At 33.8% G+C, this 48,028-nt stretch carries 46 protein-coding genes; 22 read left to right on the forward strand and 24 right to left on the reverse strand.

Translation table 11 applies throughout. The features are described from left to right. Nucleotides 1-225: 225 nt before the first annotated feature. The 3 genes from ACW9JY_RS05765 (at nucleotide 226) to ACW9JY_RS05775 (ending at nucleotide 2,881) form a co-directional block, all read left to right on the forward strand. A complete protein-coding gene (locus ACW9JY_RS05765; RefSeq protein WP_457283674.1) occupies nucleotides 226-933 on the forward strand; it encodes a LytR/AlgR family response regulator transcription factor in 708 nt (235 codons plus the stop codon). 130 nt (nucleotides 934-1,063) lie between these two features. Next, nucleotides 1,064-2,485: a carbon starvation CstA family protein gene (locus tag ACW9JY_RS05770; protein WP_457283675.1), complete on the forward strand. Its 1,422-nt coding sequence runs from the start codon at nucleotides 1,064-1,066 to the stop codon at nucleotides 2,483-2,485. Between the two features lie 204 nt (nucleotides 2,486-2,689). Beyond that, nucleotides 2,690-2,881, forward strand: coding sequence for a uracil-DNA glycosylase (locus tag ACW9JY_RS05775; protein WP_457283676.1), 192 nt, complete (start codon nucleotides 2,690-2,692; stop codon nucleotides 2,879-2,881). A gap of 114 nt (nucleotides 2,882-2,995) precedes the next feature. On the opposite strand, the gene ACW9JY_RS05780 is transcribed toward ACW9JY_RS05775, so the two are convergent. Genes ACW9JY_RS05780 through ACW9JY_RS05795 form a run of 4 tightly spaced genes read right to left on the reverse strand, consistent with a single transcriptional unit; the run spans nucleotide 2,996 to nucleotide 5,883 of the window. Next, the gene (locus ACW9JY_RS05780) at nucleotides 2,996-3,814 is read right to left on the reverse strand and encodes a metal ABC transporter permease (RefSeq protein WP_457283677.1); all 819 of its coding nucleotides are present in this window, start codon (nucleotides 3,812-3,814) and stop codon (nucleotides 2,996-2,998) included. Further along, a complete protein-coding gene (locus ACW9JY_RS05785) occupies nucleotides 3,807-4,556 on the reverse strand; it encodes a metal ABC transporter ATP-binding protein (protein ID WP_457283678.1) in 750 nt (249 codons plus the stop codon). The genes ACW9JY_RS05780 and ACW9JY_RS05785 overlap by 8 nt, the downstream gene beginning before the upstream one ends. Then, nucleotides 4,546-5,433 (reverse strand): metal ABC transporter substrate-binding protein, encoded by an 888-nt coding sequence (locus ACW9JY_RS05790; protein ID WP_457283679.1) that lies wholly within the window; start codon nucleotides 5,431-5,433, stop codon nucleotides 4,546-4,548. The genes ACW9JY_RS05785 and ACW9JY_RS05790 overlap by 11 nt, the downstream gene beginning before the upstream one ends. Nucleotides 5,434-5,481: 48 nt before the next feature. Further along, a complete protein-coding gene (locus ACW9JY_RS05795) occupies nucleotides 5,482-5,883 on the reverse strand; it encodes a Fur family transcriptional regulator (RefSeq protein WP_103064975.1) in 402 nt (133 codons plus the stop codon). Between the two features lie 293 nt (nucleotides 5,884-6,176). Here ACW9JY_RS05795 and ACW9JY_RS05800 point away from each other — a divergent pair, with 293 nt between their 5' ends. Then, the gene (locus ACW9JY_RS05800; RefSeq protein WP_457283680.1) at nucleotides 6,177-8,159 is read left to right on the forward strand and encodes a sodium-translocating pyrophosphatase; all 1,983 of its coding nucleotides are present in this window, start codon (nucleotides 6,177-6,179) and stop codon (nucleotides 8,157-8,159) included. A gap of 130 nt (nucleotides 8,160-8,289) precedes the next feature. Continuing rightward, on the forward strand, nucleotides 8,290-9,306 hold the full coding sequence (locus ACW9JY_RS05805) for a 6-phosphofructokinase (RefSeq protein WP_457283681.1): 1,017 nt from the start codon (nucleotides 8,290-8,292) through the stop codon (nucleotides 9,304-9,306). Between the two features lie 83 nt (nucleotides 9,307-9,389). Here the strand turns inward: ACW9JY_RS05805 and ACW9JY_RS05810 are convergent, their stop codons facing one another. From ACW9JY_RS05810 to ACW9JY_RS05890, 17 genes are all read right to left on the reverse strand, one after another. After that, complete coding sequence (locus ACW9JY_RS05810) at nucleotides 9,390-10,799, reverse strand: cryptochrome/photolyase family protein (protein ID WP_457283682.1); 1,410 nt, start codon at nucleotides 10,797-10,799, stop codon at nucleotides 9,390-9,392. A 47-nt stretch (nucleotides 10,800-10,846) separates the two neighbouring features. Further along, nucleotides 10,847-12,001 (reverse strand): hypothetical protein, encoded by a 1,155-nt coding sequence (locus ACW9JY_RS05815; protein ID WP_457283683.1) that lies wholly within the window; start codon nucleotides 11,999-12,001, stop codon nucleotides 10,847-10,849. Further along, the gene (gene ligA, locus ACW9JY_RS05820; protein ID WP_457283684.1) at nucleotides 11,988-13,994 is read right to left on the reverse strand and encodes an NAD-dependent DNA ligase LigA; all 2,007 of its coding nucleotides are present in this window, start codon (nucleotides 13,992-13,994) and stop codon (nucleotides 11,988-11,990) included. Before ligA ends, ACW9JY_RS05815 begins: the two co-directional genes overlap by 14 nt. Nucleotides 13,995-14,008: 14 nt before the next feature. Beyond that, the gene (gene acpS, locus ACW9JY_RS05825) at nucleotides 14,009-14,368 is read right to left on the reverse strand and encodes a holo-ACP synthase (RefSeq protein ID WP_012208822.1); all 360 of its coding nucleotides are present in this window, start codon (nucleotides 14,366-14,368) and stop codon (nucleotides 14,009-14,011) included. Continuing rightward, nucleotides 14,346-16,433 carry a cell division FtsA domain-containing protein gene (locus tag ACW9JY_RS05830; protein WP_457283685.1) on the reverse strand — a complete coding sequence of 696 codons (2,088 nt, stop codon included), beginning with the start codon at nucleotides 16,431-16,433 and terminating at the stop codon, nucleotides 14,346-14,348. The genes acpS and ACW9JY_RS05830 overlap by 23 nt, the downstream gene beginning before the upstream one ends. Nucleotides 16,434-16,450: 17 nt before the next feature. Continuing rightward, nucleotides 16,451-18,784, reverse strand: a complete 2,334-nt coding sequence (locus ACW9JY_RS05835; RefSeq protein ID WP_457283704.1) for an endonuclease MutS2 — start codon at nucleotides 18,782-18,784, stop codon at nucleotides 16,451-16,453. Further along, nucleotides 18,778-19,296 carry a hypothetical protein gene (locus ACW9JY_RS05840; protein ID WP_457283686.1) on the reverse strand — a complete coding sequence of 173 codons (519 nt, stop codon included), beginning with the start codon at nucleotides 19,294-19,296 and terminating at the stop codon, nucleotides 18,778-18,780. Before ACW9JY_RS05840 ends, ACW9JY_RS05835 begins: the two co-directional genes overlap by 7 nt. A 31-nt stretch (nucleotides 19,297-19,327) precedes the next feature. After that, a complete protein-coding gene (gene dxs / locus ACW9JY_RS05845; protein ID WP_457283687.1) occupies nucleotides 19,328-21,157 on the reverse strand; it encodes a 1-deoxy-D-xylulose-5-phosphate synthase in 1,830 nt (609 codons plus the stop codon). Between the two features lie 61 nt (nucleotides 21,158-21,218). After that, nucleotides 21,219-21,674 carry a transcription antitermination factor NusB gene (gene nusB, locus ACW9JY_RS05850; protein WP_169925207.1) on the reverse strand — a complete coding sequence of 152 codons (456 nt, stop codon included), beginning with the start codon at nucleotides 21,672-21,674 and terminating at the stop codon, nucleotides 21,219-21,221. After that, nucleotides 21,646-22,083: an Asp23/Gls24 family envelope stress response protein gene (locus ACW9JY_RS05855; protein WP_103078178.1), complete on the reverse strand. Its 438-nt coding sequence runs from the start codon at nucleotides 22,081-22,083 to the stop codon at nucleotides 21,646-21,648. The genes nusB and ACW9JY_RS05855 overlap by 29 nt, the downstream gene beginning before the upstream one ends. 54 nt (nucleotides 22,084-22,137) lie before the next feature. Next, nucleotides 22,138-24,591: a DNA mismatch repair protein MutS gene (gene mutS, locus ACW9JY_RS05860; RefSeq protein WP_103078179.1), complete on the reverse strand. Its 2,454-nt coding sequence runs from the start codon at nucleotides 24,589-24,591 to the stop codon at nucleotides 22,138-22,140. 185 nt (nucleotides 24,592-24,776) lie between these two features. Continuing rightward, nucleotides 24,777-25,391, reverse strand: a complete 615-nt coding sequence (gene clpP / locus ACW9JY_RS05865; protein ID WP_103077568.1) for an ATP-dependent Clp endopeptidase proteolytic subunit ClpP — start codon at nucleotides 25,389-25,391, stop codon at nucleotides 24,777-24,779. A 3-nt stretch (nucleotides 25,392-25,394) separates the two neighbouring features. Continuing rightward, entirely contained in the window at nucleotides 25,395-25,700 is a 306-nt protein-coding gene (locus ACW9JY_RS05870) for an extracellular matrix/biofilm biosynthesis regulator RemA family protein (RefSeq protein WP_103077569.1), read from the reverse strand. Nucleotides 25,701-25,780: 80 nt separating this feature from the next. Continuing rightward, on the reverse strand, nucleotides 25,781-26,053 hold the full coding sequence (locus tag ACW9JY_RS05875) for a hypothetical protein (protein ID WP_103077570.1): 273 nt from the start codon (nucleotides 26,051-26,053) through the stop codon (nucleotides 25,781-25,783). Nucleotides 26,054-26,152: 99 nt separating this feature from the next. Then, entirely contained in the window at nucleotides 26,153-27,556 is a 1,404-nt protein-coding gene (xseA, locus tag ACW9JY_RS05880; RefSeq protein ID WP_103077571.1) for an exodeoxyribonuclease VII large subunit, read from the reverse strand. After that, entirely contained in the window at nucleotides 27,522-28,208 is a 687-nt protein-coding gene (gene rsmI, locus ACW9JY_RS05885; protein ID WP_457283688.1) for a 16S rRNA (cytidine(1402)-2'-O)-methyltransferase, read from the reverse strand. Before rsmI ends, xseA begins: the two co-directional genes overlap by 35 nt. Before the next feature lie 9 nt (nucleotides 28,209-28,217). Further along, nucleotides 28,218-28,760, reverse strand: coding sequence for a hypothetical protein (locus ACW9JY_RS05890; RefSeq protein WP_457283689.1), 543 nt, complete (start codon nucleotides 28,758-28,760; stop codon nucleotides 28,218-28,220). Between the two features lie 264 nt (nucleotides 28,761-29,024). Between ACW9JY_RS05890 and acpP the strand changes: the two genes are divergently transcribed. The 13 genes from acpP to hisC all read left to right on the forward strand — a co-directional run bounded on the left by acpP (nucleotide 29,025) and on the right by hisC (nucleotide 40,306). After that, complete coding sequence (gene acpP / locus ACW9JY_RS05895; protein ID WP_103077574.1) at nucleotides 29,025-29,282, forward strand: acyl carrier protein; 258 nt, start codon at nucleotides 29,025-29,027, stop codon at nucleotides 29,280-29,282. A gap of 84 nt (nucleotides 29,283-29,366) precedes the next feature. Further along, nucleotides 29,367-30,950, forward strand: a complete 1,584-nt coding sequence (locus ACW9JY_RS05900) for a CTP synthase (protein WP_457283690.1) — start codon at nucleotides 29,367-29,369, stop codon at nucleotides 30,948-30,950. Between the two features lie 15 nt (nucleotides 30,951-30,965). Next, nucleotides 30,966-32,411, forward strand: a complete 1,446-nt coding sequence (locus ACW9JY_RS05905) for an alpha-amylase family glycosyl hydrolase (RefSeq protein ID WP_457283691.1) — start codon at nucleotides 30,966-30,968, stop codon at nucleotides 32,409-32,411. Between the two features lie 37 nt (nucleotides 32,412-32,448). Beyond that, the gene (locus ACW9JY_RS05910; RefSeq protein WP_457283692.1) at nucleotides 32,449-33,057 is read left to right on the forward strand and encodes a transglycosylase SLT domain-containing protein; all 609 of its coding nucleotides are present in this window, start codon (nucleotides 32,449-32,451) and stop codon (nucleotides 33,055-33,057) included. Between the two features lie 313 nt (nucleotides 33,058-33,370). Beyond that, the gene (locus ACW9JY_RS05915) at nucleotides 33,371-34,156 is read left to right on the forward strand and encodes an ATP phosphoribosyltransferase regulatory subunit (protein WP_457283693.1); all 786 of its coding nucleotides are present in this window, start codon (nucleotides 33,371-33,373) and stop codon (nucleotides 34,154-34,156) included. Continuing rightward, complete coding sequence (hisG, locus tag ACW9JY_RS05920; protein ID WP_457283694.1) at nucleotides 34,153-34,785, forward strand: ATP phosphoribosyltransferase; 633 nt, start codon at nucleotides 34,153-34,155, stop codon at nucleotides 34,783-34,785. The genes ACW9JY_RS05915 and hisG overlap by 4 nt, the downstream gene beginning before the upstream one ends. 51 nt (nucleotides 34,786-34,836) lie before the next feature. Continuing rightward, complete coding sequence (gene hisD / locus ACW9JY_RS05925; protein WP_457283705.1) at nucleotides 34,837-35,967, forward strand: histidinol dehydrogenase; 1,131 nt, start codon at nucleotides 34,837-34,839, stop codon at nucleotides 35,965-35,967. Then, nucleotides 35,964-36,500, forward strand: coding sequence for an imidazoleglycerol-phosphate dehydratase HisB (gene hisB / locus ACW9JY_RS05930; RefSeq protein ID WP_457283695.1), 537 nt, complete (start codon nucleotides 35,964-35,966; stop codon nucleotides 36,498-36,500). Before hisD ends, hisB begins: the two co-directional genes overlap by 4 nt. Nucleotides 36,501-36,511: 11 nt before the next feature. Further along, nucleotides 36,512-37,102, forward strand: coding sequence for an imidazole glycerol phosphate synthase subunit HisH (gene hisH, locus ACW9JY_RS05935; RefSeq protein WP_457283696.1), 591 nt, complete (start codon nucleotides 36,512-36,514; stop codon nucleotides 37,100-37,102). Nucleotides 37,103-37,124: 22 nt separating this feature from the next. Further along, the gene (hisA, locus tag ACW9JY_RS05940) at nucleotides 37,125-37,811 is read left to right on the forward strand and encodes a 1-(5-phosphoribosyl)-5-((5-phosphoribosylamino)methylideneamino)imidazole-4-carboxamide isomerase (protein ID WP_457283706.1); all 687 of its coding nucleotides are present in this window, start codon (nucleotides 37,125-37,127) and stop codon (nucleotides 37,809-37,811) included. Beyond that, complete coding sequence (gene hisF, locus ACW9JY_RS05945) at nucleotides 37,811-38,569, forward strand: imidazole glycerol phosphate synthase subunit HisF (protein WP_457283697.1); 759 nt, start codon at nucleotides 37,811-37,813, stop codon at nucleotides 38,567-38,569. Before hisA ends, hisF begins: the two co-directional genes overlap by 1 nt. Next, on the forward strand, nucleotides 38,556-39,212 hold the full coding sequence (gene hisIE, locus ACW9JY_RS05950; protein ID WP_457283698.1) for a bifunctional phosphoribosyl-AMP cyclohydrolase/phosphoribosyl-ATP diphosphatase HisIE: 657 nt from the start codon (nucleotides 38,556-38,558) through the stop codon (nucleotides 39,210-39,212). Before hisF ends, hisIE begins: the two co-directional genes overlap by 14 nt. Continuing rightward, complete coding sequence (hisC, locus tag ACW9JY_RS05955; RefSeq protein ID WP_457283699.1) at nucleotides 39,209-40,306, forward strand: histidinol-phosphate transaminase; 1,098 nt, start codon at nucleotides 39,209-39,211, stop codon at nucleotides 40,304-40,306. The genes hisIE and hisC overlap by 4 nt, the downstream gene beginning before the upstream one ends. Here the strand turns inward: hisC and ACW9JY_RS05960 are convergent. The 3 genes from ACW9JY_RS05960 to ACW9JY_RS05970 all read right to left on the reverse strand — a co-directional run bounded on the left by ACW9JY_RS05960 (nucleotide 40,287) and on the right by ACW9JY_RS05970 (nucleotide 43,959). Next, nucleotides 40,287-41,522 carry an MFS transporter gene (locus ACW9JY_RS05960; protein WP_103077587.1) on the reverse strand — a complete coding sequence of 412 codons (1,236 nt, stop codon included), beginning with the start codon at nucleotides 41,520-41,522 and terminating at the stop codon, nucleotides 40,287-40,289. The two genes, hisC and ACW9JY_RS05960, sit on opposite strands and share 20 nt — an antisense overlap. Nucleotides 41,523-41,555: 33 nt before the next feature. Next, entirely contained in the window at nucleotides 41,556-42,722 is a 1,167-nt protein-coding gene (locus ACW9JY_RS05965; protein ID WP_457283700.1) for an iron-containing alcohol dehydrogenase, read from the reverse strand. 136 nt (nucleotides 42,723-42,858) lie between these two features. Beyond that, nucleotides 42,859-43,959 carry an NAD(P)H-dependent flavin oxidoreductase gene (locus ACW9JY_RS05970; RefSeq protein WP_457283701.1) on the reverse strand — a complete coding sequence of 367 codons (1,101 nt, stop codon included), beginning with the start codon at nucleotides 43,957-43,959 and terminating at the stop codon, nucleotides 42,859-42,861. A gap of 232 nt (nucleotides 43,960-44,191) precedes the next feature. Between ACW9JY_RS05970 and ACW9JY_RS05975 the strand changes: the two genes are divergently transcribed. From ACW9JY_RS05975 to ACW9JY_RS05990, 4 genes are read left to right on the forward strand one after another with little or no spacing between them, the layout of a single operon-like run. Beyond that, on the forward strand, nucleotides 44,192-45,163 hold the full coding sequence (locus tag ACW9JY_RS05975; protein ID WP_457283702.1) for a cation diffusion facilitator family transporter: 972 nt from the start codon (nucleotides 44,192-44,194) through the stop codon (nucleotides 45,161-45,163). A gap of 16 nt (nucleotides 45,164-45,179) precedes the next feature. After that, nucleotides 45,180-46,502 carry a GTPase ObgE gene (gene obgE, locus ACW9JY_RS05980; protein WP_457283703.1) on the forward strand — a complete coding sequence of 441 codons (1,323 nt, stop codon included), beginning with the start codon at nucleotides 45,180-45,182 and terminating at the stop codon, nucleotides 46,500-46,502. 15 nt (nucleotides 46,503-46,517) lie between these two features. Beyond that, entirely contained in the window at nucleotides 46,518-47,072 is a 555-nt protein-coding gene (gene nadD / locus ACW9JY_RS05985; protein WP_103077591.1) for a nicotinate (nicotinamide) nucleotide adenylyltransferase, read from the forward strand. A gap of 33 nt (nucleotides 47,073-47,105) precedes the next feature. Next, nucleotides 47,106-47,864, forward strand: coding sequence for an N-acetyltransferase (locus tag ACW9JY_RS05990; protein ID WP_103077592.1), 759 nt, complete (start codon nucleotides 47,106-47,108; stop codon nucleotides 47,862-47,864). The last annotated feature ends 164 nt before the right edge of the window (nucleotides 47,865-48,028 follow it).

Here is a 48,028-nt window from a genome sequence, read left to right on the forward strand (position 1 = left end):
ATCACTATCTTTATTGCCCTTGGTAAACTTAATTTAACTCCAGCTTAATTACCCACTATTTTCGTGATAGAACCAAAAAAGTTTATAACAATACTTTTAACCACAGTGTGGGACTTTCAAATGTTCATAATAGATTAAAGTTAACATATGGAAATGGATTAACAATAAAAAATACTGACAAAGGTACGAAAATATCTTTTAAAATAACTGAAAGAGGAGAGAAAATTGAACTGTATAATAGTTGAAGATGAATATCCCGCACGTGAAGAACTGAAATATTTTATAAACAAATTTAGTGATATTTCAATATTGGAAGAATTTGATAATTCTTTAGATGCTTTAGATTTTTTGAAATCAAATTTAACCGATGTCATTTTTTTGGATATAAATATGCCAGGTGTCAACGGCATATCGATGGCAAAAATAACAAAAAAATTAAGAAATTCGCCAAAGTTTGTTTTTATAACTGCATATCCAGAATACGCTGTGGATGCATTTGAAATAGAAGCTTTTGACTATATATTGAAACCATATTCCGAAGAACGGATAATATCCACCTTAAAAAAACTTGAAAGGAATTCTGAAGATGAAGAGCGTTCTAATGGTAAGGTTGCTTTAAAAGATGGTGGTAAGATCGTTTTGAAAAATAAAAATGATATTTATTTTTGTAAAGCAAACGGAAAGGATACTTTGGTATATACAAAAGATCAAGTTTATAAAATAAACATAGGAATATCAGAATATTTAAAAATTTTGAATGATTCTAACTTTTTAAGAACTCACAAATCCTATATTGTAAATATAAATAAAATCAAAGAGATAATTCCTTGGTTTAATAATACATATAACATTAAATTTGAAGATATAAAAGAAGAGGCGTATGTAAGCAAAAATTTTATTAAAAATTTTAAAAACAAATTAAGTATAAAATAATATTTATTTCATAACAAAAAAAGTACATCTTATTGCTAAAAGTAGGTAACTCATTCCACAAAACTATTCTCCCTTCTTTGTGAATGTTATGATTTATATATGTCATTTCATTTCAAAGGAGGGATTTTTGATGATTACTTTTTTTAGTGGGTTAGCTCTTTTATTGTTAGGCTACTTAGTGTACTCAAAAGTTGTCGAAAAGATATTTGGAATTTCCGAAAGTCGGAAAACACCAGCTATAACAATGGAAGATGGAGTAGATTATGTACCTATGAAAGGATGGAAAATTTTCTTAATCCAGTTTTTGAATATAGCTGGATTGGGTCCAATATTTGGAGCTATTTCAGGAGCTTTATGGGGCCCAATGGCATATTTGTGGATAGTTTTTGGAAGTATTTTTGCAGGAGGAGTACACGATTTCTTTTCAGGAATGTTATCTGAACGACTTAACGGGGCAAGCGCCTCAGAAATAGTAGGTACATATTTAGGAAATTTTATAAAACAGGTAATGAGAGTATTTACGGTAGTACTACTGATTTTAGTTGGAACGGTCTTTGTAACAGGTCCTGCAGATCTGTTAGGTAATTTAACAGGATGGAATGTGGGTATTATATCGCTCTTTATATTATTTTATTATTTTTTATCAACGATTTTACCAATCGACAAATTAATTGGTAGAGTATATCCAATTTTCGGTGTTGCCCTAATGATAATGGCTGTAGGCATTGCCTTGAGTTTGATTTTTCAAGGATATGAATTACCCGAAATGAGCTTACAAAATATGCATCCTAACTCACTAAATGCTTTCCCTATGCTTTTTATCACGATCAGTTGTGGAGCAATCTCAGGCTTCCACGCAACTCAATCTCCTTTAATGGCAAGAACAATTACTAGCGAAAAACAAGGAAGAAAAATCTTTTACGGCGCCATGATAGCCGAAGGTGTAATAGCTATGATATGGGCTGCTGCTGCAATGTCTTTTTATGGAGATTACCAAGCTCTAGGAAATGTTTTGAATACTGGTGGACCTGCCCTTGTAGTAAATGAAATTTCTAATACATTGATGGGAAAAATAGGTGGAATACTAGCAGTTTTAGGCGTGATAGCGGCTCCAATAACCTCAGGAGATACAGCATTTAGAAGCGCAAGACTTACAGTTGCAGATAGCTTCAAATGGAGTCAGAAAAAAACTGTAAGCAGATTATCCCTTGCTATTCCCTTACTCACTCTTGGATTTATCCTAACAAAAATAGATTTCTCTATAATTTGGAGATACTTCTCATGGTCCAACCAGGCACTTGCTATGATCGTCTTATGGGCATCTGCATCTTTCCTTGCAATGAATAAAAAATTCCATTGGATTGCAACTGGACCTGCAGTGTTTATGTCAGCAGTTACAGTTGCTTACATATTCCAAGCACCTGAGGGTTTTCAATTGAATCCTTTATTATCAAATGTTATAGGAATAATAGCCGCTCTAATTTTCTTTTCAATTTTTAGCTTTAAAATCAGAAAATACAAAAAAGAACCTGCAACCGAAAGTGCTTACTGAATAAACCATTTAAGAACAGTTTTTCTTAAAAGAAAGGATTAAATAATATGGTATCATATAATATAGGAGTGTAAAAAATACATAAAGAGTGATACCAGCTGAGAAAAGAGCTACTCAAATTCTTTGAACAGATACTGAATATAACATAGATAGGCTACATAATGAAGACAGTGTAGAAAGTCAAAAAATCAGGAGAATATTAATATGAGTTGTAAATGGTATATCGTTTGTCCAATGAAGAGATATTATGATGAGGGTAAATTAGATAAAAAGTGGATAGAAAATTATTGTCATGGTGACTACAAAAGTTGCGTACGCTACCAGATGGAAGAAACGGGGAGGTACCATCCGGACAATATGCTACCCGATGGAACAATCGATAAACGTTTAAAATAAGATATTAACTAGCTGAAAGAAAAAAATATTCTGCTCTCTCAATAGTTTTTAAAAAGAGCAGAATATTTTCTTTATAGTGCAAGTTGTGACTTAAAGCAAAAAATTAAAAAGTATCTACTGAGCAAAAGACTTAAGAACCGTTTTTCTCAAAAGATATGCAATTAGAAATATTAGAAACATTGTCAGGACTATCATTGGGCCTGATGGAACGTTTAAGTAATAAGATAAAAAAATACCCAGAACAGATGAGAAAACACCGACTATTACGGATATTATCAACATTTGGTTTATACTCTTCGCATAAAGCTTTGCAATAACACCAGGGGTTATAAGTAGAGCCGTTATCAGTATGATCCCTATTATTTTAACGGAAACAACTATGGTAACGGATGTAATCGTTAAAAACACCAAGTTTATTATGTTTGTGGGAACCCCAAATATTTTACTTAATCTTTGATTGAATGAATAATATTTAAGTTCTTTGTTTAAAAAAATAACTATAAAAAGAATAAGTAAGTCAAAAATTCCCAATAAAATCAAGTCTTCTTGAGTTATCATTAATACGTCCCCAAATAGGAAACTATCGATTTCGGGGACGTATCCTTTTTTGAATGAAAGTAAAATTATACCTATAGCCATAGAAAGCGATAAGAGCATACCTATCACGCTATTTTCTTGCACTCTTTCTTTCTTGCCTAGTTGATGTATAGTTATTGCAAATATAATGGCAACTATTATAGACAATAGGTTCATATTCAATCCAAAGAAAAGAGCAAAAGCGATAGCACCAAACGCCACATGAGCAGCTCCGTTTCCAATAAACTCCATCTTTTTCAGGACTATGAAATTTGATAACAACGCGCTACCAAAACCTGAGAGAACAGCACCAATTAAGGCGTATCTCATAAAAGGGTAACTTAGAATATCAATCATCTTTATTGCTAACCACCTTCATCTTTTCATTGATGTGAATAAATAGTTCAAAATCTTTGGAGTACAAAGATCGCAAATCATTGATATCAAGATCAGCGGTACTTTTATGGCAGTGTAGTGTTTTGTTCATGCACATAATTTTGTTCGTTTCTTTGAAAATCATGTTCAAATCGTGACTTATTATAATTATACTCATATCGCTATTTTCTTTGAGATCTCTAAGAGTTCCATACAGTATATTTTGCCCTTCTTGATCGATATTGGCTTCAGGTTCGTCCAGTATTAATATATCAGGATCGGAAACTAAAGCCCTTGCCACCATTAACCTTCTGTACTCTCCTCCAGATAGTTTCCCCACCAGCCTGTCGTATAGATGCTCAATTTGTAAAAGTCTGAGGGTTTGTCTTACTTTTTCATAATGTTCTTCTTTAAACCTTTTAAAGGGGCCAACTTCACTGTACAAACCCATTAAGGCGACTTCATATACCTTGATGGGAAAATCCCTTTCCCTTTCCTCGGATTGTGGAACGTATCCTATTTTCCCATTTATCTTTATTTCTCCTGTATAATCTTCGATTTCTCCGATTAGAGTTTTTATTAAGGTTGATTTTCCAGCTCCATTAGGCCCAATTATCCCTACAAAGTCTCCTCTATAAATATCAAAAGATATATTGATCAATATATTGTTGTTTTCAGCTGAATAATTCAAATCTCTAACGGATATTAAAGGATCAGTAGCCATAATTCACCACCCGTATGATTTCAAACAAATTGTATACGTACAGAGATTCTAAATCGAATACTCTTTCCACACTCCCTAAAGGATCCAAAACTCCTATATTTAAATCCAAGTTTTCAGCTACAGCACTCACAGCCTTATCACTGAGTTGAGGTTCATTGAAAATAGCCTTAACATTTTTCTCTTTAGCAACGTTCGTTAATTCAACTAACTGCTTTGGAGTGGGTTCGACCCCAGGAGAGAGTTGAATCACACCAGCAATTTTTATATTGTATCTTCTTGCAAAATAATCGTAGGAGTTATGAAGCGTAAATATTGAACCATCGATGACCTTCGCTTTTTCAGCAAGGTATTTATCAAGCAAAATCAATCTGTTTATATATCTTTCAGCGTTTTTGTCGTAGTAATCTTTATTTACAGGGTCTAATTCTCCAAAAACCTCTGCCAAGCCTGGAACGATGTAGGTATACATAATATATGGATCTAACCAAATGTGCGGGTTGTATGCAAACTCTTCATGGTCATGATCTTCGTCAATTCCGCTCATACTTATAAGTTCTTCACGTGGAATGAAATCGGAAACTTCAATTATTTTCACACCCTGCTTTTCTAGATTCTTGGTTAGATTAGAGATAAAAATTTCTAAAGCTAAACCGTTTGTAATTAAAATATCAGATTCGTACAAGGGCACTAGTTCCTTTGGTGTTGGCGAGTATGTGTGTGGACTCTTACCTGGAGGAACAACAAGGTTCACTTGACCTTTTTCTTGTATTATTCCTTTACTTACATAGTAATAGGGTAATATCGACGTTGAAACGTTTAAAGCGAATACTAGGAACGAAGCTAATAAAACAACGGTTGTTAAAATCGTTTTTTTCATACCTTCTCTCACCTACTTTTTATATTTTTGGTTACTTTAAAAATATTTCTACTCATCGAGATTATCATACTGGTCGTCTGTGGTAATCTTCTGACATTTTTTACATATTCCTTCAAAATAAAGGGTATGAGTCAAAACTTTGAAACCCAATCTTTCTTTTATATATTTACTCATCTGTTCAGAGTAACATAGATCGAACCTTTCAAATTTCTTGCATTTTATACAGTATATGAAATGAAAGTGCCCTTCTCCTTTAAAAAAATATTTGATTTTATCGGAAAAAACAATGGATTTAATCTCTCCATTTTTTTCGTAATTTTTCAAGTTTCTGTAAATTGTAGATTTATCATAATCTTCATTGAGTTTTTCATAAATTTGTTCGGCGTTGAGCGGATAATCGTACTCATCTAACACGCCTAAAATTTCTCTGCGAGCTTTTGTATTTCTCATGGAAAGTTCACCTCTTCGGGATAAACATGAATAACGTTAAACTGTTAATACCGCAAATGCAAATGATTTGTTTTTGCAACTAATTTGCATAAGCATTATACAACAAAAATTTTAAAATGTCAAGTTTTTTTATGGTATAATCTAAAAAACTAAAGGAGATCTTTCACTTAAGTTCTATAACTACTTATGATGAAACTCTTTTGTTTCTTGATCAGGGTCCGGACAAAGGATGTTATCTATACAGCTTTAGAGCTTCTTAAGAAGGTATACTGGATTCTAAAAGGAGGGAAAGTATGGGTGCTATTTCTCAAATCATATCGGTTATATGTGGGTTTATCGGATTAATTTTTACCGTTTTTTTAGTTTTCAATATTTTAGAAAAATCTCCTGGGAATGAAAGAATGCAAAAACTTTCGAAAATAATTCAAGTGGGAGCTCGCTCTTTTTTATTTTCAGAATATAGGATTCTTTTTGTTGTTATATTTTTATTCGCTGCTTTTCTGTGGTTTGTAAGCTCTTATCAAATGGCTTTGTCTTTTATTTTAGGATCGGTATTTTCGGTTTTATCAGGTTTTTTAGGAATGTCAATAGCTACCCGAGCCAATGCCAGAACAACCAATGCAGCGATAAACAATTTAAAAGATGCATTGGCTGTATCTTTTAATGGTGGAGCGGTTATGGGAATGATTGTTACTTCTTTAGGATTAATGGGATTGGGAGGTATATTTTTTCTTGGCAAAGGAAATACTGAATTAATGAGTGGCTACGCTATGGGAGCATCTTTTGTGGCACTCTTTGCAAGAGTTGGAGGGGGTATTTTTACAAAAGCTGCCGATGTAGGAGCTGACTTAGTTGGTAAGGTTGAAGCAAATATTCCAGAAGATGATCCAAGAAATCCGGCAGTTATTGCTGACAATGTCGGAGATAATGTGGGAGATGTTGCAGGTATGGGGGCTGATCTGTACGAATCTTACGTTGGCTCTATTTTTTCTGCTTCAGTGTTGGGCAGTGTAGCTTTTTCTATTAATGGGGCAATTTTCCCCTTTTTTGTTGCTTCATCAGGTTTGATATTATCAATTTTAGGTATTATTTTTGTTAATTACTATATCAAAAAAGTAAAGGAAGTTGAGCCCGAAAAGGTTCTACACTTCGGTACATATATGACCGCATTTCTTCAAGCGATAGTAGTTTTTTTCTTATCTAAAATTGTCTTCGGTGATTTTTCTGGAGGTTTAATAGTTATTTTAGGTATGGTAGTTGGAATTCTTATAGGAGTTTTCACCGAATATTACACTGCAAAAAAACCTGTAACAGAGCTTGCTAAAAGTGCTCCATCAGGTTCGGCTCCGTTGATTATCAATGGTCTTGCCCTAGGGATGGAATCAACGCTTTTCCCTATTCTTTTAATAGGAACAGCTATTGTAATTTCATTCTACGTTTATGGCCTTTTTGGAATAGCTATTGCAGCTGTTGGAATGCTTTCAACACTGGGTATGAGTTTATCAATCGATGCATATGGCCCTATCGCCGATAATGCGGGTGGAATTGCGGAAATGGCTCATTTAGATCCATACGTTCGAGAAAGAACTGATAAGTTGGATGCTGTTGGAAATACAACCGCCGCGATGGGAAAAGGCTTTGCAATAGGATCTGCTGCATTAACGGCATTGGCTTTGTTCGCCTCTTATTTGCAGGTAACAAATATTTCAGTAGTTGATTTGAATGATGCAAATGTATTTACAGCCTTGTTAATCGGTGCAATGCTTCCATTTCTGTTTTCCTCTTTGGTGATGAAAGCAGTTGGTAACGCCGCAAACCTTATGGTTGAAGAAGTAAGGAGACAGTTTAAAGAAATTGTTGGATTAATGGAAGGAAAAGCTGATCCAGACTATGGTAAGTGTGTAAAGATTGCTACCGATGGTGCTCTAAAATATATGATACTTCCTTCTTTAATCGCCGTAATAGCTCCAATAATTGTTTACTTCTTATTAGGCAAGCAAGCTGTTGCTGGAATGTTAGCAGGAACAACTGGCTCAGGCGTTATGTTAGCTATATTCATGGCTAACTCTGGAGGTGCCTGGGATAACGCTAAGAAGTTAATAGAAACAGGAAAATATGGAGGAAAAGGGTCTTTGGCTCACAAGGCTTCTGTTGTGGGCGATACTGTGGGGGATCCTTTAAAAGATACAGCAGGACCTTCCATAAATATTTTAATAAAACTCATGTCTATAGTTTCTATAGTGATTGTCCCTGTCTTAATTAGAATTTTTGAGTGAAACTCTTAGTTAATATGGTTGGTGTGAATACCATCCTCTTTATGGGCGGGCTGCGGGGCAAAGGGGCGCTAACACAAGGTTTTAGAGTTCCTAAAGTTAGTATAATTAAAATTTGGAGGTGCAGATAAAAATGAAAAGAGTTGCTGTTTTGAATGTAGGTGGAGATTGTCCAGGGTTAAATGCCGTAATCCGGGCACTCATCGTTAAAGGTGCCGAAGAGGATATCGAAGTTGTTGGCGTTTACGATGGATTTTTAGGTCTCGTTGAAGATAAATTAACAATCTTGGCCAAAGAACATGTCTCAGGTAAATTACCTGAAGGTGGAATAATTTTGGGCTCTTCAAAATATGATCCTACTGTTAATCCAAATGATTTGAACAAGTTAAAAAATAACTTTGAGAGATATCAAATAACGAGTTTGATATTGTTAACAGGTCATACTGGAGCAAATATCGCCTTAAAATTGGCAAATGAAGGCATACCTTCGATAATAATACCTGCTACCGTTGATAATGACTTATACTGGACGGATCTTAGTGTAGGTTTTCTAACTGCATTACAGATCGTCACTGACGCGTTAGATAAACTTCATTCAACTGCCAGTGCAGGTCATAGGGTAATAGTTGTAGAAACTGGGGGAGATGAAGCAGGATGGTTGGCTACAATTGGTGGAATGGCAGGTGGTGCAGATTATATAATAGTACCAGAGTTCGAATTAGACCCTAAAGATATGGTTGAAAATATTAAAAGAAGATATTCTGCAGGTAGAAGATTTTCCATAGTCGTAGTAGAAGAAAAAGTCAAACTCCCCGAAGAGGTTCAAAATATAATAGACGATCCAAAAGTTCGTCAATACATGAAACCAGCAGAATTAGTCACAGAGTACATAAAAGCTAACCTGCAAAATGTTGAATGTAGAACCGTTGATTTGGATTATCTACAAAGAGGAGGAACCCCTTCATCCTTTGATAGATACCTGGCTTTTAAATTCGGTGTTTCTGCTATAGACGCTGTTAAAAAAGGAAAATCTAATGTGGCTTTAGGTTTGGATGGTTTTAATGTTATAGAAAAACCCTTTACGGACGAAATTTTGAAGAACAAAGAGATAAGTCGAGAATTATACGAAATGGGTAGATTGTTTTTCTAAAAATATTTGGCGGTGCTTTTTGCACCGCTATATTTAAACGTATTATTAAAATCCACAGATAACAAACATACTTCGCTTTTTGATCATATTTTATAAAGTTTTTTAGCCTTTTCTGAAGCTACTTTATGATCGACAATAGGTGTCGGATAATCGATGTCTTTTGGAATGTTTAAAGTATGTATTTGCTTTGAGTTAAGATTGGTTAATTCTAGTAACCAAGTTTTTATGTAATTACATGCAGGATCAAATTTTTGCTGTTGCAAAATTGGGTTAAATATTCGGAAAAAAGGCTGCGCATCACAACCTGTTGAAGCAACCCATTGCCAATTACCGTTATTAATTGCAGGATCGTAGTCAACTAATTTTTGTGCAAAGTATTTTTCTCCCCATCGCCAATCAATATGTAAATCCTTAACAAGAAAACTCCCTGTTATCATTCTTACTCGGTTATGCATCCATCCCGTTAGATTCAATTGTCTCATTCCAGCATCAACTATAGGATAACCTGTTCTCCCTGTACACCAAGCTTTAAATTTATCCACATCGTTTTCCCACTGTATTTGGTTATATTTCTCCTTAAAGGAATTCCCTAAAACATGAGGGAAATGATAAAGAATATGAGTAAAAAAATCACGCCAGTGAAGTTGTGTAATAATTTCGTGTTCATTACCGAAGTTTTCATTTACTTTTTTATATACCTCTCTCACAGAAACTGTTCCAAATTTAAGATGGGGAGATAATTTTGTTGTTCCATCGATTGAAGGTATGTTTCTAATTTCACTGTAATTTTTTAATTTGACTATTCTCTCTATATAACGTAACCCTTCTTTTCGCCCACCTTTTAACATTAAATTTTCATTTTGAGGAAATTTATCAACCTGAAGAGCAATACTTGAGCTAATTCCTTCTGTAAAATAATTTTTAAATTTATTCTTCTGCGGTTCTCGCACATCTATTTTTTTGGATTTTTTTAAAAAATCGGTGAACTTTATATATGGCATTCCATTATCTTTCAAAACTTCTGTGGGTTCATGTAATAAAACATCAAAATGTTCCTTGAAATCTACTCTTTCCTTTTCACAAATAGCTTTTATTTCGTTATCTCTTTTCTTACTAAATGGAGTGTAATCTTTATTCACAAAAACAGCTTCTATTCCTAATGTCTTAATTAAGCTTTCAACTACTTTAGAAGTAAGACCTTCAAAAAAGTATAGTCTAGCGTTCAATTGGTGTAGCTCATCATTGAGTTCTTTTAGATTGTTGATCATAAATTGAACCGCGTTGTCTGATTTGTAATCGTTGTCTTTAATCTGTCGGTCATCAAATATAAAAGCAGGTATGACTCTTTCACAACTTTGAAGAGCTTCTATGAGAGAAGTATTATCCTCTAACCTAAGATCTCGTCTGAATATGTGCAACCCAATTTTATATTTATAATTCGGTATTTTTACCACCTCTAAGGCCTTTAGTATGTCTTTTATAATTAAATACAACTTACCTAAGCTAATAATAAAAAGGTAATTTTAAAGTATTGAGAATTTTAAAACCCTACTTCAAATGAAAAGGATATTTTGATCACTGGTGTTGTTTCTCCGTACGGTCCAGGCCAACCTTCCACATCTTCTTTTCTCTCATCGTCGTAGGGTGTTTCTAAATTTATTTCACCTTTGAGGTAGTGTTCGAAAGTAATTTTGTATCTTATGGTTTCGTTGGCAATATCCAATCCTATTAAGTAACCTTCCATGTCGTTCCCGTAGTCAAAGCCTATGGGAATATTTTCTTCATTGTATTTGGCGGTATACTTCAAGTAAGGTGCCCATTGATTGTACATCCAAGTGTAAATCTTATAATACTCTATTTTCGGAGATATGTAATATTTAGAAGTTTTGCCGACTAATCTTGTTCCTACACCCCAAGCGAATGCGGTTGGTTTGTAATCTGTTGCTCCTCCTTCAGTATCGGGTACTACAAAATCGTCCATCGCGAATTGTCCATATATTTGCCATCCTTTGATAGGAATGATAGAAGCATCTACTCCCAACATATTATTCGAGAATCCTTCACCTAAGTTATTATGAGCTATACCAAAAGGGTTAGCATCAGAAAGGTCAGGGTATTTACCACCGATCAAATTCAATTCGTTCAAAGAAAGCCTAATTCTATCGAAAAGATTAAATTCTAATCTGTGTATAAACAAGGTTTTTGAAGGATCGCAATAACCAAAATCTTCCAATCCAGCTCTGTCGGAGTTAGTATCAAAATTAGTATCAAAATTAGTATCAAAAGAGGTAGCTTTTTGCCTTTTTAACTCTTCCTCAGTTAAGTAAGGGTCAAAGAAGTACATGGCTGATACAATTCTCATACTTCCTGCATCGTATCCACCCATAAACCCAGTAACATAAGGTAATGAGTCAGATAGATATACCCCTCTTTCCAGATCTGACCAATTGGTTTCAAATATTCCACCAATCAACCACAGGGGATCAAAAGATTTGTAAAAGAAACCAGGGTAAACTTCAAACTCATCATTTGAATTTATTGGGTAAGGTGTTATGTTTGTAAAATCTTTACCTGCGTATATTGAAGATAGTAGATAAACTTCGTTTGTAGTTATTTCAGAGAAGCCCTTCGTATTAAAAAAAATGAAGATAAGTACTAATGTTTGAAGCGTAACTATTTTTCTAACTTTCTCCATATTCATCAAAGAAGTCTTCTTCACTCATTATAGTAATTCCGTAACTTTGAGCTTTATCTAGTTTAGAACCAGGGTTTTCTCCAACGACTAGGATATTCGTTTTCTTCGTCACGTTTTCAGAGAAGGTACCACCTTTAGATTCAACGTATTCGGCAAATTCTTGCCTTGTCATTTTAGAAAGTGCACCGGTTTGACATATAATTAAACCTTTTAAAGGCCCTTCTGATTTTTCTTCTTCTTTTTTGCCTATGTTGACCCCGGCATCTTTTAATTTTTTAATGATCTTTTTAACTTCTTCCTGTGAAAAAAACTTTATAATTGCATTTGCTATATCTTCACCAATACCCTCTATTTCTACAAGTTCATCGAATTTTGCGTCTATTAAACTGTCTAAATTTTTAAAATGATTAGCAAGGTCTTTCGCCGTTTTTAAACCAACATTTGGTATCCCAAGAGCGTTAATTAATCTGTACAATTCTCTATTTTTGGATTGCTCTATTTGTGTCAATATATTTTCTACCGTTTTGTCTCCTATACCTTCTCCTAAGCTTCTAATTTTTTGGTCGTTTAAATAATAAAGATCTGCTACATCTTTAACTAAACCTGCATCTACCATTCTTTTTAATATCTTTGGGCCAAGTCCTTGGATATTCATTGCGTTTCTTGAAACAAAATTTTCCAACGTTCTTAAAAGCTTTTCTGGACAAGAGGGATTCAAACATCTTATTGCCACTTCAGAAGATTTTATTTTTCCAACTTTTCCACCGCATACAGGGCATTTTTCAGGGGGTTGGATTATTTTTTCTTTCCCAGTTCTTTTTTCTTTAATAGGGCCTATAACTTGTGGTATTATGCCACCTGCTTTTTCAATTAATACGTAATCGCCTTCCCTTATATCTCTTTCTTTTATATAATCAAAGTTGTGTAGACTTGCCCTTTTTACCGTTGTTCCTTCGAGTTGTATGGGGTCAAATTCTGCAACGGGGGTTATTATCCCTGTACTCCCAACTTGAAGCTTTATAGCTTTTAGTTTCGTTTCTTTCTGTTCAGCTTCAAATTTGAAAGCTATTGCCCATCGTGGGGATCGGGCAGTTTCACCAAGGACTCTCTGTAATTCAAAGCTGTTCACCTTAACAACTATTCCATCTACTTCGTATTCTAATTCCTTTCTCCTTCGATTCCATTCTTTCCAAAATCCTATAACTTGTCCAATATCTTCGACCTTTTTGTAATTAGGATTGATTCTGAAACCAACTTCTTTCAGAAAATTTATTGCTTCCTCTTGAGTCTCTAAGTTGTAATTTTGAGGGAAGATAACGTAATACATAAAAGAGCTTAACTTTCTTTTTGCCACTTCAGTACTATCCAAAAGTTTTAAAGTGCCCGCTGTGGCATTTCTAGGATTAGCGAAAACAGGTAACCCTTTTTCTTCCCTTTCAGAATTTATTCTCACAAATTCTTTTTTTGGCATGTATATTTCTCCACGTACTTCAATGGTTAGATTTTTTCTCAATCTTAAAGGAATAGAGGGGATCGTTTTTACGTTTTGCGTGATATCTTCTCCGGTCGTTCCATCACCCCTGGTTATAGCTTGAGTTAATACTCCATCGGTGTACCTTAAAGCTACCGATACTCCATCTATCTTTAGTTCACAGAAGTACTCAACATGGGTTAAGTTCAAGTTCTTTAAAACCCTTTTGTGAAAATCTAAGATTTCTTCTTCGTTGTAGGTGTTATCTAAGGATAACATCGGTATGGAATGGTTTACTTTATTGAATCCCTCAACAACTATCCCACCGATCCTTTGAGTGGGAGAATCGGGTGTTTTCAATTCGGGATATTTTTTTTCAAGCTCTACTAATTCTTTAAATAGCTTATCGTATTCCTGATCCGAGATAATGGGATCAGCCAATACGTAGTATCGGTAGTTATGTTCTTCTATTTCTGCTTTTAACTTTTCGTATCGTTCTTTTATGTTTTTTGGTATGTCCAAATTACAATCCCCCTTTAGTCTTCATCTATCACAACCGCTGTTGCTACGGCAAACTCTCTTTCATGGGCTATAGATATGTGTATCGTTCCGTTACCTCCAAACTTTTCGAATAGATATTTCACCGATTCTTCATCTAAATAGGGTTCTCCACTTTGTTTGTTTAGAACGGTAATTTGTGAATAAGGGATAAACCTTTTGAAACATTTTATTAAAGATTCTTTTACTGCAAAACGACCCGCTGCATATTCTTTTTTTCTTTTTTGCCCTTTAAACGTATCGTATATTTCTTTTTCTTTTTGAGAGAGAATTTTTTGGACGTTTTTTTCGTTGATCCTGTCGACTTTTACGATGTCAACTCCTATTCCTCTGATCATTGATTAACAACCTCACATTCGCACCTGGTTCGATCTTTTGTAGAAAGCTTTCGACTTTTTGGTCATTTAAGTAAATTTCATAAGATTGAATTTCTTCCATGTTTATGGAAAGATGAGAAAATACATCTATTAATTGAACATCCTTTTTTACCTTTTTAATCGAGTAATTTGCTCCATTGCTCACTTCTTCTTCTATGTCAATTATTTTTCCATCATAGGATGCGATTATTTCTTCTTTGTTTAAATGAACCTCTTTCCCGTTTAAAAATACTTTCATCTTTTCGGTTTCGATATCCAAGAATTCTTTTATCTTAGGAAGCTTTACCGCCTTTGTTTTTAGAAGATCTCCATTTTTTATTTGATAATCTTTATCTAAGATTTCTTCGTCTTTCATGATAATCGTACCCACAGGGACTTCATATGGAAGGTTATTTATTGTGAAGAAAATTTTCTCGTTGTACTCTTTAAATACATCTTCTATTTTTGGAGGTGAAGTAAATATTTTATCTCCATCTTTGATCTCTTCTTCTAAGCTTTCTATTTTTTCACCATTTTTTATTACTACAGGATAAGTGGTTTTGGGTTCTCCATTTAAGTAAAATTCAATGGGTTGAATCACGTCTTTCAATTTTAAATTGACAGGTTTGCCATTTTTAGGTTCTTCTATTTCAATGTGATCTCCTGGTTTAATGGGAGAATGTATATCCGCCGATACTCCGTTTACTGTTATTTTTGCCTTTTCGCCCATATTTCCCTTTTTTATCTGTAATTTTTCGTTCAGTTCGAAAGCTATCGCAGGGGATGGCAGTCCAACCAATTTGTCTAGAGAATAACCTGATTGTAGTAACGCCTGTAAAACGTTCATGTCTTTACCTATGATTAACATATTTACATTTCTTCCGTTTATTTTAATGGTATTGAATACACTACCCTGTTTTTTCAGTGCGACATTTACTATACCTAAAGGGGTTATGTATTCACTACCTTCCATTCTTTTTGATTCAAAAATGATATTCTCCAAGTTTTTGGTAGTTTTTAAAGATACCCTTTCTTTGGAAAGTCCAAGTTTGCCGGCTAATTTTTCGGTGAAAGTTGGTACTTTTCCTCCACCACCTACTACCATCACAGCAACAGGAGGTTTCCCATTTAGATTTAATATTTCTTTAGCTATTTTATCCGTTATGGTGTCTATAACAGGGGTTATTATCTTGATTATCTCTTCTTTTCTTACAATTTGTGCATTATCCAGAATATCGTTGTATGTAATTTCATCGTTTTGAGATAATTGTTTTTTTATCTTTTCAGCGGTTTTGAAATCCACCAATAGTTGTTGAGAGATAGTATCTGTTATCTCATCCCCAGCTAAGGGTACCATTCCATAGCCTGTTATTACCCCTTTATTTGATATGGATATGTCGCTCGTTCCTGCTCCTACATCTACCATCGCAACATTCAGGTTTCGCAAGTCCTCAGGCACAACTAAACTTGTGGCGGCTATCGGTTCCAATGTGACATGGATTGGTTTTAATCCAACTTTATCCAATACAGACATCATAGCTTCTACAACATTTTTTGGTAGATAAGCTGCCAAAACTTTTACTTTTGCTTGATTACCTCTTTGCCCTTCTAGATGTTTAATCCATTGATTATCAAGACTGTAGTAGAGTATGGAGTATCCTACGCAGTACATTTCTTGGGAGTAGTTTAATTTTTCTGTAGACACTTTAACGGCTTCGAGTTCCATCTTTTTGATTGTTTCACTGTCTAAATAACCATGAGTTGAAATATCAAGGCTGTATGAGCCAATTGAAGAGATAAGAAACCTACCAGCTATAGCGATGGCAACTTCGGAAAGATTGATGGAACTTTCCTCCTCCAGTGTTTTCTTTATTTTGAATACACCTTTTGCAACCTTGTTGACATCATGAATTTGTCCGTCAAGCATCGCTCTATTTTCGTGCTCAACTTCTGCAAAATGCTTGATTATTATATTTTCTGTTTCTTCATCATATTCTGCCAATGTCCCTACAAGAGTCCTTGTACCTATATCAAGTCCAAAGATCATTTCCACTCCCCCATTATTTAAACTTCTATTACTGTCGCCCCTGTTCCCCCTTCTTCACTTCGAGCGATTTTGAAATCTTTAATTAGAGATGATTTTCTTAAATAATCCCAAATTCCCATAGCTAGTTTCCCTGTTCCTTTTCCGTGTATTATTCTTCCTTCTTTTATCCCAGAACTTATTAAATCCGAAATAAATTTTTCTATTTCGGGTATAGCTTCATTTACTGAATAACCCCTAATATCTAATTCGGATTTTACACTTTTCTTTTGATCTATTTTAACGTAAATTCTTTTTTCTTCGTTTTTTTCTTTATCTGTGTTAATTACAGGCTCAATTTCCGTTGGATTATAAGTTATCTCTATCGGAGAACCATCAATCTGAACGGTTATCTTCGAGTTTGTTACTCTTTTTACCGTTCCTTCAATATTATTGGACGTTTTTACTTTCATCCCAACTTTTATTTTAGACTTTTCAATTTTTCGCCCTTTTTGATTTTGAGATAACGTTTTTCTCATCTCTTCAAGTTGTGAAGCCATATTTTCAGATTCTTTTATTTTTTTGCTGATTTCTTGTAAATCGATTTGATCTTTTTTTTGCTTGATTTCTTTTAATATGGTTTGAATCTGGTTTCTCATGTTTTTTATCTGTTCTTTAAGTTGATACAACTCGGGTTCGAGACTTTCTATTTCTTTTTTCTTTAGTTTTTGTAGTTTTTCTTCGTACTCTTTTTTCATTTTATCGATCTCTTTTTCTTTCTTCTTGATCCTTTCTAAACTTTCTTCGTATTCATTGTGAATAGAAGTTAATCTACTGAGTATTTTTTCACTTTGTGAAAATTCTTCATTGAGATTTATTTTACTTTCTTCTACTATCTGAGGGTCAATCCCCAATCTTTCTGCTATTTCAATGGCATGGGATGCTCCAGGTACGCCTACCATTAGTTTGTATGTAGGTTTAAGTGTTTCAATATCAAAAGACATAGAAGCGGCGAGTAGTTTTTCTTCTTCCAAAGAAAATGTTTTAATCTCAGACAAATGTGAAGTAGCAAATATTATTGGCCCTTTCATTAGCAGATATTTCAAAATAGCTTTGCTTAAGGCAGCTCCTTCAATAGGATCGGTTCCTGTTCCTAATTCATCTATCAATACAAGAGATTTTTCATTAACGTTTTCAAGTATATTTTTTAAGTTCAACAAATGGGCAGAAAAAGTACTTAGATTTTGAGATATATCTTGTTGGTCACCTATATCCGTGTATATTTCTTCTATAAAAGGTACTTCAGCCTTTAAAGCTAAGACTGGTAAACCAGAATGAGCCATAAAAAAGGCTAATCCAATTGATTTCAAAGAAACCGTTTTACCCCCTGTGTTGGGACCCGTTATTATCATTCCGTTTCTATCCAGTTCTACATCTATGGGGACTATTTTTTCTTTTGGTATTAAAGGGTGTTTTAGTTCTTTGAGAAGAATCTTTTTAGTAGTATGGGGTTGAGTGAATACTGCATTCATATCTTTGGCGTATCTAGCTTTCGCTATATTGGCATCTATATATTCTATTATTTCTATATTTTTTTCTATTTTAAATTTGTTTTTTTGAAGTTCAAAGGTCAAATTTGAGAGTATTCTATCGATTTCGTTCTTCTCTTGTGAGAATAAATCTGTAAGCTTTTCATTTAGTTCTATAATGGTATCTGGTTCTACGAACAAAGTAGCACCGGAATCGGATCTTCCTACGGTAATACCCTTTATGACATTTCTATTTTCACTCTTTAACGCTATGCATAACCTTCCGTTTCTTTCCACAGGTTGGTCTAAAGAAAGGTATTTAATATACTTACTTTTTATCTTGTTGAATTCTATATTTAATTGACGTTTTACCGTGTCTATGCCGTTTCTTATTCTTTTTAATTCGATTGAGGCGTTATCTTTAATTTCTCCTTCAGGAGTAAAAACTTTAAAGATCTGATCTTTTAACTCAAGTAGAGGTTTGTAATCTGATAACTTATCAGTGAGTAGATCGTTTATACCGCTGTAATGTTTGTGGATGGCATAACCGTCCTCCAAAAACTCTCCAATCTTTCTGAATTCTCTCCCTTCAACACTTTCCTTGTTGCTTATTTTTCCCATTATCGAAGGGATATAACTTAAACCATACAAATCTTTTAATGTACCTTTAATCGCCATATCAAAAAAAACTCGAGAAATGTTCACTTCTCGGTCTAATTCTGTTAGATCTTTGTACATTTTTACATTTTTTAAAAAATACGCTTTCCCATAATCGGTATGACTATAGGTTGAAATTAAATTTAATATTTTTTCTATTTCCAAATCCTTGTAGGTTTTTTCTAAAATTTAAAACTCACTCCCAACGAGATTGGTAAATAATTTACAGTTAGTTCTTCTTCGTAGTACCTAGTCTCGTAACCAACCGACAGAGATAAATTGTTGTAGCTAACTCCTCCATTTATAAGTATTTCTGTTTTAAAGGTTTTAAAATAATCTTCTGTGTGAACGCCTCCGAAGGCGGTTACCAAAAAATTTAAGTTGCCAATTATATTGGTTGTATATTTCATATTCAAACCTAAGGAGATTCCTACATCTTCTAGATTTTGTAAATTTTCTAATAAATTGTAATTGTAGAAAAATCCCAGATAGGGGCCATAGGAGATTTCTTCACTATCTTCGGTTGGAATTAAAAAAGAAATCCTTCCCCCAGTGTAATCTAAACTCTGTTGAGTGTTTGTATCGCCTGTTGAATTAAGAGTGTAGGAATAGGAAGGGGTTATTAATAACTCAAAAGCATACGTGACAGTAGTTATGAAAAAGAATATCGAAAATGCTAAAAAAAGTTTATTTTTTATCATTTTTTTACTCTCCCTTTTATTCATAAGATGATTACATTTTAACCTCGGAGATAATTTTTTCAAAGTTTTCCTTTATCGCTTTTATAGAAAGATCGCATTCTTCTAATTGTTCTTCTCTTGTGGCATGAGAAACAAACTCGTCTTTCACACCAAATGAATAAATTTTTTTATTTCTCAGTTTGAATATCTCTTCGTTGAAACCACCTTTCAAACTTCCTTCTTCATAAACAAAAATATATTCAGCCCTTTGTTCTAGTATTTCCAGAAAATATTCATTTAAAGGTTTGACGCTTCGTACCCCAATTATATTAACGTTATAATCTTTGAGCGCTCCATAAACGTTTTGAGAGATAGTTCCAACGGCAAGAGCGTAAATTCCAGAATCAGCCATTTTTAGATACTTCCATTCTCCATCTACTATTTGAAGATTGTCGATTATATTTTGTATTTCTATCGTTTCCCCGTCTCTTGGAAATCTAATAAATCTAGGTTTTTTCAAACCCTTTATCACAGAAGTATAAATCATATTAGCTAAATCTTGGGCGTTCAATGGCGTCCAGATTTCAACATTTGGAATTAACCTAGTATATGCTATATCAAAAACCCCATGATGAGTTGGGCCATCTTCTCCAACCAAACCAGCCCTATCTAACAAAAATAGAACTGGGATCTCTTGTAAGGCTACATCATGAATAAGTGAGTCAAATGCTCTTTGCATGAAAGTCGAGTAAATATCTACAACGGGCAAAACTCCTCCTAAAGACAGAGCGGACGCCGTAGTGACTATACTTGGTTCGGTGATACCCATATCAATGACTTTGTCCGGACATATTTCTTGAAGTACATTTAACCCAGTTCCATCTGCCATGGCTCCCGTAAAAGCTAAAAACTCATAATCTTTTAAATGAGATAACGTATGTCCAACAATTTTACTGTAAGAGACTTTGTTCGGTTCTTTTTTGGATACGCCATGATATTTGGTGGGAGATTTCTCAGTTTCTTCGAAACCTTTACCTTTGGTAGTAACAACATGCAGTATTACAGATTTCTCATCATAAGCTTTAATGAATTCCAAGAACTCTTCCATTTTTTTGATATCATGTCCATCAACGGGCCCATAATACTTGATTCCCAACTCTTCAAATAGTGATGCTGGAGTATCGTAAATAGAGAATTTTAAAGCGTTTCTGACTTTCTTTAAAACTGATTCTACATCCTTACCCAAGGAAGAGTCTTCTAAAGAACTCTTTAAAATTTCTTTTGCTTGGGTATATTCTTTTTTTATTCTAAAATTATTCAACAATTGGGAAATCGTTCCTACATTTCTGGAAATAGCCATGTTGTTATCGTTTAGAACTATTTTAACTTTTGCATCTTGATAGTTCAACTGATTTAACGATTCAAGAGCCATCCCACAACCTAAGGCTCCATCTCCAATAACAGCAACTATATTTCTTTTCCTATTTTTTATTTTATCAGATAGTGTATAACCCAAAGAAGCTGCTATGGAAGTCCCTGCATGCCCAGCACCGAATCTATCAGCTTGTGATTCATAGATATTTGTGTACCCACTTATGCCACCTTTTTCACGTATGGTTTTGAAATCTTTCCACCGACCCGTCAAAAGTTTATGTACGTAAGATTGATGACTGGTATCCCAAATAATAACGTCTTCTATAGGGTCAAATATCCTGTACAATGCGATTGTTAGTTCCACAACACCCAAATTCGAAGCAAGATGACCATTGTTGTTGTATACAACGTTGAAAATATACTTTCGAATCTCTTGGGCTATTTCTTCTAATTCTTTGTAACTCATGTTCTTAAGTGCTTTATACAGAGGAGTATTTTGTGGCGCCATACATTTCGTATAGATTTTATTTATTTAAAATCTATACTTCCCCCCTTTCGATTTTGTGGCTCTACATAATCGATGCCTGCGAACGTGCGATCTTATCCATAATACCATTAACAAAAGCGGCGGCTTTTTGTGTCGCATAAGTTTTGGTTAACTCCGTTGATTCATTTAATATTACTTTAACGGGTATATCTTTTTTGTTTATTAGCTCATAGATAAAGATCCTCATCACGGTTTTTTCGATGTTTCCTATCCTTTCTACAGGCCAACCTTCAGAGTATTTGTTGATCAACGCATCATACTCATTTTTATTTTTATAAATATCTTCAATGTATTGTTTAGCTTCCAAATAATAACTTTCTTCTAAATGTGCCTTTTCGTTTAATTTTTCAAAAGTGAATAATATGTTGTCTAACTTAACATCCTTTATTGATAGTTGGAAAAGACTTTCAAAAATTAACTTTCTCATCATTCTTTTTTTCGGTATGTTTTCATTCATTCTTGTCCTTTTGTTCTTCATCCTCCTTTTCTTCACTTTCAGGGGATTCTTCATTTTCTAAGGTTTCTTCTTCTATTTCTTCGTATTCTTCTTCCAACTCTTCGGGTTTTACAAGATTTTCGATGGATACGTCAATGTTTGATACATAGACCTCTGCAATTCTTTCAAGATCGTCTTTAATCGCTTTTTGAATATTTTTAGAAAATTCAACAATGTTTTGCCCGTATTTAGCAGGTACCTTTAAAGAAATACTAACACTGGCATCGTCATTAATTGTAATCTTTATACTCTTTTGCAATTCTTTTTGAATTTTCTCGTTATAGACCTTTTGGTCTTTAAGATAACCCTCTACACTTTTGAAAACTAAATCTTTTAATACATTTTCTGAAATACTTATTTCTCCAAAATCATTTTCCTCGTTCAAAGGCATTGTTTTTCCCTCCTTAGGATTAATATTTTACCTATTTTTTAATTATATCATAAATTAAAACATTTTTAACTGATTTTCATGTGATTCATATTTTTTCTTATTAATATTTTTAATTCTCTTCAATCTGCTTTCCAAGTCAACTCTATTTGACAATTGAGTTAGTATTTCTTTTGATCTTTCAATTATTTCTAGGGGAAATCCTGCCAATCTTGCTATCTCTATACCGTAACTGTTGTCACTGGTGCCATCTTCAATTTTGTGTAAAAATATAACCCCATCCATAGTTTCTACAACTTTTATTCTTTTTGCAGCAACTTCTTCGTATATATGCGACATATAAGTTAACTCGGTATAATGGGTAGCAAAGATTGTATTGCATCTTTTAACTTGAAATAAATATTCTGAGATTGCCCATGCAACAGAAATCCCATCTAACGTACTCGTCCCTCTCCCAACTTCATCAAGGAGCACAAGACTGTTATCCGTTGCTTTATTCAATATAGTTGAAACCTCTAGCATCTCAACTAAAAAGGTTGATTTTCCGCTAACGATATCGTCCCTCGCTCCGATTCTTGTAAATATACCGTCATAAATTGGGATTTCAGCCTTTTCAGCGGGCACAAAGCAACCAATTTGTGCCATCACACTTATAAGCCCTATTTGCCTTATAAAAGTCGATTTCCCACTCATATTAGGGCCTGTCAAGATTATATAAAATTTGTCTTCGCTTAAATTTAAGTCGTTAGGAGTAAACTCATCAACAAATCTTTCCACCACCGGATGTCTTGCGTTGATTATCTTTATTTCTTTGGAGTTTTGCACAAAAGTTGGTCTTTTGTAATTGTAAACTCTACTAACCTCTGCGAAAGACCTAAAAACATCCAATTCAGCGATCTTATTGGAAAGTTTTTCTATTTTATCTACATATTGACTTAGATGTGTTAATACCTTATCGTAAATATCTTTTTCAATAACCTTTATTTTTTCTTCTGATAAAGCTAAGCGCTGTTCAACTTCTTCTAATTCTTTTATTGTGTACCTTTCCGTATTAACTAACGTTTGTTTCCTTACGTAATTATCGGGAACTTTGGAGGATTGCGCTTTTGAAACTTCTATATAGAAACCATAGATCTTATTCCTTCCAACTTTCAAACTGCTAATCTTAGTTTTTTCTTTCTCCCTCTTTTCAATACCTTTCAAAACGTTATCTAAGTTATTAAATATGTTTCTGTATTCATCTAACTCTTCTGAAACACCTTCTTTAATTACTTTTCCGCTACCAGGAGCAAGAGATGGTTCTTCGATAATGGTATTTTCGATAAAATTTTTAACTTCTTTAAGTAAATCTATACCATCAAAAAAATCAGACAATCCTGGATTTGAAGTTAAAGATTCGATTATATAGGGAATAACTTCCAAAGAATCCTTTAAGGCTATAAGGTCTTTTGGGGTTGCCTTCATCAAAGAAATCCTGGAAGAGATCCTTTCGAGATCTTTTACAGATGACAAATATTCTTTTAGTTCTTCTAATAAAAGAGGATCTTCAACTAAATGTTCGACTTTGTTTAACCTTTCTTCTATATTTTCTTTATCGGTGAGAGGAGTAAGGATGAACTCTCTTAATTTTCTATTCCCCATACTGGTTTTTGTGAATTTTAGAATATCGTAAAGAGTTTTCCCTTTGTTTGAATTTGTAGGAAGAATGCCAAGATTTTCTATAGTGTTGGAATCTAAAAACATGTAGTTTTTCGTCTTAAATCGTTTCGGAAGTTTCATGTGTTTAATCTTTGAAAATTGTGTGACTTCTAAGTACTTTAAAACAGCATCAGCTACTTTTAATTCTCCATCATCGTAATCCAAATGATCAAAACTTAAAACTTCGTACGTTTCTTTCAAATGGTCTTTAAAATTGTTTGAAAAATACCATTCGTCCAATATTTCTACATAAATCTCATTGGTTGAGTTTTTTATCTTTTTTGATAATGGTTCAAGTTCTTTAGATAGCAAAATCTGTACCAACCCAAATGAAGAGATAAAGTCTAATAGTTCATCCTCTTTGAAATCAAATGTGTCTAAATAGAAGTCACCGGTTGAAAAATCAAAAATAGCTATTTTATACAAATTCCCATGGTTGGTGATCAAGGCGGTAAATCTGTTACTTTCTTCCAACATACCTTCATCTATGATGGTACCAGGTGTCAGTATTCTAGTTACTTTTCTATCAACTATACCTTTTGAGCTTTGAGGATCCTCCATTTGTTCACATATAGCTACTTTATACCCAGCATCTAAAAGCCTTTTTAAATAGTTGTTCAAGGCATGGTATGGAATTCCTGCCATAGGATGACCATTTCTTTTCGTTAAGACAATTTGCAATATTTCACTGACTTTTTTAGCATCTTCAAAAAAGGTTTCATAAAAATCTCCGAGTCTAAAAAGTAAAATAGAGTCTTTATATTCTTCCTTTATTTTTAGATATTGCTTTATCATCGGAGTTAAATCACTCATAATTGACCCTCCTCATATTCTTTGAGGCCTTGTTACTTTTTTAAAATCTAAATCTTGTTTTTCAAATTGGTTTATTGCTAATATAAAAGCTTTTTTAATCAAAAGAAGGACGCATTGTTTCTGGCGCCCTCTTTTGATTTGAAATATTGATAAAATTTGGTTGATGTTATTCAGTCATTGTTTCATTATTTTTTGTTGTTTTCTTTAGTGGCTTCACTCTTCGTTGTTATTACTTTATCTATAAGACCATAGTTTAAAGCTTCTTGCGCGTTCATAAAAAAGTCTCTCTCGGTATCTTTTTCTATTTTTTCTAAAGATTGTCCAGTATGTTTACTAAGTATGTTGTTTAGGTCATCTTTTAATCTTAAAATTTCTCTAGCGTGGATTTGTATATCCATCGCTGTTCCTTCGGCGCCACCCCATGGTTGATGTATCATTATTCTTGAATAAGGTAAAGAATACCTTTTACCTTTTGTCCCAGCGGCCAACAAAACAGCTCCCATAGAAGCAGCCTGACCTATACATATAGTTGAAATATCCGGTTTAACATACTGCATTGTATCGTATATGCCTAATCCTGCGGTTACAGAACCTCCAGGAGAGTTTATGTATAAAAAAATATCTTTGTCTGGATCTTGAGATTCTAAAAAGAGTAACTGGGCAACTATTAGATTAGCTACATCATCGTTTATCGGTGTTCCTAAAAAAACTATTCTATCTTTCAACAATCTAGAATAGATATCATAAGCCCTTTCGTATCTTCCTTCAGTTTCTATAACTACCGGCATAGGTATTGCCATAATTTATCGCCTTCCTTTCTTGATCTTTTCTATAATTTTTTTGGCTTCGAGTGTAGATAACACTATTTGACCACTATCCATATAAATAATTGATTTGACCGCTTTGCCATATGAAGCGTCAATCAAACTGACTGAAGCACTTAATGGAGGTGGCAAATTTTCTAACTCGTTTTCATCTCCAAATTGAGTAACTACATCTATTCCTTGATAGATCTTTTTTATTTTACCAAACTGAACAAAGGAGTCTGGAACTACAGAATGAATTCTCTCTGTAGGCACAAAAACACCTTTTCCAACCGCTATAAACATTATTATCCATCGTCCTCTTTTAAATGTTCTTTACTGCTACTATTATACACAATAAATATTATTTTTTGATTAAATTAACATTAATCGATACCAGCCGACTCGCTTAATTGACTCTTTATTTTTTCGTATTTTTCATCAATTTGTGCTTTTTCTTCCTTTAAATTGACTAATTTTTCTCTTGCGTAGGTAAGTATATCTAACGCTTTTTTGTAAATTTCAAGGGCATTTTCAACGTCCAATTCGTCTTGTTTTTCATTTTGAAAGTAATCGTTGATACGTTCCAAGAGTTCTAATTGTTCTTTGAAACTTAAGTTTTTAATTTCTTCTTCACTGAGTTTAATTATTTCTTCCATCCTTCTTTATTCACCTCTTTCATTGAATTTCTTCTTGCTTTTAGAAACTTTAACCATGTTTAGCGCCCCTGCGCCCCGCAGCCCGCCCATCTAAAGTTATCACCATTTTTGGATCTTTTCGATGCTCGAATCCGCTTCCCCATCTTTAAATATTAATTTAACCTCATCTTTTCTTTGTAATTTTTCAACACTATCAATGATCTCTTCACCTTTTTTTACCAAAACTCCGTTATTTAAAAAAGCAGCAAAAGGACTCGACTTAGTAAGCTCTTGAAAAGTACTAAATAAAATCCTTTCTGATATTTCGAACTTACTTTTCAACTCAGAAATAATTTCATTCGTTGTACTTATTATATTCTGATTGTAAGTTTTGATGCTATATTCTATGAACCTTTGAATAGAGACTAATTTGTTTAGAGAGATTGATTTTTCACTACTTTCAATCATTTGGTTGATCTTTCTATTAATGCTAAGTTGATCCTCGTCCAAAGTTCTGAACAAATTTATTAATTCTCTACCGAGGTAATATTTAATATTGTTAATTGTATTGAAAGAAAGTAAGTTCTCCATCTGGGAATAAATATTGGTAAAAGAATAGGTTATATTTTTTTCTAGAGTTTCTAGAGTATCTGTGAAATAGTTAATTTGATTGACTATATCTCTCGATACTTCCGTTGGTGTTGAATAGTTTTTCCAACTAACAAAATCAGGGATAGTAGAATCTTGCTCGTGACCTATTCCTGTAAGAACAGGGATCTTTCGGCTAAACTTTGCTATAAGGGAACCAAGTTCAAAATCATCAAAATACATCAGGTCGCTTTTTGAACCGCCCCCTCTGATTATCACAACTACATTATAATCAATACCCGATTTTAAAATAGCGAACAGAGCTTTTTTGATCCCAGGTACCGTTTCTGCTCCCTGCATAGGAGCAGGATATAAATGTACAATAGGAATGAACCTAGAATGATTAATGTTTTTTTGAAAATCCCCAAAACCTGCAGCGGTTGGTGAACTAATAACGGCTATCTTTTTTATTGGATCTAGTTCTACTAGTTCATGTTCCACTTTCCTTAGCAAATTGCTCTTTTCGAGCTTTTTCAATATTTCTTTCTTTTTCTTTTCTATTTCAGAAGCACCTAAAGGTATTATTGATGAACCTGATACTACATACTTAGCTTCTCTTTTCCAAAAGTTAACAATGCCCTGAAACTTCCACCTTTTATTGAGGAGCTCTTTTTCGCTGTCAATTCTGCAATGTTTAAAAACATATGGAACAGCAGATTGGCTGAAAATAATAGTTATTGAATAATTTGAACTTCTCACTCTTTGAGAAAGTTCAACGTAGAGGTCCCCTCTTTTACTGTACTTTGCATGAGTAACATCACCAATAACCTCGATCTCTTGTCTGTAAAGAGGAGAACTGCTGAAGATACTGTTCAAATATTCTATCAACTCTTGTATACTTTCAAACTTGAATTCTTCTTGTTGGGGAAATAACAACGGTGAGCTCTCCTTTCACTCGATCTTTGGATCCGAAAAATTTTATCCCTTCAGAAATCTTCCCTTTAAAAAATTCTTGATAAAGCTTCGTCATTTCTCGGGCAACGAGTACATCTATATCTCCAAAATTTTCCAAAATCTCTTGTAAAGTTTTTTTTATTCTATTTGGAGATTCAAAAAAAACAATTGGATATTCGAACTCTTTTATCTTTCTCAAAAGTCTTCTCAATTTTTTATCCCGAGGTAAAAAACCTAAGAACAAAAACTTCGAAGCAGGGAATCCACTCACAGCTAAAGCAGAAGTTAAGGCAGAAGGTCCTGGCACCACATCTATTGGAATACCTTTTTCCCAACATTTTTGTACCAAGTTAAAACCGGGGTCAGCTAAAACAGGCATCCCCGCATCTGACACTAAGGCTGTTATATTATGACTTTCGATCAAAGATAGAACTGTGTCCATAATCTTTTCTGAGTTTGCCTCGTTGAAAGTGAATAACTCCTTTTTTCCAAGTTCAAAATGGTTTATCAATTTCAAGGTAACCCTCTTGTCCTCGGTGAGTATCAAGTCAGCTTCTTTCAAGGTTTTTAAGGCTCTTAATGTAATATCTTCAAAATTACCAATGGGCGTGCCAACTAGAATTAATTTCCCCATTTTGATTTTTCACATCCCAATAAGTTTGTTTAAATCACATTGATGTTCCCCTGCAAAGTCAGAATTGTTGTATCCATCTAAATAAGTTAAGTCTTCTAATTTCCAGAAAACGTCGCCTAAAAAATCCATCAAAAACTCCGTTAAATCAACCTTTTTTCCCTTTTCTTCTATTTCTAGAAGATACATTATCTCCGAAAATTCTTTTTTATACATTATACAATTATCGGGATTCAACAACTCGTCGACCACTATTTCCGGGTCTTTATTTAAAAGATACCTTTTTTTCATTACCATCCTTTGACTTTTTAAATTATCAAAGTCGATTTCTTTTTCGTTTAGAAAGCCTTCTTCCTCTTCTCTAAGCCCCTTTTTTATCTCCTTTTTAAGATTTGTAGTCCACACTTTTTCGCCCTTTTTAATTTCTAACCTCGTTCTCAATCCTTTTTTATCGTACCATTGAAGTATGAGCCATTCATCAAAGGCAAGTGAGACTAATTTTTTAAATATATATTTATCGGGAATTCTATACTTTCTCTCATTTTCATATTTCAATGCAATCTCCTCTTTACTTGACTTGTAATTATATATATAATTATACCATATCAACACCATTTTCTTTGAAAAACGCACAAAATCTTGGTAAATATCCTTGAAAAAGAATCTTTAGGTCACAAAAAAGAGAAATTTCATAAATATTTTACTTTTATGAAAATAATAAACTTGACAAAACCAAAATAACTCATTATAATTGACACGAATTTTATCAATGACCAACGTTCGGAAAATGATAAATTATGGCTAAGGAGGTAAACAAATATGACAAAGGATGAGTTGTTCGAAAAAGTAAAAGAAATAATCGTAGATACATTGAGTGTCGACGAGGATGAAGTTACATTGGATGCCTCATTTACCGATGATTTAGACGCGGATTCTTTAGAGTTAGTGGATTTAACCATGGCATTTGAGTCTGAATTCGGGGTAACAATCGAGGATGAAGAGTTAGAAAAAATCAAAACCGTTGAAAATGCGGTTAATTTATTAACTGAAAAATTGAACATTGACGATGAGGATTGAATTAATCACAAAAAGAGGGGAGCTTTCGCTCCCCCTTGTTTTTTAAAATATGGTAATTTTTTCTTAAAAAAGAGGTGAAAAATAATGGCTGAAAAATATATTATAGTAACTGGCGGCGTACTCAGTGGTATAGGAAAAGGAGTCGTTTCCGCTTCGATAGGAAGGCTTTTAAAAGAACTGGGGTTAAAAGTCAATTCATTGAAAATAGATCCCTATCTAAATGTAGATGCAGGAACTATGAACCCCAATCAACATGGAGAAGTTTTTGTGACAGAAGATGGTTACGAAGCAGACCTTGATTTGGGCCATTATGAGAGATTTTTAGGGATAGAGATGAAAAGTTTCAATAATATGACAGCAGGTCAAGTGTATAAATATGTTATCGAAAAAGAAAGGGAAGGAAAGTATTTAGGAGCCACCGTTCAGATGGTACCCCACGTCACCGAAAGGATAAAGGAAAGGATCGAAGAGATAGATACAGAAGTCTTGCTCATTGAAATAGGGGGTACTGTTGGCGATATTGAAGGTGAAATATTTTTAGAGGCTGTAAGAGAGCTGTCTTTCGAGAAAGGTCGAGAAAATTTTATGTTTATACATGTAACGTTTGTTCCGTATTTACATGTTACCAACGAATTTAAAACTAAGCCAACTCAGCAATCCGTTCAACTTTTAAGAAGGATAGGAATCCAACCAGATATGCTTTTGGTAAGAACGGAAAAAGAGATAGATCTTTCCAGTCTTGAAAAAGTAGCTTTGTTTGGAGGCGTTCCTTTAGAGTATGTCGTCAACCTTCCAGATTTAGCCAACGTTTATGAAGTCCCAGAAATGCTCTATGAAAAGAATATTCATGCCCTCATTACCAGCAAATTGAATTTGGATATATCAAAAGAAGTAGGGGAATTAAGTTGGAAATGTCCCAAAACATTTAAAAACCTAAAAATTGCTATGATTTGCAAGTATTTAGGTACCGATGATGCCTACAAGAGCATAATGGAAAGTGTTTTTTTAAGCGGCGCTAAAAGGCCTGATTTAATTAACTCCGAAGAACTGGAAGAAATGAATGAAGAGGAAATCAAAATACTTTTAAGTAAATATGAAGGTATAATTATCCCAGGTGGATTTGGAGCAAGAGGAATAGAAGGAAAGATAAAAGCGATAAAATATGCTCGTGAAAATAATGTTCCTCTTCTAGGGATTTGTCTAGGTATGCAACTAATGGTCATTGAGTATGCTAGAAATGTTTTTGGCTACAAAGAAGCTAATTCTACAGAATTCGACGAAAATACTCCTTATCCTGTTATCGATTTGATGGAAGAACAAAAAAAGATGTTGAATTTGGGTGGTACCATGAGACTAGGCGCTCAAAATATTGAAATACTTCCAAACACGAAACTTCACGAAATTTATGGAGGAAAAAATTCTGTCTTTGAAAGGCATAGACACCGTTATGAAGTCAATTACAAAGAGTTCGACAACATGTTTGAAAAAGGGAAAAATACTCCTAATAAACTTTCTATTTCCGCCATGACAGATTTCGTTGAAGCCATTGAACTGAGTTCTCATCCTTTTTATATTGGTATTCAATACCATCCAGAATTTAAAACAAAAGTTGGAGATCCGCATCCTATCTTCAAAGCATTTATTGAAGCGATTGAACAAAATAAGTGAAGAGGGGGAAAACAAATGACTTTTTATGAATTGTATTTACGTTCTTTTTATGATTCAAATGGTGACGGCCTAGGAGATTTACAGGGATTAAAACAAAAATTGGATTACCTTTGTAATTTGGGAGTTGATCATGTCTGGTTGTTACCAATTATGAAATCTCCAGCCTTTCACGGTTATACAGTCTCCAATTTTTTTGAAGTTAACCCTGTTTATGGAAATTTAAAAGATTTAAGAGAGACATTACAAGAGGGTCATAAGAAAGGTATTAAATTTATCCTTGATCTTCCTATTAATCACGTTGCAGTAACATCAGAATGGTTTCAACGCGCAGTTAGGGGAGAAGAGCCCTACAAAAATTGGTTCATTTGGGCTAACGAGAAGGCTGATTTAGAAGAAAAAAGACATTGGGATGAAAGTAAAATCTGGCAAAAGATAGGTGACAGATATTTTTACGGCATCTTCGGTCCCGCCTCACCTGACCTTAATTTTGAAAGTAAAGAATTATGGGATGAGATAAAAAGAATCTTTAAATTCTGGTTAGATAATGGTTTTGATGGCTTCAGATTGGATGCCGCAAAACATATTTTTGATTTTGACATTGAAAAGATGAGGTTCCATTACCAACATGAAAAAAATATCGAATTCTGGAAAGAGATGGTTAGCTATATAAAATCCATAAAAAGCGATGCTTTAGTTATAAGTGAGGTATGGGATGCACCGGAAATAGTAAGAAAGTACGAAGGAATATTCGATATAGGTTTCAACTTCCCACTTGCAGAGGATTTAAAGATGACCTTAAAAAATGAGTCCCCTCAGGATCTGGTAGAAACATTGAAAAAATGTATGACAGAGTATCTGCCAAATGGTAAGGTCCTATCTATGTCAGGTAATTTCTTAACTAATCACGATATGACAAGGATTCTATCTGACTTAAAGGATGTAGGGAAAGTAAAGTTAGGTTTTTCAATTCTTTATACCCTTCCAGGGATTCCTTTCATCTATTATGGCGAGGAAACAGGAATGAAAGGTATCCCAGTTGATGTTAATTTTACCGAAGACAGTCAAGAACCATTTCATTGGTATGAAAATGGTTTTGGACCTGGTCAAACAGAATGGAAAGGGTATAAATTTAACCCTCCTTACTCTGGCGAATCTGTAGAAGAACAGATAAACGAAAAAAATTCTATTTTAAATACCATAAAAAATTTGATTAAATTTAGAAAGTCCAATCCGTGGATAGATGATGCACGGATCGAAATTTTGAATTTTGACCAAAATATGGTAAAATTAAGGTGTTATAGTCAATTAAATGAATTTATAGCTTATTACAACCTAAAATCTTCCAAATGCTCCGTTTTGCTCGAAAATGGAGAAGAATTACTGTCTATTGGAAACAATAAAGTTACACAAGGTTATGTTGAACTTTCACCTTACGGTGTTTATTTAATGAAAAAAAGTTGAAGGGATTGTGGGGATTCATCAGAGAGGTGATACAAAAATGCTCAAAAAACGATATTCAGCTATTATAATACTCTTAACGTTTTCATTGGCAGCGTTCTCTATATATCCCTATGTAAATGTTAACAGTCAAGAGGATGTCAAAGAAGATATAACGATTAAAACCGTTTTATTTGATTTTATTTCATCACAATACAAGCTAGCAGCGGGGAAAGATATGCCGCAAGATAGGTTGCAATTAATTGTTTCCTCCATTATGGAAGCCTCAAAAATCTTTGAAATATCTCCTTTGATGATAGCGGCAATAATAGATACCGAAACAAATTTCAAAAATATTATTGGCAGTTATGGAGAAGTAGGTTACATGCAACTCAGACCATCAACCGCACAGTTTGTTGTAAACAAATATTATGATCTTTTTGCAAGCTTGAATTATACCGAAACGAGTTTGGATTGGATTGAAGATAGACTTTTATTAGATCCAAGGTATAACATACTTGTTGGGACGGCTTATTTGAAGTATTTGATGGAAACTCACGGTGATACTTACAAAGCCATAGGTTGGTACAATGGTGGTGGAAATGATTATTACGCGAATAAAGTGGTTTATAAAATAAACAGAATTGCTATTAAATATCCGGTTATTTAAGAACACCATTTGATTTTTAATGAAGAGATTTTATTTGATTGACATTGTTGCAAAAATATGATAGAATTTTGTTAGTTAATTTGAAAATTTGTCATAAACGGGGTAAATATAATGTCTAATCTTAAAACGGACATCAACTCAAAAACATTGTTTAATTTAAATATTCATCATCATACATGGCGTGGCCGAGTTAACACATGCCATGTATGTTGTTATTTGTAAATCACCACATACAAGGCTAAACGTAATAACCGGTCACGATTTCTCGTGACCGGTTTTTTATTTTTTAAAATATAAAAGAAAGGGGTTTAAAATGAAAAAAGACATTTTCGCCGAATCTCAAAAATTATCAAATATAGTTAACAAAATCAGAAGTGTACTAATTGAACACGATTTTTATGAACTGTTTCCACCTTCTATAACAAAGTATTCCGAAAATTTAATAAAGGGGCTAAAATTTGCGGATGGAAGAAATTTTTACCTTTTGAAACCTGATGTGACTTCCTGGCTGATCGACATGGATAAAGTAGAAGAAAAAGAAAAAGTATTTTACATATCGGAAGTTTTAGATGAAAATTTATCTGGTGTTTGGCAGTTTGGATTTGAAATATTAAATGGAGAAGAAGTCAAAATCGAAGAAGAAATTCTCCGTTTAACCATTGAAATTCTTTCATTATTGGATATAAAAAATTTCTTTATAGACGTAAGCTCAATAAGGAGTTGGGAGAGAATTTTAAAAGCAGTTCCACAATACAGAGATAAAATTTTAAGGGCTGTTGAGCTGAGAAATTTTGAGATCATTGAAAACCTTCCATTGGATGAGGAAGTAAACCTCTCCATAGCAACTCTTTTCAATTACAGAGGAAAAGAAACAAACATTCCAAAATTAAACATAATAATTAAAAACATTAACGACCCCAGAATATACATAGACCTTGGAACAATGAAATACATGAATTACTATGAAGATGTTGTATTTGAAATCTATTCACCAGATAATGGTTACCTTTTAGGCAACGGTGGCCAATACAAGATAAACGGCAAATATTCGTGTGGAATGGCTTTAAATTTGGATATTATAGGAGAGATGATGAGATGACAACAATATCAACAGCATTGCCATCAGGAAGATTACTGGAAGACAGCAAAGACTTTTTAAAAAAGATAGGTATTAATGTTAAAGAACCTGCTAATAGAGAACTTATATCATATGAAAATGGTTATACCTTCTATTTTCCTAGAGCTTTTGATGTACCTGTATACGTAGAAAATGGAGTAGACATTGGGATATGCGGAAGTGACGTTGTCCTTGAGAGAAACAATGAAGTGTATATCCCATTAGAACTACCCTTTGGTAAATGTAGAATGAGCATCATCTTACCGGAAAACAGAGAAATATCTTTTCAAAAGATGGAAGGCTACAAAATAGCAACCAAATACCCTGAAATTACAAAAAATATCTTTTCTGAAAAGGGTTTAAAAGTGAAAATACTCAAATTAAATGGAGCGGTAGAATTGGCAGCAAAAACCGGTATAGCGGATGCAATAGTAGATATTGTTGATACAGGAAACACGATAAAAGCAAACAATTTAAAAGAAGCATACAAGATAATGGATATCTCTGCGGTACTTTTGGTAAACAGGATAACCCAAAAGACTAAGTTCGATTTTATAAACGATTTAATAAATAAAGCAAAGAATTATAAAAACGGGGTGAAAGGGTACTAAAGCAAATCCTACAGTTTCTAAGGTCAGTGCCAAAAATCGAAGGAGGGAAAAATAATGGAATTACAGAACTACGTTTCACAGATATTAAACGACATAAAAAACAACGGAATGCTTGCAGTAAAAAAGTATTCAAAACAGTTCGATAATTATGATGGTGATTTAGAATTAAAAGTTGAAGAATGGGATATCGACGAAGAAATCCCCGCGCAAGATAAAGAAATTATAGAAAGAACGATTCAAAGATTGGAGAATTACCATATAAAACAAAAAACGGAAGATATTCTGTATTCCAATGAATACAACTCAACTTATGGACTGATTAATAGACCAATAAACAGGATAGGGATTTATGTCCCAGGTGGTAAACCTCTACCTTCGAGTTTGTTGATGGTCGCTATTCCCGCCAAGATTGCAGGTGTAAAAGAAATGTTGATCACTTCCTCTCCAAAAGATGGGGTAATAAACCCTTACATAATTTATATAGCAAAAAAGTTGGGGATAAAAGAAATTTACAAAATTGGTGGAATTCAAGCAATAGCAGCTATGACATACGGCATCGGTATGAAAAAAGTAGATAAAATATTTGGTCCCGGAAATCAATATGTGAATGAAGCAAAACGACAGGTGTTTGGAGAAGTTGGAATAGACAGTTTGGCAGGACCATCAGAAATCTGTGTGATAGCCGATGAGACAGCTAAACCAGAATACATTTTAAACGACTTACTCTCCCAACTTGAACATGGTTATGAATCTAAAGCTTTCTTGGTCACTACATCAAAAGAATTATACGAATATTGCGAAAGAGAAGGGATAGAAAGATATCTTTTCAAAAGTATAGAAGATTGTGCAGCTAAAACCAACGAAATAGCACCTGAGCACTTAGAAATAATGACAAAAGATCCTGAATCAGTACTGCCACTCATACAAAATGCTGGAGCTATTTATTTAGGTGATTACACACCTGTACCTGCAGCGGATTATTTCTTGGGAGTTAACCACGTACTACCAACGGGTGGTGCAGCACGTTTCTCCTCCGTGTTGAACCTATCAGATTTTACAAAAAAAATATCCGTTGCAAAAGTGAGTAAAGACGAGTTGTTAAAAGAGAGATACTTAGGTATAAGAATGGCGGAAATCGAAGGCATGTACCAACACAAAAAATCTATGGAGGTGAGGAAATGAGAAGAAAAACTGACGAAACAGACATAGAAATAAATTATTCTAAAGAATTATTTATTGATAGCAGGGATCCTGTGTTAAACCATTTATTGAAAACCCTATTCTACTACATGGAAAAGAATGTAATCATCAAGGCAAAGTTCGATCTTAATCACCATTTATGGGAAGATATGGGAATAACAATCGGCCAATTTTTAAAGAACGAAGTGGAAGGAAAGAAGATAAAAAGGTTTGGAACCTCCATCCTACCAATGGACGACGCCCTTATTCTCGTTTCCGTTGATATTTCAAGATCCTATACAAATATAGATATCAACATCAAAGATGCTGAAAAAGGTTTTGAATTAGGGAACTTCAAAGAATTAGTTCTAGGGTTATCAAGGTATTTACAATCAACTATCCATATAAAGCAAATAAATGGTGAAAACGCTCATCATATAATCGAAGCTTCTTTCAAGGCATTGGGTAGCGCTTTAAAAACTGCCCTTGAACCAAGTGACAAACACGAAAGCACAAATAGAGTTTACGAAGTATAGAGGTGGTATATATGCAGAAAATAGTCATATTAAATGGTGGGGTTGGTAACTTTTCAAACGTTCAAAAAGCTGTCGGAGGCATTATTAGTAATGAAATAAATGACATAAGAACCGCAGATAAAATCATACTACCCGGGGTAGGTTCTTTTGGAATAGTTTCGAATAATATAATTCCTCTAAAAGATTATATATTGGAGCATATCGACAAAAACAAGCCTTTTTTGGGTATATGTTTAGGGATGCAACTGTTATTTAAAAGCAGTGAAGAAGATGAAGGCACTGGACTTTCTTATTTACCTGGAAAAGTGGTTAAGTTTAAAAACATGAAAGTTCCTCACATAGGTTGGAACAGTGTTGAATTTTCAAAAGATTCTCCGATTTTTCGAGGAATAGAAAATGGAAGTTTCTTCTATTTTGTACACTCTTATTACATAACAACTGAAGATCAATACATAATTTCATACACAGAATACGAAAGCAGAGGAAAAACCTGTAAATTCACATCAAGCGTACAAAAAGAAAACGTATTCGGTGTACAGTTCCATCCTGAAAAATCGGGCGAAAAAGGAATTAAATTATTAGAAAATTTCAAAAATTTATAGCGAGGTGAAATCTATCAACAACATAAAAATAATACCTGCAATAGACTTAATGAATAAAAAAGCGGTAAGACTCTATAAAGGTAGCAAAAATGAAATAAAAGAATACGGAGATCCCATAGAAATAGCCAAAGAATTTTCAAAATATGTCGATCTGATTCATATTGTCGACTTAGATGGTGCTTTTGAAGGTTCTGTAAAAAACTTAGATGTTGTAAAACAAATAATCAAAAAAACCGGCTTGAAAGTTGAACTGGGTGGAGGATTAAGGACTTTTGAAAGCATTAAAAATGCCTACGAAATAGGTGTTAGCTATGTGATCATAGGTACAGCAGCCTTTAACTTAGAATTCTTAGAAAAAGTTACCAGTGCTTTCAACAATATAACCATAAGTTTGGATGTCGAGAACGGGACTTTAAAAACAAAAGGTTGGTTGGAAAACTCACAAATTACCTTAGAAGATGCTTTTTCTATTTTTAAAAAGTACACCAATAGATTCATATATACAGACACAAGCAAAGATGGAACTTTAGAAGGTGTTTCTTTAAACATAAAAAGATTCTGGCAAGATGAGGAAATAATATACGCCGGGGGTGTAAGTAAAAAAGAAGATTTAAAAAAATTGGAAAATATAGGTTTCGATGGGGCTATAATAGGAAAAGCTCTTTACGAAGGTAAAATCAATCTGCAGGAGTTAAGAGGTGAACAATAATGTTGACAAAAAGAATAGTAGCAGCCTTGGATATAAAAGACGGAAGAGTCGTAAAGGGAGTACAATTTGAAAATATACAGGACGCAGGAGATCCGGTACAACTTGCCAAAAAATATGAAAAAGATGGGGTTGATGAGATCGTATTCTTAGATATAACGGCCTCTAAAGAAAAACGTAATATACTCAAAAATCTTGTTGAGGAAGTTGCCAAAGAACTATTCATTCCTTTCACCGTGGGTGGTGGATTAAAAACAGTTGAACAAATGGTAGAAATAATAAAATGTGGAGCTGATAAAGTGTTTATAAATACAGCTGCCGTTGAAAATCCAAATTTAATTAAAGAAAGTTCAAAAATAATAGGGAGCTCCAACGTAGTAGTTGCAATAGATGCAAAAAAAGACGTCGAAAGTGAAAAGTACTATGTATACACACACGGAGGAAGTAAAAAAACGGATTTAGAAGCTGTTGAGTGGGCTAGAAAGTGTCAAGAGTTGGGAGCAGGGGAACTACTGGTTACTTCTATGAACACCGATGGTGTAAAAAAAGGGTATGACTTGAATTTAACCAAACAAATAGTTGATGCTGTAGAAATCCCAGTTATCGCCTCAGGTGGAGCGGGAGAAGTTAAAGATTTTATCGATGTTTTTCAAATAGGTGCAGATGCTGCTCTTGCTGCATCCATATTCCATTATGGTATCTACACTGCAAAAGACCTCAAAATTCAATTGAAGAAGGTGGAAATAAATGTTAGATTATAAACAAATAATAGACAAATTAGATTGGGAAAAAAACAATGGCCTCATACCTGTAATAGTTCAAGGTCTCGATGGTGACGTATTAACTTTAGGTTATACAGACAAAGAGGCTCTTAGTAAAACTCTAGAAACAGGATATGTTCATTATTACTCGAGGAGCAAAGAAAGAATAAGAATGAAAGGAGAAACAAGCGGGAACTATCAAAAATTGAAAGAAGTGTACGTGGATTGTGATAACGACACATTGCTCTTAAAAGTTGATCAAACAGGACCGGCTTGCCACTTAGGAACGAAAAGTTGTTTTAGAAAATTAGAACAAATTGATAAACTGCCTGAATCCAATATAGATTACTCACTGGATTTTCTGAACCAATTAAAAGAAATTATAAAAGATAGGAAAAAGAACCCCAAAGAAGGATCTTATACAACTTATTTGTTTAATGAAGGAAAGGAAAAAATCTATAAAAAATTTGGAGAAGAAGCGGTCGAAGTTTTGGTTGCTCCAAATAGAGAAAGAACCATATATGAAACCGCCGATATGATTTATCATTTGTTGGTGTTATTAACCTACGAAGGAATAGATATAGGAGAAGTTGTTCAAGAATTAAAAAAGAGACACTCGCCAGAGGGAGGTAAGCAAAGTTGAAATTCAACCCAATTTTAGAAAGTTTTGAGGAATACAAACCTTCTAATACTAATATCAATGAAGGGTTCATAGATCTCAGCAAAAATGAAAATCCATTCGATCTTTCTTTAGATCTTAAAAAGATCTTTTTCCAAAAGATAACAGAAACAAACATAAATCGGTATCCCGAATTAACCGCTGACAACATCAGACAAAAAATAGCGACTTTCTTAAACTCATATTTTTCAAGATATAATATAGATCTTGACATGAACAACATAGTGGTTGGAAATGGCAGCGACGAGATGATTTCTTACTTGGTTAAAATCTTTGCTGGAAACGAGGTAATAGTTTGTCCGCCTACATTTGAAATGTACGAATTTTATTCTCTACTCAACGGTTTTTCAGTGAAAAAAATCCCTTTGAATACCAATTACGAAATAAAAGACATAGATAAAGCCGTAGATGATCAAACGGGTATGATATTTATCTGTTCTCCAAACAATCCTACAGGAAACTTGCAACCCCAAAAAGAGATCGTAAAAGCTTTAAAAACAGGGGTCCCTGTAATTGTTGACGAAGCATATGCGGATTTCTCAAAAACAAGCATGATCCAATATTTAAAAGACTACCCAAATCTTATAATATTAAAAACATTTTCCAAAGCGTTCGGATTGGCAGGTATTAGAGCAGGTATCTTAATCGCCAACGAAGAAATAGTTAAACAAATAATGAAAATAAAATCTCCTTATAGTTTCAACGTATTAACTGAAAAGATGGTGGCAACCATAATAGAAAATTATAATCTCATTTTAGAAAAAATTGATTACATCATCGAAGAAAGAAATAAGCTTTCAAAAGGGCTTGGACGAGTCGCCTTAAAAAGTGATGCTAATTTTATACTGTTGGATTTTGATAAAATAGAAGGTATAACAGCCAAAGCCGTTTACAACTACTTTTTAGAAAACAAAATACTTTTGAGAAAATACTCTGGGGCTTTAGAAAATAAAATTCGAGTAACCGTTGGAACCAAAGAAGAAAATCAAAAGTTCCTAACGCTTTTTAAAGAATTAATCAGTAATTATGATAAACAGATTAAGTCTTATGAACGTTAAAAAGCAATAACAACAAGAAGAATACCCCTATAGCAAAAATAGCGCCAGAAAAATAAACTATATTCACTCCACCAAAAGTGTATAAAAAGCCCATTATTATAGGACCTAATGTTTGCCCTAGTCTCAAAATCATTCCATTTAATGACATTAAGGCTCCTCTGTACTCAGAAGGAGCCAATTCTGCTATCATAGTCTGAATTGATGGGACGTTTATACCATGTCCTATTCCAAATATAATTATCGGTATCAGCAACTGCCATGCCTTTTGCATAAAAGGTGTCAAAATAAGAGATAAAGTATAAAACAAATAAGAAAATATCAATAAATTTTTAACGTTAAATTTATTCCCCAACTTTCCGAGTTGCGATGAACCTAAAGCGGTTGTAAAAGACATCCCAGACATTAAAAGTCCTGCAAGAAAAGGAGACAATCCAAAGTTGTGACTTGCTAAAAATGGAAAATAAGACAAATGGACTCCATAAAGGATAATGAAAGTTGAAAGGCCACCTATAAAAAGTAAGATAATTTTTGCATTCCTTACGGATTTTATAAGGTTAAAAAAGTAATCTTTTATGCTTTCGTCGTTCCTTACACTTGTATCTTCTAACAAAAATAATGCCAAAATCCCAATTGGAATAGCTAAAATTGGAAGAAAAAATGGAAAGTTCCATCCTAAAAGTGAAAGTGCGCCTCCAATGGATGGATAAATCGCAGTTCCGATATTCAAAACACTAGCGTTGTATCCCATAGCCTTGACTCTATCTTCCCCATAAAATAGATCCCCTATAATAGTAACATTTAAAGCCCCTAAAGAAGCTGCGCCTATACCCTGAAAAAATCTTAAAAATAGCAAAATTGGGAAATTTTTAGAAAATCCACATAAAAAACCAGCAATGCCAAACAATAATAGAGACGGTATCAAAATCATTTTTCTTCCGTATCTATCCGCTAAAATTCCGAATATAGGAGTTAGTATAACACCTGGTAACGTAAAAAAAGTTATTAGCAAGCCTACTTGCGATTCAGATATTCCAAATTCTTCTATGAGAACAGGAAAAATGGGAGAAATGCTTGAAACCCCCAAAACCGCCATCAAAGTAACACCAAAAACTATTAGTAGATTTTTATTCCAAAAAACTGATTTCTTTTTTTGCTCCAACTGTGATCCTTCCTTTATTTTCTTTAAAGTATGAGTTCTGTGAATGAAGTAGTCCATTTAAAAATGGAAAAAGGGCATAAAGCCCTTTTTTTACTTTGCCAATTTTAAGATATTTAGAACATCTTCTTTGTAAAGTTTTACAAAATTACCGACAGGTCCTCTTTCCGTTGCCTTTTGTGCCATTTCCTCGAATCTATCATCGGGGACTTTCAATTCCTTCAAAGTGATTGGTAATTTTAAATCCTCTTTGTAATATTTTTCAAGTCTATTAATACCCTCTAAAGCTGTTTTTTCTAAGTTGAAGAAATCAGCTTCAACGTTCCAAACATTTACAGCATACCTAGCAAATCTGTTTAAATCGTGCCTATAAACATATTTCATCCAAGCTGGGAATAAAACAGCCAAACCTGCTCCGTGGGCAACGTCGTAAATGCCACTAATTTCATGTTCTATATCATGAGTTGCCCAGTCTTCTTCCCTTCCGGTTCCTAATAAACCGTTATGAGCAACGGTACCAGCCCACATAATTTCAGCTCTGACGTCATAATTGTAAGGATCTTTAAGGGCTTGAGGTGCATTGTGAATTATAGTTCTCATTGTAGCTTCACTCAATCTATCCGTTAATTCCACATGCTGGGTGTTGGTGAAGTATCTTTCCATTACGTGGGTTAACATGTCCACCGTTCCAACGGCTGTTTGAAAAGGTGGCAGAGTATAAGTTAATTCAGGATTCATTATTGCAAAAACCGGTCTTAAAACATCGTAATTTATTGCTCTTTTATACCATCCATCTTCATTTGTAATAACCGATCCCATACTAGCTTCACTACCTGCAGCAGGTATAGTTAAAATGACACCAACGGGCAGTGCTTCTTTCAAAGTTCCCTTCCCTTCGTACAATTCCCAGACGTCTCCTTCATACTTCATTCCTGCTGCTATAGCCTTTGAAGAATCTATTACACTTCCTCCACCTACAGCCAGTACAAAATTAATATTTTCTTTTTTACAGATTTCAATCCCTTTTCTCACCAAACTTAATCTGGGATTGGGTTGAACACCACCCAATTCAACAAATTCAACCCCTGCATTCTTCAAAGATTTTGCCACTTTATCATACAGACCAGTTTTTTTAATACTTCCTTGCCCATAGTGAAATAAAATTTTATTAGAGTACTTTTTTATTTCTTCCCCAACCTTTTCCTCGGTTTTTTTCCCGAAGATTATTCGTGTAGGACTTACAAAGTCAAAATTCAACATAACGCTACCTCCTGTTTTTTTATTGTCTTTAATTTAATTTTTACGTTAGAGCCTTTTCAACCTAGCTTGCGCCTCTCAACTTTTCGTTTGCGACTGAGACCTATTAACACATCCTATTTATCACAAGCCTCTGTCTCTATGAACGTTGAGGAGATGACTCTTTCGCTTTATCTACGTTGATTTCAAAAAGATAGTTTATTACCTCTTGTACGGTTGTAATTTTATCGATTTTGTAACCGTATTTACCGCTAAAAACAAATCCGTCATCTAAATTCCCCTTTGCTGCGTTAAGTAGAGCTTGGGCTATACAATAAGGGGTGTCAACAAAATTACACGTTTTAATACAGTGATAAGGGCATTTGAAAGGCTTTTTAATTCCTTTTGAAACATCTTCTATAAATTTATTTTTGATAGCTCTTCCAGGAAGACCTACTGGACTTTCAATTATTACTATATCTTCTTCTTTGGCATTTATCAAAGCCTCTTTAAATCTTATATCGGCATCACACTCTTGGGTGGCAATAAAAGGAGTTCCTACTTGTATTCCCTTCGCCCCCAACGAAAAAATTTCTTTCACTTTTTCAGGTGTGTCTATACCACCGGCGGCTATTACGGGTACTTCTTTATTGTATTCTTTTTTAATTTCCTCACAGAAATCTACTATCTGAGGAACGGTAACTTCGAGTTGAAATTGAGGATTCTCCAGATCCACCTTTTTAAATCCCAAATGTCCTCCAGCTTTTGGACCTTCCACAATAAATGCATCAGGAATGTAATTATATTTCATCCACCATTTTTTGAATATCACCTGGGCAGCTTTTAAAGAAGAAACTATAGGAACTAACCTTGTTTTAGATTTTGCATCTAGAAATTCAGGTAAATTTAAAGGTAACCCTGCTCCAGATATTATTAAATCTATTTCTTCTTTTATCGCTGTTTTCACAAGCTCTTTATAATCAGTCAAAACAGTCATTATATTAACGCCAATTATTCCCTTTGTCTTTTCCCTTGCCTTTCTAATAACCTTTTTAAGACCTTCTATATTCGCTTCTTTTACTTTTCTTGTTTGAGGATTTTCGATTAAGCCGATTCCCGCAGTACCTATTACTCCAATCCCTCCAGCGTTTGCTACCGCTGATGCTAAATTATCAAGAGAAATACCAACGGACATACCCCCTTGGATTATAGGCAACTTTGGAACTAAACCATTGATGTTTAAAATATTTATAAGATTCACTCTCCTTTTTTCTGATCTACATTGCTTTTAATTGCTTTAGCGCCCCTTCGCCCCGCTGCCCACCCATTTAATTACTCATTTTAATTATACCATAAAAGAACTTTATGTGAAAAATAATTTTGTATTCAAAGAATATTACTTGTGGTATAATAAGCAATGCACAGAGGTATATTGAATTTCAGAATTTCAATTCTAGCTAATATTCACAAAAGTCAACAAAGGAGAATATCATTTGAAAAAAACACTAAATGAAGAAAATTTTCAGATTAATTCAAAAAGAGAAAAATTAGCCGCAAATGCCTCCTGGATGGGAATAATAATAAATGGTGTCCTTGCTTTTTTTAAATTAGTTATATCTTTCATTACGGGGAGTATAGCGATTTTAGCTGATGGAATAGATACAACTACAGATATAATAACTTCCATACTAACTTTAATTGCATCGAAAATTTCAAGTAAGCCCGCAGATGAGAGTCATCCTTTTGGCCATGAACGAGCTGAGACGATAGTTACTAAGGTTTTATCTTTAGTGATTATTTACGCCGGTTTTCAAGTTCTTATAGGAGCTATTCAAAGTATAATAACTCATAGTTTTTCAATTTATAGGCCTTATTTAGTACTATGGATTTCTTTGATTTCGATATTTACCAAATATTTTTTATATAAGTATAAATTCTCCGTCGGAAATAAAATAAGAAATTCTTCTTTAGTGGCAGATGCTTTAAATATGAGAAATGACATTTTAACATCTTTGTCTGTTTTCATTGGTATGATATTTTACCTTACGTTAAACATAATGTGGGTGGATTCTTTAGTAGCTATTATTGTATCCGTGTTCATATTTAGAGTTGGAATAAAGATGTTTCTAGAGACCTCCGATGAGTTTATGGGTAGTTCGAAAGAATTAGGAGAAATTTATTACAATACTTTAGAAGCTGTTGAAAAAGTTAGCAAAGCCAATAATCCTCATAAAATCAGGGTGAGAAAAGCAGGATATGTTTATTTTGTCGAACTTCATATCGAAGTCGAAGGAGAGATGAGCGTAAAAGAAGCCAATGAAATAGCTTCGCAAGTTGAAAGGGAGTTAAAAAAAATAAATCCTTACATAAAAGATGTGATAATCCACGTAGAACCTATAGGGAACAACGAGGAAGAAGAATTTGGATTCGATAAAAATTCTATTAAAAGGATTTTTGATAAATAAGTGGAGGTGTAACGTTTTGATTGGTGATTTTGCAGATGAAGTGAATATCAAAGTAATTGCTGGAAAAGGAGGGGATGGAGCGGTAAGCTTTAGAAGAGAAAAATACGTAGAAAAAGGTGGGCCAGATGGCGGAGACGGAGGAGATGGTGGTTCGATTATCATCAAATCATCGCTCAATAAAAATACCTTGGTAGATTTTAAATACAAGAAAATTTTTAGAGCAAAAAACGGGGAAAACGGTAAAAATAAAAACAAAGCTGGAAAAGCCGGAGAAAATGTTTTGATTGAGGTACCTGTAGGTACTTGTGTCTATGATCTTGAAACCAACGAATTACTTTCAGATTTAAAAGCACCAGAACAATATCTGGTTGTTGCTCGTGGAGGTAAAGGTGGGAGAGGAAATGCAAGATTTGCAACTTCAACTCTGCAGATTCCAAGGATAGCTGAAAAAGGTGTGAAAGGTGAATCTAAAAATCTAAAGCTCGTCTTAAAAATTGTCGCAGATGTCGGCTTGATTGGTTATCCTAACGTGGGTAAATCAACATTAATTTCAAGGATTTCAAACGCCAAGGTGGAAATTGCTGATTACCCTTTTACAACTATTGTTCCAAATTTAGGCGTGGTAAAAATCGACACAGGTTATTCTTTTGTAGTAGCTGATATCCCAGGACTTATAGAGGGAGCGCATTTGGGAAAAGGTTTAGGAGATCAATTTCTAAGGCATATTGAAAGATGTTCTGTTTTAGTACATCTTATCGATATATCTTGTTTTGAAAGAGATGACCCGGTAGAGGATTATATACTCATTAGAAAAGAATTAGAGTCTTTTTCTCATATTCTTTCGAAAAAGAAAGAGATTATTGTTGCAAATAAGATAGATGCCATAGAGAAAGACACCCTTGAAAAAAGATTAGCAGATTTCAAAAATAGATCGGGTAAAGATATTTTCCCTATTTCTGCTTATACTGGTGAAAACATTCAAGAGCTCATAACTATGGTATGGAATCATATAAGTAAAGAAAAAATTGAGCAACAAAAGTTTTTCCAAAAAAGGTTGAAATCCACTGTGACAGAAAAAATAAAAATACAACCCGTCAGCTATGAACCTGATCCTTTTATAAAAATCAACGTTATAAAATGGGATAACGAAACGTTTGAAATAGTTGGAGATGGTATCGAAAAGTTGTTAACTAGATACGATATCAACCAAAAGGATTCTCGTCTGTTAATTTTAAATACATTAGAGAAAAATGGATTGAATAAAATTTTAAGAAATGCAGGAGTTAAAGAAGGAGATACGGTGTACATTGGAAATTTTGCTTTTGAATATATACCATAAGAAAAGGTGTTTCTCATGCTAATGCTTTTTGGCGGTAGTTTTAACCCTCCTCATATAGGTCATAGAATAATTGCTGAGATAGCTTATGATGAATTCAAACCTGATAGGTTTTTAATAGTGCCGTCTAAAAATCCCCCACACAAAAGTATAGATTTCATAGCAAATTTCGATAAGAGGTATTCTTGGTGTGAGAGGGTTTTTTTTGAACATTATTTCGAAGTAAGCGATATAGAAAATAAACTACCTTCACCATCATACACAATCAGGACCATAGAGTATTTAATGAATTTTGATAAAAATATTTATCTTTTGATCGGCGAAGACTCCTTTAAAAACTTTCACAAATGGTATAAATGGGAAGAAATAGTAAAAAAAGTAAAACTAGTAGTTTATCCCAGATATTTCGAAGAAAAAAGTTCCTACAGTGTAGATTTTGAGTATATAAAATTGGAAAGTCCTATTGTTGAAATTTCATCCACTGAAATCAGACAAAGGATCAAAAAGGGGAAAACTGTTAAAGGTTTGATAGATGATAAAATAATTGAAGAAGTTTTAAAAGAGTATAATTAAAATCAATTTTTATGCCGCTAAAGGGGGATAAAAATGTCGTCTTATATAGCTACAAGCGCTAAAATTGACGCTAACGTTAAAATAGGTTACAATGCAATAATTGAAGAAGATGTCGTTATTCAAAAAGGTACTATCATTGGAAACAATGTAATAATAAAAGAAGGCAGTATTATTGGAGAAAACTGTACAATATCGGATAATTGTATAGTAGGTAAATCGCCTCTTAAAGCTAAAAATTCTGCCACTACTGAAACAAAAGATCTTTCTCCTTTAATTTTGGGCAATAATGTAATCGTAGGAGCATGTTGCCTCTTATATAAAGGTACTAAAATATCAAATGATGTTTTTATTGGAGATTTAGCGAGTATAAGAGAAGATGTGGAAATCGGAGAACATACTATCATCGGAAAAGGAGCAACAATAGAAAATAAAAGTAAAATAGGTAGCTACGTAAAGATAGAAACAGAGGCTTACATTACAGCCATATCTACAATAGAAGATTATTGCTTCATAGCTCCGGAAGTTACCTTTACCAACGATCAATTTTTGGGAAGAACAGAGAAGAGAAAAGCGCTTTTCAAAGGTCCTACTATCAAAAAAGGGGCAAGAATAGGGGCCAACGCAACAATATTACCAGGAATAATAATTGGAGAAGATGCTTTGGTTGGTGCGGGGAGTGTGGTTACTAAAAATTTAGAACCAAAAAAAATATACGTTGGCGTTCCCGCGAGGGAAATTCGAAACGTACCAAACGAGGAATTGCTGGAAAATCAAACTTATTTTCACCCCTAAAATCCCTATCAAATGAGTTTTATAAACATATGGCCGGTAAGAAAAACCCGGCCAATTTTTTATGTTTTCTCTATTTCTTCCAACTGTTTTTCGGTTCTATCACGAAAATAGTGGGTAATTAAGCTGGAGTTAAATTAAGTTTACCAAGGGCAATAAAGATAGTG

This window comes from Petrotoga sp. DB-2 (assembly GCF_054051725.1).

Bases quoted from the DNA above. Each gene is read 5' to 3' on its own strand.
- ACW9JY_RS05780 (WP_457283677.1), bottom strand. From the start codon at position 3,814: ATGATTGATATTCTAAGTTACCCTTTTATGAGATACGCCTTAATTGGT.
- ACW9JY_RS05870 (WP_103077569.1), bottom strand. From the start codon at position 25,700: ATGTTTATAGCGGTTGGAAAAGGTGTTTTTGTGCCTACAGAGAGAATT.
- dxs (WP_457283687.1), bottom strand. From the start codon at position 21,157: ATGGCGCCACAAAATACTCCTCTGTATAAAGCACTTAAGAACATGAGT.
- acpS (WP_012208822.1), bottom strand. From the start codon at position 14,368: ATGATCAGAGGAATAGGAGTTGACATCGTAAAAGTCGACAGGATCAAC.
- ACW9JY_RS05840 (WP_457283686.1), bottom strand. From the start codon at position 19,296: ATGATAAAAAATAAACTTTTTTTAGCATTTTCGATATTCTTTTTCATA.
- rsmI (WP_457283688.1), bottom strand. From the start codon at position 28,208: ATGGGGAAATTAATTCTAGTTGGCACGCCCATTGGTAATTTTGAAGAT.
- ACW9JY_RS05910 (WP_457283692.1), top strand. From the start codon at position 32,449: ATGCTCAAAAAACGATATTCAGCTATTATAATACTCTTAACGTTTTCA.
- ACW9JY_RS05960 (WP_103077587.1), bottom strand. From the start codon at position 41,522: ATGGACTACTTCATTCACAGAACTCATACTTTAAAGAAAATAAAGGAA.
- hisG (WP_457283694.1), top strand. From the start codon at position 34,153: ATGACAACAATATCAACAGCATTGCCATCAGGAAGATTACTGGAAGAC.
- ACW9JY_RS05795 (WP_103064975.1), bottom strand. From the start codon at position 5,883: ATGAGAAATACAAAAGCTCGCAGAGAAATTTTAGGCGTGTTAGATGAG.
- ACW9JY_RS05790 (WP_457283679.1), bottom strand. From the start codon at position 5,433: ATGAAAAAAACGATTTTAACAACCGTTGTTTTATTAGCTTCGTTCCTA.
- hisF (WP_457283697.1), top strand. From the start codon at position 37,811: ATGTTGACAAAAAGAATAGTAGCAGCCTTGGATATAAAAGACGGAAGA.
- clpP (WP_103077568.1), bottom strand. From the start codon at position 25,391: ATGGCAATACCTATGCCGGTAGTTATAGAAACTGAAGGAAGATACGAA.
- nusB (WP_169925207.1), bottom strand. From the start codon at position 21,674: ATGAAGAACAAAAGGACAAGAATGAATGAAAACATACCGAAAAAAAGA.
- acpP (WP_103077574.1), top strand. From the start codon at position 29,025: ATGACAAAGGATGAGTTGTTCGAAAAAGTAAAAGAAATAATCGTAGAT.
- ACW9JY_RS05990 (WP_103077592.1), top strand. From the start codon at position 47,106: ATGTCGTCTTATATAGCTACAAGCGCTAAAATTGACGCTAACGTTAAA.
- ACW9JY_RS05815 (WP_457283683.1), bottom strand. From the start codon at position 12,001: ATGGAGAAAGTTAGAAAAATAGTTACGCTTCAAACATTAGTACTTATC.
- ACW9JY_RS05900 (WP_457283690.1), top strand. From the start codon at position 29,367: ATGGCTGAAAAATATATTATAGTAACTGGCGGCGTACTCAGTGGTATA.
- ACW9JY_RS05800 (WP_457283680.1), top strand. From the start codon at position 6,177: ATGGGTGCTATTTCTCAAATCATATCGGTTATATGTGGGTTTATCGGA.
- ACW9JY_RS05915 (WP_457283693.1), top strand. From the start codon at position 33,371: ATGAAAAAAGACATTTTCGCCGAATCTCAAAAATTATCAAATATAGTT.
- ACW9JY_RS05855 (WP_103078178.1), bottom strand. From the start codon at position 22,083: ATGCCTTTGAACGAGGAAAATGATTTTGGAGAAATAAGTATTTCAGAA.
- hisH (WP_457283696.1), top strand. From the start codon at position 36,512: ATGCAGAAAATAGTCATATTAAATGGTGGGGTTGGTAACTTTTCAAAC.
- ACW9JY_RS05905 (WP_457283691.1), top strand. From the start codon at position 30,966: ATGACTTTTTATGAATTGTATTTACGTTCTTTTTATGATTCAAATGGT.
- mutS (WP_103078179.1), bottom strand. From the start codon at position 24,591: ATGAGTGATTTAACTCCGATGATAAAGCAATATCTAAAAATAAAGGAA.
- ACW9JY_RS05875 (WP_103077570.1), bottom strand. From the start codon at position 26,053: ATGGAAGAAATAATTAAACTCAGTGAAGAAGAAATTAAAAACTTAAGT.
- hisB (WP_457283695.1), top strand. From the start codon at position 35,964: ATGAGAAGAAAAACTGACGAAACAGACATAGAAATAAATTATTCTAAA.
- ACW9JY_RS05965 (WP_457283700.1), bottom strand. From the start codon at position 42,722: ATGTTGAATTTTGACTTTGTAAGTCCTACACGAATAATCTTCGGGAAA.
- ACW9JY_RS05785 (WP_457283678.1), bottom strand. From the start codon at position 4,556: ATGGCTACTGATCCTTTAATATCCGTTAGAGATTTGAATTATTCAGCT.
- ACW9JY_RS05805 (WP_457283681.1), top strand. From the start codon at position 8,290: ATGAAAAGAGTTGCTGTTTTGAATGTAGGTGGAGATTGTCCAGGGTTA.
- hisIE (WP_457283698.1), top strand. From the start codon at position 38,556: ATGTTAGATTATAAACAAATAATAGACAAATTAGATTGGGAAAAAAAC.
- ACW9JY_RS05770 (WP_457283675.1), top strand. From the start codon at position 1,064: ATGATTACTTTTTTTAGTGGGTTAGCTCTTTTATTGTTAGGCTACTTA.
- ACW9JY_RS05830 (WP_457283685.1), bottom strand. From the start codon at position 16,433: ATGATCTTTGGACTTGATATAGGTACAAGGACTCTTGTAGGGACATTG.
- ACW9JY_RS05775 (WP_457283676.1), top strand. From the start codon at position 2,690: ATGAGTTGTAAATGGTATATCGTTTGTCCAATGAAGAGATATTATGAT.
- nadD (WP_103077591.1), top strand. From the start codon at position 46,518: ATGCTAATGCTTTTTGGCGGTAGTTTTAACCCTCCTCATATAGGTCAT.